Below are 56,886 nucleotides of genomic sequence, written 5' to 3'. Positions count from 1 at the left end.
GTACGGCCGTCGTCGGTCGACTTGGACAGGTAGACCGGCTGCACCGAATGCTCCGCGCTGTCGGTGGAGGTGTCTTCGACGCGGTCCCACACTGTGTAGACGACGCCGGGGTGGTACGGGTCGGCGGTGACGGCCGGGCGGTCGTTGAACAGCTTGGAGGTGGTGTCGCGCTGCAAGGTCACTGCGTTGGCCCAATGCTCGCCGCCGTCAGCGGATCGCGAGACCTGCATCGCGGTGATCTCGCCGTCGCGGGACAGTGAGAACGAGGCTGCGATTGCCGCGCCGGACGGTGTGATCGTGAGCCAGTGGTCGGTGGTGACGTCGTACGCGCCGCCGGTGCAGGCGGAAAACGGGGGCAGTGCCGCGGAGCGGTGCCAGGTTGCGCCACCGTCGTTCGACACGGAGGTGACTGCGCCGTTGCTGCCGTAGCGGTTCCAGCGATCCTGTTGGTACGCGGTGACCAGGTGCGACGGGTTCTTTGGGTTGACGGCGAGGTGCGGCTGGACCTCGGTGTTCGGGTAGAGCGTGTAGCCGTCGGCCGGGCCGGCGCCGCAACCGGCCTGCAGCGGGCTGGTGCCGGACACCGGAACCGCGGCGGAAACACCAGCCGCGGCGGACTGCGCGACAACGGCGGAAGTCATCAGAAGGGTCGCGGCTGAAAGCAGTAGCCGGGAAATCGTCAAGTGAGCCTCACAGTTTCTGGGTAGCCGAAACAGGACAGCCCCGTAGGGTGCGGGTCATCTTCACCCACCCGCACATCCCTACGCCACGTTCGTTTCCCAGCTAGTTACCGCCTCAGCTAGCCCCCCAAAGCTCACCCACCCAGTGCCTTGACCAACCACCGAGAGACCGGTTCGGCACCGAGTTCCTCGTGGATTTCTCGGGTGGCTGCTTGGGCGGAGGTTTCGCGGGTCGGGTTGTAGCCGCCGCCGGGGAGGGACCAGCGGCGGGTGTCGGTGTAGGAGTGGCGGACGGTCAGGAAGTGGCCGTTCTCCTGGCGTAGTAAGGCTTTGACGCCGTAGGTGGTTGGTTTGCGGAGGCGGAACCAGAGTTTGACGAAAGGGGAGCCGGCCCGGAGGAGCAGGGCGCGGGGGCGCATCAGCGTGGGGGCATGCGGAGGGCGCCGTCCAGGCGGATGACCTCGCCGTTCAGGAGTTGGTTGTCGAGAATGTGGCGGACCAGGGCGGCGTACTCGGCGGGCTTGCCGAGGCGGGACGGGTGCGGGACCTGCTGTTCCAGGACGGTGCGGGTTTCCTCGGGAAGACCAGCCAGCATTGGGGTTTCCATCGTGCCGGGGGCGATCGTGACGACCCGGATTCCCTTGTCCGCAAGGTCCCGGGCGGCGGTCAGCGTCAGCGCGACGATCCCGCCCTTGCTCGACGCGTACGCCGCCTGCCCGACCTGCCCGTCGTACGCCGCGATCGACGCCGTCATCACCACCACACCGCGATCACCGTCCGCGCACGGCTCAGCGGCGATCATCCGCTCGGCAGCCAGCCGCAACACGTTGAAAGTCCCGATCAGGTTCACCTCGATCACCTGCCGGAAAGTTGCCAGCGGCAACGGACCCTTCCGCCCGACCACCCGGCCCGGCGTCGCGACCCCGGCGCAGGTCACCACGACCCGCAACGTACCGAGCGCCGCGGCCGCGTCCAGCGCAGCCGTCACCGCGGCCTCGTCGGTGACATCGGCCGGCGCGAACACCACCCGCTCGCCCAGCTCGTCCGCGACCGCCTTGCCCGCCGACGACGGCAGGTCGACGATCACCACGCCGAGCCCGTCCGCGGCCAGCCGCCGGACCGTCGCCTCCCCGAGACCCGATCCACCACCGGTGACCAGCGCGACGTCGGACGAGCTGAACTCCATCAAACACTCCTCAACAGGTCGCGGCTGATCACGAGCCGCTGGATCTGGTTCGTACCTTCGAAGATCTGGGTCACCTTGGCTTCGCGCATGTACCGCTCGGCCGGGAACTCCCGGGTGTAACCGTACCCACCGAGCACCTGGACCGCGTCGGTGGTGACCTTCATCGCCGCGTCCGTACAGACCAGCTTCGCGATCGCCGCCTCCCGGGTGAACGTCCGCCCGAGGTCCCGCCGGCGCGCCGCATGTAGGTACGTCGCGCGCCCGGACTCGACCGCCGCGGCCATGTCCGCGAGCAGGAACTGCATCCCCTGGAAGTCGGCGATCGACTGCCCGAACTGCTGCCGCTCCTTCGCGTACGCCGTCGCGAGATCAAGCGCCGCCTGACCGAGACCGATCGCGCACGCGGCGATCCCGAGCCGGCCGGAGTCGAGCGCGGACAACGCGATCCGCATCCCGTCGCCCTCGGCGCCGATCCGGTTCGCGGCCGGGATGCGTACGTCGTCGTAGTTCACCAGGGTCGTGGTCGAACCGGTCAGCCCCATCTTCCGTTCCGGCGCACCGAAGCTCAGCCCAGCGGTGCCAGCAGGCACATGGAACGCGGAGATCCCGTGCTTCGGATCATCCGAGGTCCGCGCGAAGGTGGTGAAGAAGTCGGCGTACGGCCCGTGGCTGATCCACGCCTTCGTGCCGTTCAGAACGTACGCATCACCGTCCCGGACCGCCCGCGAGGTCATCGAGCTGATGTCGGACCCCGCCTGCGGCTCGGACAGTGCGTACGCGCCGAGGAGCTCGCCGCCGACCATGTCCGGCAGCAGCCGCGCCTGCTGTTCGTCGCTACCGTACGTCGCCATCGCGTAGCTGGTCATGGTGTGCACCGAGACGCCGACCCCGACCGACATCCAGGCGGACGCGATCTCCTCGAGCATCTGCAGGTACACCTCGTACGGCTGCTCCGCGCCGCCGAACTGCTCCGGGTAGGGCAGTCCCAACAGACCGGCCTTCCCGAGCGTACGGAACGCGTCCCGCGGGAACGTCTCGCTCTCCTCGGCCTTCGCGGCGTACGGGGCGAGTTCGTGCTCGCAGAGGTCACGCACCAGCGCGAGCAGCTCTACGGATTCGTCAGTGGGCAGGAGTCGGTCGACCGCCATCAGGGGCCCCCTTTCACAACTCCCAAAATGATACTCGGAACGATACTGGCGCACCTAGCCGAGTATCGTTCTATGCTGTCTCGATATGACAACAGTCGTTCCGGGGCGGCGCACCCGCCGGCAGTCCGAGCTCCTCGACCGGCTCCTGTCGCTGTTCCTCGAGCAGGGGTTCAGCCGATTCACCCTGGATGACCTGGCCGCGGAGCTGCGCTGCAGCAAGACCACCCTGTACGCGCTGGCGCGGAGCAAGGAGCAGCTCGCCGTCGAGGTGGTGAAGCACTACTTCAAGAATGCCACCGCCCAGGTGGAGTCCGCGGTCGCCCGGCAGACCCGGCACGACCGCCGGATCGCGGCGTACCTGAACGCGGTCGCGGACGCGCTCCGGCCGGCCAGCCGGACCTTCCTCGACGACGTGGCCACGTTCGCCCCGGCCCGGTCGGTGTACGAGCGGAACACCCGGATCGCCGCCGAGCGGGTCCGGCAGCTGATCGAGGACGGGATCAACAGCAAGACCTTCCGGCAGGTCGACATCGCCTTCGCGGCCGAGATGATCGCACACACGATGCAGGCGATCCAGCGCGGCGACATCGCCCGCCGGACCGGGCTGAACGACGCCGAGGCGTACCGGGAGCTGGCGTCCTTCGTCCTGCACTCCCTCCGGCTCGACTGAACCGCACGTCCCCTTAGGGTTGGGCACCGTCCTCTTGCTGCCACACCTCTTGCTGCCAACACCGTGCATCAGAGCCGTACGCCCCGGAAGGCTGATCACTTATGAAATCTCTTCGACGCGCCGCGGCGCTGGTGGTGGCCGCCGGCCTCGCACTGGCCGCCGCCGTACCGGCCAGTGCCGACCCGGTGAAACCGCCCAAGCTGTCCGCCCGGGCGATCACGGCGACGCTGAACGACCAGATCTACACCCCCGGTACGGCCTGGATGACCAAGCCGGACGGCACTGTCGTCGTGTCGTACGACCCGACCGTCACCGGTACGAAGCTGACGAAGCTGACCGGCCTGACCAAGCAGCTCGGTTCCAACGTCAAGCTGGAGAAGCTGCCGCACAAGCTGCAGAAGTACATCAGCGGCGGGATGGCGACGTACGGCGGTGAGTACAAGTGCAGCGTCGGCTTCAACGTGCAGCGGCGGGGCAAGTACTACTTCCTCACTGCCGGTCACTGCGGTGTCGACGCGGCACGCTGGTACCAGGACCCGAACCACCGCGTGTACACGGGCGCGGTGCACCACGCCAGCTACCCGTGGAACGACTACGCGCTGGTGGTGTACCGGACCGACATCAAGATGAAGGTCCCGGGCGGCAGCGTGTACCTGTACAACGGGCGCTCGCAGGACATCACCAAGGCGATGACACCGGGTGTCGGACAGCTGGTGTACCGCTCCGGCGCGACCAGCGGTCTGCACAGCGGACGGGTCACCGGACTGAACGCGGTCGTGAACTACGGCGACGGGCGGGTGGCCGGGCTGATCCGTACGAACGTGTGCGCCGAGCCGGGTGACTCCGGTGGTCCGCTGTTCTACCGGCAGTGGGCGTTCGGGCTGACCTCCGGCGGGTCCGGCGACTGCAAGAGCGGTGGGGTGACGTACTTCCAGCCGGTCGTGGAAGCCCTCAACGCGTACGGCGTGTACATCTACTGACGCGCAGGTTTCCCCTACTCTCCGAGTTCATCTGAATACTCAGGGAGAGAGTGGGGTAGGACCCCTCACGGTTGAAGTCAAGGACGCCCCGCCCCAAAGGCGTCCGAATCGTGAGGAGGCCGAAACCATGAAACTGTCCCCATTCCGCCGCACCACCGCACTCCTGGCCGCGGCCGGGCTTGCCGCCGCCGGACTACTGGCGTCGCAAGCCTCGGCCGCACCGGTCAACCCGTCCGCGCTGTCCGCGTCGGCGATCACGTCGACGCTGAGCAAGGACGCGACCATCCCGGGTACGGCGTGGCAGACCGCTCCGGACGGCCGGATCATCGTGTCGTACGACGACACCGTGACCGGCGCGAAGCTGTCCAAGCTGACCAGTGTGACCAAGCAGTTCGGCCAGCGGATCACGCTGGAGAAGATGAAGGGCAAGCTGACCAAGTACATCGCCGGCGGCGACGCCATCTACGGCGGTCAGTACCGGTGCTCGCTCGGGTTCAACGTCCGCAGCGGCAGCACGTACTACTTCCTGACCGCGGGTCACTGCGGCAACATCGCCTCCAGCTGGTACGCGAACTCCGCCAAGACCACGCTGCTCGGTACGACGTACGGATCGAGCTTCCCCGGAAACGACTACGCGATCGTGCAGTACAGCTCGTCGTACACGAACCACCCCGGCACGGTCGACCTGTACAACGGCTCCTCGCAGGACATCACGTCCGCCGGCAACGCGACTGTTGGTCAGGCGGTCAAGCGCAGTGGTAGCACCACCGGCGTCCACAGCGGCAGTGTCACCGGCCTGAACGCCACCGTGAACTACGCCGAAGGCACCGTCACCGGCCTGATCCGCACCAACGTCTGCGCCGAAGGCGGCGACTCCGGCGGCGCCCTCTTCGCCGGCACCGTAGCCCTCGGCCTGACCTCCGGCGGCTCCGGCAACTGCTCCTCCGGCGGCACCACCTACTTCCAGCCCGTCACCGAAGTCCTCTCCCGCTACGGCGTCAGCGTCTACTGACCGCCAACGCAGCCGTGCGGCCGGGGCACAACCCCGGCCGCACGCTTACCTCAGACAGGTGAGAGAACAGAAAAGCCAAGCTCTTCGGCTGCCGTGGTCAGTTCCTTGTCGTAGGTGACGAACTCGGAAAGCTCAGACCGAAAGGGCTCCGCACTGGCCAGGTGAATGGCGCACGCAAAGCCGCCGACTCCGCCTCCGGCTTGATGAACTTGAGCTGCGCGCAGGAGTCCAGGTTGCTCACCTGCGACGGTCGTTGTCGCGATCCTCGATCAGCAGGTCGGACAGACTGTCGAGTTCGGGTGCCAGATCCGCCAGCAGATCAGGCATCCCGAGCTCTGTCGGTGCAGTCACCTCACCGGAGCCCAAAAGACGTTGAAGCGCCGGACTCGCGTTCTCATGCACCAGGCGCCTCCGAGGGGTCACCACAATCATCTCGCCCGCTCATGTAGTTACATCAAGCGCGGCGGCGGGAGATTTCGTAGAGGGTTACGCCGGCGGCGATGCCGGCGTTGAGGGATTCGGTGGCGCTGGTCATGGGGATGGAGACGATCAGGTCGCAGTTCTCCCGGACCAGGCGGGCCAGGCCTTTGCCCTCGGAGCCGATGACCAGGACGATCGGCTCGGTGGCGGCCTCGAAGGCCGGCAGCTCGACGGCGCCGTTCATGTCCAGGCCGATGACCAGCAGGCCGGCGTCCTTGTAGGCCTTGAGCGCACGGTTCAGGTTGCCGGCGCGGGCGACCGGGATGCGGGCGGCGGCACCGGCCGACGTCTTCCACGCCGACGCGGACATCGACGCGGTACGGCGCTCGGGTACGACCACGCCATGTGCTCCGAAAGCGGCCGCCGACCGGGTGATGGCGCCCAGGTTCCGCGGGTCGGTCACGCCGTCCAGCGCGACGATCAGCGGCACCTCCTGCGCGTCGTACGCCCGCTGCAGCAGGTCGTCCGGATGGGCGTACTCGTACGGCGGGATCTGCAGCGCGACGCCCTGGTGCGCGCCACCGGCAGTGACCCGGTCGAGCTCCGTCCGCGGCACCTCGAGCACCGAAACGCCGGTCTCGACCGCGACCAGCAACGCCTCGCGCAGCCGGGCGTCCCGCTCGGTGCCCTCGGCGACGTGCAGCGCCGAGGCCGGTACGCCGGCCCGCAGCGCCTCGACCACCGGGTTCCGCCCGTAGACCCACTCGACGCTCGCGTCGTTGTCCTTGCGCGCCGGGCGGCGGCGGCCCTCGCGCTCCTTGGCCCGCTCGGCCGCCTTGGCCCGCTTGTGCGCGGGGTGCTTGACCCGGTCGACCGCCTTCGGCGTCGGGCCCTTGCCCTCGAGACCACGGCGGACCCGGCCCCCGGACCCGGCCGTCGGGTTGCCCCGCGGCTTCTTCCGGATGGCACCCTTGCGCTGGCTACTGCCTGGCACGTCAGCTTCCTTCGTCTGTAGTTGCGAGGGACCATCGCGGCCCCTGCGGGGTGTCCTCGACGACGACGCCGAGCGCCTTCAACCGGTCGCGGACGGCGTCCGCGGCGGCGTAGTCCTTGCGAGCACGCGCGGCCTGCCGCTGCTCCAGCAGCGCCTTGACCAGCCCGTCGACCACCTCGGTGAGCTCGTCGCTGCCACCGGCCCGCGAGACCCACGGCTCCGACAGCGGGTCCAGCCCGAGCACCACGAGCATCCCCCGGACCGACGCCAGCGCCTCGCGCAGCGCGGCCGAGTCACCGTCGGCGACCAGCTTGTTCCCGTCCCGGACGGTGTTGTGCAGCACCGCGATCGCGGCCGGCGTCCCCAGGTCGTCGTCCATGGCCGCGACGAAGTCCACCGGCAGCTCGCCCGCCGGATCGACCCCACCGGTCACCTCATCGGCCCGGGTGACGAACCCTTCGATCCGCTGGAAGCTCTTCGCCGCCTCCTCCAGCGCCTCGAACGAGAACTCCACCACCGACCGGTAGTGCGACTGCACCAGGTAGTAGCGCAGCTCGATCGGGCGGACCCGCTCGACCACGTTCCGTACGACGGCGCTGTTGCCCATCGACTTGGACATCTTCTCGCCGGCCGTGGTGACGAGCGCGTTGTGCATCCAGAACCGGGCGAACTTCTGCCCGACCGCGGTCGACTGGGCCAGCTCGTTCTCGTGGTGCGGGAACCGCAGGTCCAGCCCGCCGCCGTGGATGTCGAACTCGGTGCCGAGGTACTTGCCCGCCATCGCCGAGCACTCCAGGTGCCAGCCCGGGCGGCCGCGGCCCCACGGGGTCGGCCAGGAGGCGGTCCGCGGCGTGCCCTCGACGTAGCCCTTCCACAGGGCGAAGTCGCGCGGGTCGCGCTTGCCGCGCGGGTCGGCGTCCTCGGCCGCTTCCATGTCGTCGATCCGCTGGTGCGACAGCGCGCCGTACTCCGGCCAGGAGCGGACGTCGAAGTACACGTCACCGGAGCCGTCCGGCGCCACGTACGCGTGCCCGCGCTCGATCAGCTGCTCGATCATTTCGAGCATCTCCGGGATGTGCCCGGTGGCGCGCGGCTCGTACGTCGGCGGGCGGCAGCCGAGCACGTCGTACGCCCAGTGCAGCTCGCGCTCGAACTCGTACGCGTGCGCCCACCACTGGACGCCCCGCTCGGCCGACTTGGCCAGGATCTTGTCCTCGATGTCGGTCACGTTCGCGATCACGGTGACCTGGTAGCCGGAACGCTCCAGCCAGCGGCGCAGGACGTCGAAGACCACTTCCTTGTAGATGTGCCCGACGTGCGGCGCACCTTGCACCGTCAGCCCACAGTGGTAGATCCCGACCTTGCCCGGGTGGACCGGCTCGAAATCCCTCACTGCTGCTGTCGCGGTGTCGTAGAAGCGAAGTGTCACCGGTCAAGGGTAACGGGAGGCGACGCCGGTAAATAACCACCGAACTCTACGGCCGAAGGGTTGATTCTTTCCAGAGCCGGGTAAGAATCAGTTCCGAGCGCTCTGTCCGCCCCTCATCGCTCTGGAGGAAACCGTGAAGTCCGCCCTTTTCACGGGTGCCGCCGTCACTCTTGGCCTGTTACTGGCCTCGATCGGCTCCGCCCAAGCAAACGCCGCAAGCCCCGCAGCTGCCGGGAGCAGCGCCGCCGCCCATCAGCCCACCGCCCAGGCCCGTCAGCACGGGATCGAGAAGGCCGGCGACGCGTACATGGGCTGGCTGTCCAACAACACCATGACGCCCGCGACCGCCGCCCCGGCCGTGATGGCGCCCGCCGCGACCGTCGAAGGCATCGACGTGGCGAGTCACCAGGGAAACGTCGACTGGACCGCGCAGTGGAACGCCGGCCGGCGGTTCGCGTACGTGAAGGCGTCCGAAGGCAACTACTACACGAACCCGTACTTCGCCCAGCAGTACAACGGGTCCTACAACGTCGGGATGATCCGCGGCGCCTACCACTTCGCCACCCCGAACGACTCCAGTGGCGCGAACCAGGCCACGTACTTCCTGGCTCACGGTGGTGGCTGGTCGCGGGACGGCAAGACGCTGCCCGGTGCGCTGGACATCGAGTACAACCCGTACGGCGCGACCTGCTACGGGCTGAGCGCGTCCGCGATGGTCAGCTGGATCAGGGACTTCGCCAACACCTACAAGGCGAAGACCGGTCGTGACGTACCGATCTACACCAACCTGGACTGGTGGACCCGCTGCACCGGCAACAGCACCGCGTTCAACACCACCAACCCACTGTGGGTGGCCAAGTACGCGTCCTCGCCGGGAACGCTGCCTGGTGGCTGGGGCTTCCACACCATCTGGCAGTACAGCTCCACCCCGATCGACCAGGACCGGTTCAACGGAGACATGTCCCGGTTGCAGGCCCTCGCCAACGGCTAATTCGGTTGCGGTTGTCGCATAGTCTCGATCGGTGAGCTACACGCTGCCGATCGAGACCGACCGACTGACGCTGCGCCGGTACGTCGAGGACGACTACGACGACCTGCTGAAACTGCAGTCCAACCCTGATGTGACCCGTTTCCTGCTCTACGACGTCCGTACGCCGGAGCAGGTGAAACAAGCACTCACCGGCCGGCTGGCCGACGTCCCGATGGACACGGACGGACAGGCGCTCACCGCTGCTGTGATCCGGCGGGACACCGGTCAGCATGTCGGTGAGGTCACGCTGTTCGTGAACAACGCCGAGCAGCGCACCGGTGAGCTCGGGTACGTCTTCCACCCCGAGTCACACGGCCACGGGTACGCGGCCGAGGCTGCCGTCGAGCTGCTCCGGCTGGGGTTCGAGGAACTCGGCATGCACCGGATCATCGCCCGGCTGGACTACCGCAACACCGGGTCGGTGAAGCTGCTGCAGCGCCTCGGCCTGCGCGAAGAGGCGCATTTCGTCCGGAACGAGTACCTGAAGGGCGAGTGGACCGACGAGCTGGTCTACGCCATGCTCGCCGACGAGTGGAACAAACGCTCGTAAGTATTTTTCCGCGCCACGCCGCCCGCTGACAGCAACTGCCGCCAGGGCTACCGTCGTTTACATGACCACCGCCCGTTCCGTCATCGCGCTGCTTCTCGGCGCGTTCGTGCTCACTGCCGGCGCATTGCCGAGCCAGGCAGTCAAGGTCGCGCCCGACCGGCAGATCGCGTACCGCGGCTGGACGTCGGCCAGCGACTTCCAGGCCGGCGAACAATCCGGCACCACCGTCACCGGCGATGCGCTCACCATCGGTACGCCGGCCGGCACCAGGTCGTACGTCGACCCGTTCGGCGACGGCACCGCCAAGACGTACGACCAGGCCAGCTGGGTCTCTCCGCATGTCAGCACCGGCTTCGGGCTGACCGAGCTGGTCGCGTCCTGGAACGCCACCACCCCACCCGGCACCTGGGTGGAGGTGTCGATGGCAGGTACTACCAACGTCGGCGTTGCCACCAAGTGGTACGTACTCGGCCGCTGGTCCAGTGGGGACAACACCGCGGCCGGAGACATCCACCGGACCTCCGTACCGAGCCAGGGCGACGCCAACGGGTCGGTAGCCGTCGACACCTTCCAGGCCGCGTCCGGCGGGTGGCTGGACCGCTGGCAGCTCAAGGTCACGCTGTACCGGCTCAGTGGCACGACACAGTCGCCGGTAGTCCGTTCTGTCGGTGCGATGGCGTCCCGGCTGCCCTCCGACAAGAAGGTTGCCGCCAGCCCCCTTGGCGGCGCAGAGGGCATGGTGCTGGACGTACCGACGTACTCCCAGGAGACGCACATCGGTCACTACCCGCAGTGGGACGGCGGTGGTGAGGCCTGGTGCTCCGCTACCTCGACTGCGATGGTGCTGGACTACTACGGCGCCGGACCGACACGTGCCGAGACCGCATGGGTCGATCCGTCCGACCCCGACCCACAGGTGGACCACTCCGCGCGGTCGGTGTTCGACTACTCGTACGACGGCGCCGGGAACTGGCCGTTCAACACCGCGTACGCCGGGAGCCGTGGGGTGGATGGCTTCATCACCCGACTGCGTTCTTTGACCGAGGCAGAGCAGTTCATCAAGGCTGGTATCCCACTGGTCGCTTCACTGTCGTTCAAGAAGGGCGACCTGCCCGGAGCGGGCTACGGGACCAACGGACATCTGATGGTGATCGTTGGCTTCGACAACAACGGCAATGTGGTCGTGAACGATCCGGCGTCGCACCTGATCCCCAGTAACGATCAGGTGCGGACGACGTACGACCGGACCGCGTTCGAGAACGCCTGGGTGCCGCACTCGGGTGGACTGGTCTATGTGATCCACCCGGACGGGCTGCCGCTACCAGCGCCGTCGGACCCGCAACACAACTGGTAACAGACGACAGAGCCCGTCACGCCGGGGCGGCGTGACGGGCTCTGTTCTGTACTACTACCGGGCGAACAGTGCGCCGGTCAGGCTGGTCGTCAGGTTGCGGAGCGAGTCCGGCAGGTACTGCAGGTGCCAGCCGCGCGGACCGTGGTACCAGGGGAAGCCCTCGTCCTCTACGCCCGGCGTGGTGTCCGTCGCGACCAGTGCGTCGATCCAGCGCTCGGACCCGCCGAGCACCACCGCGTACGGCAGGGCGCGGGAGCACAGTTCAGCGTGCTGATCGGTCGGCAGCTCGCTGACGTCCATCTCCAGCAGCTCACCGCGGATCGCGGCGACCTGACCGAGGACGCGGCCGGCCGCAGGTGCCTTGGCCGGCATGTAGCGGCCGACCACGAGCAGACCGACACCGAGCAGCGTGATCGCGATACCCAGCAGGCCCCAGGTCGACAGCAGCGCGAGCAGCACAGTGGCCACCACACCGACCACGGTGGTCGCGATACCGATCGTTGCCCACAGCGACCGAGTACGGTCCGGGCGCTCGGTGAACCAGCCGCGCTTGACGACACCGTCGTACAGGGCGTCCTGCACCTGCTCGAGGTTCTCGCGGACCTGTCGGCCCAGCTCGGACACCAGCACCGAGTCGGAGTCGCCGAACAGCGCCCGGATCAGCACGTTCTCGTAGCGGTGCAGCTCCTCGGCCGGAGCGTTCTTCACCCGGCGCAGCTCCCAGTCACCCCGGGCGAACTCGCTCTGCCGCTCCAGCTCGGTGATGGTGATGTGACCACGGACCGCCAGGTCGATGATCGTCGCGGTCACGTCGACCGGGTCGATCACCTCGTCGATCAGCGTGCCCACCTCACCCGGCCGCAGGTCGGACGGAGGCGTGAAGTCGATCCGCGCATCCGTACCCAGGCTGAACAACGATGCCGGGACGACGCGACGCGGGTCGACCTGGTCGCGGCCACGCAGCCGGTACAGCACGAACAACGCGATCGCACCGAGCAGCAGCAGCGCCAGTGCGGTGATCAGCTGCGCCGCGTCGGTGGAGAACGCCCGCTTGAAGGTGTGCCGGTACTCGACGATCGAGTTCGCCGCGATCTGGCCGTCCGGGAAGCCGACCGACATCTTCACCGTGTTGCCCGGCGGCAGACCGGTCTGCTGGAAGGTCGGGCCGGACGTCTCACCGATCTGCGCGAGCGTGCACGGAGTGTTGCTGTCCAGTGCGCCCGCGAAGCAGGAGACGTGGGTGACCTCGGGGACGCTGAAGACGATGTTCGCCTGCTGGACCGGGAGGTTGATGCCGGTCAGCGGCACGAACTCCACCTCGGTACCGTTCAGGGACTTCGACACCGCGCCCTTCACGGTGTAGCTGAACTCCAGCTGGGTGGTACCGCTGGTGACATCCGGTACGGCGATCGAGGTGACGTCGCCGTCCACCTTCAACTCGGCCTTCTTCTCCTGGCCGCCCGCCTTCACCTGCAGGTCACCGACCTCCTGCACGTGGTCGATGTCGTTCGGCAGGTGCTCGCGGGTGACGATGAACCGGTTGAAGGTCCCGTTCACGTTGCTGAGCTTCCAGGTCTCGGCGACCCGGAGCAGGCCGTCCCGTTCGACCCGGACCTGGCTGTCGTAGTTGGTCACCACCGGATCGGCGGCAGCGCTCGTGACGGCCGCGCCGGCCGGTACAGCGGTCAGGCCGAGCAGGCCGAGGGCACACAGGGATAGCCCGAGGAGACGTAGACGCATCGCCCAATCACACCGTAGAAAGAGGGTCAGGTTGACACCGGGCACCCTAACCGCTGGCCAGTGTCAGCCCCGCACCCGCCCGGAACTTGAGCCAACGCTCCGGTAGCGTCCTGCGTGTGTCAGGCAACCAATGGGGTCCTCCGCCCGGAAACCAGTACCCGCCACAGCAGCCGCCTCCACCCTGGCAACAAGGCCCCGGGTACAACGGCCCCCCCGGTCCGCCTGGGCCGCCGTTCGGCGGGCCGTATCAGGGGCCGCCGTATCCGGGGAACGGGCCGCAGTTCGGCTGGGGCAGTGGACCTGGTGGCCCTGGTGGTCCTCCGCGGCCGCCGAAGAAGAAGGGCGGCAAGGGCGGCCTGGTCGCACTCTTCGTGATCGTCGGCGTACTCGTCGCCGGTGCGGTCGGCCTGAAGATCGTGTCGTCCGTACTGAAGAGCAACGACGACCCGTCGTACGCCCAGCCGACGACCACCTCGTCGTACAGCCCCACGAACGAGCCGACCACCGAGCCGTCCGGTCAGCCGACGAACGGGGCTACCACCCGGCCGACCGCTCCGCGCACCACCCAGCAGCCGGTACCGACGGTCACCCGCTCCACGACCACCAGCAAGCCCACGACGAAACCCGGTCCGAGTGACACCGACCTGGTCGTGCGCAACAGGCTGTACAAGGTCGGTGCGATGCGCCCGGTGAACTGCAAGGAGTCCGGCTCACGGCCCAGCTCCGCAGCCGGCGCACGGGCCAACTACAAGAACCTGTGGGGCTGCCTGAACAAGGCGTGGGCCCCGATGGTCGCGAAGGCCGGCGGCCGGTTCCGCCCGCCGAACGTGGCGACCTTCACCGGTACGGTCCAATCGCCCTGCGGATCGATGCGCGACACCGGGCCGCCGTTCTACTGCGGCACCAACGACACCATCTACATGAACCTCACGCAGGACGTGGGGAACTACAACCGGTACCAGCAGTCGTACAGCAAGGTGTGGGCGCGGATGTGGATGCTGCACCAGTTCGCCCACGAGTACGGGCACCACGTGCAGAACATGACCGGGATCCTGTCCGCGTACAACCGCATCCGGTACGAGCGGGAAACGTACGCGAAGGGGCTGGAAGACAGCCGGCGGCTCGAGCTGCAGGCGTCGTGCTTCTCCGACATCTTCATCGGGTCGAACCGGCGGACGTACCCGGTCACCGGGAACGCACTGGTCCAGTGGAAGTGGCTGATCGCCAACACCATCGACCTCGGGCACGACCACGGTGCGCCGCCGATCCACAAGTACTGGGCGCAGCGCGGGTGGGACGCCCGGAACCCAGTGGCGTGCAACACGTTCGCCGCGTCCGCGAGACAGGTGCAGTGAGGCCTGCTCCACGCTCGTAGTGGTCTACTTCGCAACGACTGGCCGGGATAGCTGGCCTGGCCGGTCCGGATCGCGCAGAGTATGCCGCAAGATATGTCAGGGGGAGGCAGCTTCGGCACCTCACCAGCCTGCAGCTACACCCAGCAAGGTCGTGAGGAGCAGCAATGTCGGACAACTGGAACCAGCCCCCGGGAAGCGAACCGGCTGACCCCCAGCCACCCCGCCCCCCGGAAGCAGGAACCGGCGACAACCACAACCCCGAGCAGTCGAACGCGGGGCAAGGCGCCGAGCGGCCGTCTACGTGGTGGACGGGCGAGACCGAGGCGAAGCGAGAGTTCCAGAACCCGACGCAGGGCGAGCTACCACCCAACAACTGGTTCGACGGCGGCTGGGAAACCAACCGCCGCGAACACCCAGACCAGTCCCCCACGCAGCAACAGCAATCAAGCCAACGCCCCCAGCCGCCCCGCCCCAACCCCACACACCCGCAATCCGCCCAGCCCCAGCCGGGGCAGCCGCAGTCCGGCCCGGGCCGGCCAGCCCAACCACCACAGAACTCCTGGCAGTCAGCTCCCACCCAGCCCAGTCCGTCGGGTCAGTCCAGTCAGTCGCAGCCGGGGCGCTCGCAGTCCGGCCCCGCCCGCCCGGGGCAGCCGCCGCAAAGCTCCTGGCAGCCCGGCCCGCCACAGCCCAACCAGTGGCAACCAGCACAACAGCCCGGCCGCACCACACAACCAGGTCCCGCGCAGTCAGGCACTGGGCAGACAGGTGCAGGACAGGCAGGTCCCGCACAGTCGGGTGCTGGACAGGCGGGTGCTGGACAGGCGGGGCCCGGACAGTCGGGTGCTGGACAGGCAGGCACCGGCCGGACCGGCGCTGGGCAGGTAGGTGGTGGGCAGTGGCAGTCGGGGTCTAGTGCTTGGCAGGCGGGGCCGCCGCAGCCGGCGCCTCGGCAGCAGAACGGGCCGCGGTCTGAGGACTCTTACTTGTGGGGTTCTCCTGGGCAGGCACAGCAGTCGGGTCAGCAGCCTGGGCAGACCGGTGGAGAGCAGTCGCCCTGGAGCCAAGCGCTGGGTGGACAACAGCCCGGACAGCAGGGCGGTGCACGCCACTCAGCACCCCAGAACGCCCACGGCGGGCCGGGTGGGCCCGGGGACCGGAGCGGGCACGGCGGACCAGGCTCACCGGGCGGACCAGGTGGACCGGGTGGGCATGGCGCAGCAGGTAGACCTGGTGGGCATGGTCCGGCAGCGGGTGGGCCCGGTGGGCAGATTGGGCCTATGGGGCAGCCGGTGCAGCAGGGGGCTGATTGGCAGTATCCGCCGATTCCTATTCCGCAGCCGCCGGGTGGGCGCCGGCGGAAGCCCAAGAAGATTTCTCGCGGGCTGCTGATCGGCCTGGTGGTGCTTGCGGTGCTGGTAGTCGGCTCCGGCGTCACCCTCCTCGTACGCGGCCTCAGCGGCGACAAACCGGAAGCCAACCCCGCCCCCACGGCACCCGCATCAGAATCCCCGTCACAAACCCCGTCCGAAAGCCCGAGCACGCCCAGCGCGCCGCGGGGCCCGACGGCTGACGAGGTGGTGAAGGGCAGCAAGCTGTACTCGATCGGCCCGGTCGCGGCCTCCAAGTGCGTCGAGCCGCCGAACGCCCCGGTCACGGTCCCGGCGTCGCAGGCCTACTACGCCCGCCTCCTGCGCTGCCTGAACTACACCTGGTACGTGGCGATGAAGAAGCAGAACCTCCCGTTCCGCGTCCCGAAGGCGGTCGTGTACGTCGGCAACACCCCGTCCCCGTGCGGCATCCAGCGCAGCGTACGAGCGGCGTACTGCGCGGCGAACGAGACGATCTACCTCCCCTTCACCGTCGACAACAAGTACTACAAGTCGAACCCGCAGTACGCCCGCGCGATCATGCTCAACACGTTCGCGCACGAGTACGGGCACCACGTGCAGAAGCTGACCGGGATCCTCAGCTCGTCGATGACCCGCCAGAAGAGCATGACGCCGAACCAGAAGCTGACCGAGAGCCGCCGCCGCGAACTCCAGGCGACCTGCCTCGGCGCGGTGTACCTCGGCGCCAACGCGGCGTTCACGCCGATGAGCGGCCCGCTGCTGACCAACTGGCGGTTCCTGATCGCGCACTCCGGCGACGACTACTCGCGGCCGCGGGTGCACGACCACGGCAACCGGGTCAGCAACTACCAGTGGTCCGTCGCCGGTTTCAACAGCAAGCAGCCGAACTCCTGCAACACCTTCACCGCCGCCGACATCCGGGTCAACTGACCCAACCGAAGCCGGCTTCTGAAGTTCGGACACCAGCCGGTAGACGTTGACACCCTCCCGGCGCGAACCCTCCTGACCGGGACCGAAGAACGGGTAGTGGTCCGTCCAGGAACCGCTGAACGCGGGTGCTGCACGCTCAGCACGCGGCGGAGCTAACGAGGACTACCCGTCCTTCGGTTCCTGGCGCGAACCCTGGGTCTAGGCGCCGAACAGGCGCCGGGCGGTGGTCAGGGTCCCGCCGAATGTGGTGACGAAGTTGCTCAGCGACTCCCCGATGTCGGACAGGTGCCAGTTGTCCGGTCCGGAGTACCAGCCGATGCCGGCGTCGGGGTCGTCGTCGTCATCGGTCGCCGCGATCTCCAGCGCCCACTTCTCGGTCAGCCCGAGCACAGCGGCGTACGGAAGGCAGCGCGACGCGAACTCCAGGCGGTGGCTCTCCGGCAAGTCGGCCGAGCTTTCGTTGGCCAGGTAGTGCTGCAGGCCGGCCACCCGTCCCAGCACGGCCGCCCCACGCGCAGTACGCGCCGGTGCCGCCTGACCGATCAGCGCGAGCACCACGCCGGCAGCCATCACCGCGAACCCGACCAGACCGAACTTGCTGACGATGGCCAGCACAATGGTCAGCACCACGCCCGCACCGAGCAGCACCAGACCGGCAGTGGTCCACCGGTTCCGGTCGGCGTCCGGGCGGCTCGTGAACCAGCCCTGCGTGACGACATCCGAGTACAGCTCCTCGCGGACCACGTTGAGTCGCGGCCGCAGCGCCGGGCCGAGTGCGGAGACAAGGACGGCGTCGCCGTCCGCGAACACCGCGTCCAGCAGCGCCTTCTCGTACGGCAATAGCTCCGGACCGCCCTGGTGCAACCGGTGCAGCTCCCAGTCCAGCCGGCCGAAGTGCGAGTCCCGCGGCTGCTCGACGATGGTCAGGTAGTTGCGTACGGCAAGGTCCAGCAGCGTGGCGGTGATGTCGACGACGTCGGCGCTCTCGTCCACCACCGTGCCGACCTGCCCCGGCCGGATGCCGTCCGGCGCGGCGAACTGCGGCCCGTCGGTACCGTCCAGCACCGGCCGCTCCGGTCCACCCGGACCGACCTTCGCGGCGTCCCGGCCGCGGAAGAACCACATCCCGACCGCACCCAGCAGGCCGAGCCCGAACACGATCCCGGCCAGACCGGCAGTACTCGAGTCGACCGTGAACGCCCGGCCGAGCGACCAGTGGTTCGCGTACTTGGCGTTCGGCTGCACGGTGGCGCGGTCGCTCAACCCGGTCAGGAACGTCACGCGGCCACCCGCCGGTACGCCGTTCTGCTCGATCTCCAGCTCCGCCGACTCGGCCAGCTGGGACGACGTACACGGCATGCTCGACCCGATCCGGCCCGCGAAGCAGGTCACCCAGGTCGCGAACGGTACGTTCACGTTCAGCTTGGCGGCCGGGATCGCCGTGCCGAAGCCCTGCACGACCGGCCAGCTCACCTCGCGGCCCTCGATCGAGTCGGCGACCACGTTGTCCACGGTGTAGCTGTAGACGATCTTCGACTGGCCCGACACGTTCACCGTCAGCTTGCGGCCGTCGTCGGTGCTCTCGTTCTTGAAGCCCTGGGCCGGCTGTCCGTTCACCGTCGCGGACACGTCCTTCAGCCCGTACGTCCGGTCCCGCTCGGAGTCCGACCGGACCTTGGTCGCCAGCGTCCGGCTGAACGTCGCACCTCCCGCGGTCAGGTCGACCGTCTCCTTGACCTGGAGCGCGCCGTTCTTGGTCAGCGTCGCGTCCGCCGTGTACGCCGTGATCTGGTCATCCGCCTGACCGGCCGCGTACGCGGGCACGGGGCCGGCAGCAACAAACCCGGCCGCGACGAACAGGGCGGCGACCGGGGCGGTGAGGGGGATCAGCAGGGCAGCCGGAAGGAGGCGGCGCTTCGGTGACATGGGTCGAGAGTAGTCTCGTGCCGGTTCGTGCAGCGAACTCGACAGACCGGCAGGTACGACCACACGGAGGCCAGAGCTGTGAGCAGCCCGTACGGCTACGGTGGCCCCCAACAAGGCCAACCGCAAGGCCCACCACAGGGCCCCTACCAAGCGCCGTATCCACAGCAGGGCCGGCCACTCGGCCCGCCGCCCGGCGTCCTACCGCCACCCCAGGGCGCACCCTGGCCACCACAGCAGGGCCAGTACCCGCCGATGCAGGGCCAGTACCCGCCGCAGGCCCAGTACCCAGGTCAGTGGGGTCAGCCCTACTACGGCCCCGGTCAGTTCAACAGCTTCCACCCGCCGCGCCGCCGCGGCGGTCCGCTCCGGCTGATTCTGATCGGCTCCGTCCTGCTGATCTTCATCGGCGTCTCGGTAGCAGTCCTCGCGGCTCTACTCGGCAAGCAGAGCACCGACACCACCGCTGAGCCGGAGGTGTCCGGTCCGTCGATCGTCCCAACCGCGACCACCAAGCCGGAGAAGGGCACCGCCGAGGACTTCCTGCTGAACGCCGACATCTACCGCACCGGTTCCCTGGTGGAGCAGAACTGCAAGGCGGCGCCGCTCGGCAACGGCAACCTGGCGGCCCAGAAGGTGTACTACACGAAGCTCTTCAAGTGCCTGAACGACGGCTGGCGGCCGATCTTCCATGACCTCGGCCAGGACAAGCCGGACCCGGGCCTGGTCGTCTTCGATCAGCCGGTCAAGACCCCGTGCGGCAACTTCGAACCGCTGTCCGGCCGCGTGCTGGCGTTCTACTGCTACGGCAACCAGGTCATGTACGTGGACGTGAAGCAGATGAACCGTGCCTTCGGGCCGAAGCAGGACCTCGCGTACCTGATGACGATCGCGCACGAGTACGGCCACCATGTACAGGGTGTGAGCGGGCTGTTCTACGCCCGGATGGCGTACCTGCAGGACCATCCGGAGCAGAAACTCGAGAGCTCCCGCCGGAACGAGGTGCAGGCGTCCTGCTTCGCCGGGGTCTTCAGCAAATCGGTCGAGAAGTCGTATCCGCTGTCCAACCGGCTGGACGAATTCAAGGAACAGTCGAGCAACAGCTTCGGCGATTCACCGGACTCGCCCGAGGACGAACGCACCCACGGCCAGGCGACCACACAGGGCTTCTGGATTCAGAACGGCTTCAACATCGGCGCCAACAAGGCCTGCGACACGTACGCGGTATCGGCCGACCTGGTGAAGTAGCAAGCGATTGATGGACTGTCCCACGTGTTCGCTTCGCGTTATCGAAGTGATAACCAGGCGGCGTATTATCCGCCCGTGACGTTGCGACGTGGGGAGTTGGCGACGGGCGCGCGGACGTTGGTGGAAGTGCTGGAGGAAACAGCCAACCGGTACGCCGACGAGCCCGCGCTGGATGACGGCAGCGTCAGCCTGAGCTATCGCGAACTGCTGGTGCAGACCGGCAAGTTCGCGCACCGGCTGACCGCTGCCGGGATCGGTCCGGGTGACCGGGTCGGCATCCGGATCTCCTCGGGCCACAACGACCTGTATGTCGCGATTCTCGGCACCCTCCAAGCCGGCGCCGCGTACGTACCGGTCGACGCGGATGACCCGGACGAGCGCGCCGCGCTGGTCTTCGGCGAGGCAGCCGTCGCGGCGACCGTCGGTGACGAGCTCGAGCTCACCCTGACCCGCCCGCAGGCGGCACCGATCGCGGACAACGACGCTGCCAACGGCACGTTCGACTACCCGTACTCGGCCCGGATGGACGGCAGCAGCAGCACGGATTCGCCGCGCGACACGCCCGGACCGGAGCCGACCGACGACGCCTGGATCATCTTCACGTCGGGCTCCACCGGCGTACCGAAGGGTGTCGCGGTCACGCACCGCTCGGCCGCGGCGTTCGTCGACGCGGAGGCCCGGCTGTTCCTGCAGAGCGAGCCGATCGGCCCGGACGACCGTGTACTGGCCGGCCTGTCGGTCGCGTTCGACGCGTCCTGCGAGGAGATGTGGCTGGCCTGGCGGCACGGCGCGTGCCTGGTCCCGGCGCCGCGCTCGCTGGTCCGGACCGGGATGGACCTCGGCCCCTGGTTGGTTGCCCAAGGCATCACTATTGTCTCGACCGTCCCGACTTTGGCCGCGCTCTGGCCGGCCGACGCGCTGGACCAGGTCCGGCTGCTGATCTTCGGCGGCGAGGCCTGCCCGCCCGAGCTCGCCGAACGGCTCGCGATCGACGGCCGCGAGGTCTGGAACACGTACGGCCCGACCGAGGCGACCGTGGTTGCCTGCGCCGCGCAACTGACCGGCGAGGGGCCGGTCCGGATCGGCCTGCCCTTGGACGGCTGGGATCTCGCGGTAGTAGATGCTGCAGGCAACGAAGTTGGCGACGGCGAGATCGGTGAGCTGATCATCGGCGGCGTCGGCCTGGCCCGCTACCTGGACCCGGTCAAGGACGCCGAGAAGTTCGCCCCGATGCCCACACTCGGCTGGGACCGGGCGTACCGCAGCGGCGACCTGGTCCGGTCCGATCCGTTGGGCCTGCTGTTCCAAGGCCGCGCCGACGAGCAGGTCAAGCTCGGTGGCCGCCGGATCGAGCTCGGCGAGGTGGACGCCGCATTGCAGGCCCTGCCGGGCGTCACCGGCGCGGCGGCAGCCGTACGCAACAGCGCCGCCGGCAACCAGCTCCTGGTCGGGTACGTCGTACCGGACGACCCAGCCGCCTTCGACAACGCGAAAGCGACCGAGCGACTCCGCGAAGCATTGCCCGCGGCGCTCGTACCGCTCCTCGCCATCGTCGACACCTTGCCGACCAGAACGTCCGGCAAGGTCGACCGCAACGCACTCCCCTGGCCACTGCCCGGCATGGACACCGACGGCCCGGCGGCCGAGCTCACCGGCACCGCGGGCTGGCTGGCCGAGCGCTGGACGACGGTTCTGGGCGCCAAGGTCACCAGCCCGGACAACGACTTCTTTCTGCACGGCGGCGGCAGTCTCGCCGCGGCCCAGCTGGTCTCGGTGCTCCGCGAGCGGTTCCCGGAGGCAACCGTCGGTGACATCTACGAGTACCCGCGGCTCGGTGCGCTCGCCGAGCGGCTCGACGAGTTCCGGCCGGCCGCCGTCGAGCCGGTCGAGCTGCGCGAGATCCGCCCGACTCCGAAGAGCACCCAGCTGCTGCAGACCGCGCTCACCCTGATCCTGCAGACAGTCGTCGGCGTCCGCTGGCTGGTCTACCTCTTCACGCTGAACAACTTGCTTGCCGAGCTGGTCGATCCACTGCCCTGGGCACGGACCGTGTCCTGGTGGTGGATTCTGGTCGGCTGGCTACTGCTGATCAGCCCGGCCGGCCGGATGGGCATCGCCGTCGTCGGTGCCCGGATCCTGCTGCGCGGCCTCAAGCCCGGGACGTACCCGCGCGGTGGCAACGTCCATGTCCGGCTCTGGGCGGCCGAGAACCTCGCCGACGCGGCCGGCGCCGCGAACCTGGCCGGCGCGCCCTGGATCGCGTACTACGCTCGCGCGCTCGGCGCCAAGGTCGGCCGCGGCGTCGACCTGCACACGCTCCCACCGGTCACCGGCATGCTGACGATGGGCCGCGGCGCCTCCATCGAGCCCGAAGTCGACCTGGCCGGGTACTGGATCGACGGCGACCAGCTGCACGTCGGCCCGGTCACGGTCGGCGCCGAGGCCGTCGTCGGTTCCCGCAGCACACTGCTGCCCGGCGCCGAGATCGGCCGGAACGCCGAGATCATGGCCGGCTCCGCCGTCTCCGGGAAGGTCCCGGCGAGCGAACGCTGGTCCGGCTCGCCCGCGGCCCGGATCGGCCGCGCCCGGCACCCCTGGCCGGATCACCGCCCGGACCGCGCGCCGTGGTGGGTCGCCGCGTACGGAGCGCAGTCCGCGCTGATGTCCTTGATCCCGGTCGCCGGTGCCGCGGCCGCGTTCCTCGTACTCGGCCATGCCCTGCGCGGCACCCAGACGCTCGGCGACGCCGCGCTCAAGGCGCTGACCGCGGTTCCGCTGATGACCCTGGTCGGTTTCGCCACGATCGCGGTGCTGACGCTGATCGGCGTCCGGGTCCTCGGGATCGGCATCAAGCCCGGTCATTACCCGGTCCGGAGCCGGATCGGGTGGCAGGTCTGGGCGACGGAGCGGTTGCTCGACTCGGCCCGTACGCTGCTGTTCCCGCTGTACGCGAGCCTGCTGACGCCGTGGTGGTTGCGGGCGCTTGGTGCGAAGATCGGCCGCGATGTCGAGGCGTCGACGGTGCTGCTGCTGCCGAAGATGACCACGGTCGGTGAGGGCGCATTCCTGGCCGACGACACGATGATCGCCTCGTACGAGCTCGGTGGCGGCTGGCTGCACGTGGCCGGCGCGAAGGTCGGCAAGCGGGCCTTCCTGGGCAACTCCGGGATGACCGCGCCGGGTCGTGCGGTGCCGAAGAACGGCCTGGTCGCGGTGCTGTCCGCGGCGCCGAAGAAGTCCAAGGCGGGTACGTCCTGGCTCGGCTCGCCGCCGGTGAAACTCCGCCGCCAAGCGGTGTCGGGCGACCAGAGCCGGACGTTCAACCCGCCGTTCAAGCTCAAGGTGGCGCGGGCGCTGGTCGAGCTGTGCCGGTTCGTGCCGATGATGTGTACGGTGCTGATCGCCCTCGGCGTGCTGTTCGCGCTGCAGGCACTCGACATCTGGCTCGGTCCGTGGCTGACCGTGCTGCTGTCCGGCGCCGTGATCCTGGCTGCCGGCGCGGTCGCGGGCGGGATGGCGACGGTCGCAAAATGGCTGATCGTCGGCAGGACGCGCGCGGTCGAGTACCCGCTGTGGAGCTCGTTCGTCTGGCGCAACGAGGTGGTCGACAGCTTTGTCGAGCTGGTCGCCGCGCCGTGGTTCGCGAACGCGGCCGCCGGCACGCCGGTGCTCGCGCTCTGGCTGCGCTCACTCGGCGCCAAGATCGGCAAGGGCGTCTGGTGCGAGACGTACTGGCTGCCGGAGGCGGATCTGATCACCCTGGGCGACGGCGCCACGGTGAATCGCGGTTGTGTGCTGCAGACGCACCTTTTTCATGATCGAGTTCTCTCCATGAACACAGTCACCTTCGGCCCCGGGGCGACCCTCGGGCCGCACGGCATCGTCCTCCCCGCCGCCGGCGTCGGCGCGGGGGCTACCATCGGCCCGGTGTCTCTGGTGATGCGTGGCGAAGGTGTTCCGGCGGGGACGCGGTGGGCGGGGAACCCCATCGCACCCTGGCAAGACAGGGCGCCGTGGCAGGGCTGATGGTTGATCCGTATGTGCCGACCCATGGAAACGCCGGCTACAAGGTCGAGTCGTACGACCTCGAGCTCGACTACCGGGTCAACAGCAACCGGCTGAACGGCAAGGCGACGATCACGGCCGTCGCCACCCAGGCGCTGTCCCGGTTCAGCTTCGACCTGACCGGGCTGCGGGTGTCGAAGGTGTCGGTGAACGGCCGCCGCCCGCAGCGGTTCACGCAGCGGTCCGGCAAGCTGTACGTCACCGCGAACGTCGCGGACGGCGCCGAGTTCTCGGTCGACATCCAGTACGCCGGGAACCCGAAGCCGGTGGACAGCCCGTGGGGCGAGCTCGGCTGGGAGGAGCTGACCGAGGGCGTGATCGTGGCCAGTCAGCCGAGCGGCGCGGCCACCTGGTTCCCGTGCAACGACCACCCCGGCGACAAGGCGCACTACCGGATTTCGATCACGACCGACTCGCCGTACCGGGTGGTCGCGAACGGGCGGCTGGTGTCGCGGCGCGTGAAGGCAAGCCGTACGACCTGGGTGTTCGATCAGGCGGCGCCGATGGCGACGTACCTGGCGACGGTCCAGATCGGGCCGTACGACGAGGTGGAGCTGGCGACGTCGCCGGTGACGATCCGGGGCGTACTGCCCGGCCGGCAAGTGCGGGAGTTCCGGCACGACTTCGCGCGGCAGCAGGACATGATGAAGCTGTTCTGCCGGCAGTTCGGGCCGTACCCGTTCGGTGGGTACACGGTCGTGGTGACCGATGATCCGCTGGAGATCCCGCTGGAGGCGCAGGGCATCTCGGTGTTCGGCAGCAACCATGTGGACGGGCGGAACGGGTCGGAGCGGCTGGTCGCGCATGAGCTGGCGCATCAGTGGTTCGGCAACAGCCTGACGCCGGCGAGCTGGCAGCACATCTGGCTGAACGAGGGTTTCGCCTGCTACGCCGAGTGGTTGTGGTCCGAGGAGTCCGGCGGTCTGACCGCTGACCAGCAGGTCTCGAAAGCGCACTCGCGGCTGAAGGTGCTGCCGAAGGACCTGTTGCTGGCTGATCCCGGTCCGGAGCTGATGTTCGACGACCGGTTGTACAAGCGCGGCGCGATCACGCTGCACGTACTGCGCAAGCATCTCGGCGACGAGGCCTTCTTCGACCTGTTGCGTACGTGGACCCGAACGCACCGGCACGGGTCGGTCACCACGGCCGAATTCATCACCCTGGCGGCGACGTACAGCCCGAACGAGGATGCGCTTGGGCGATTGTTCGGCGCCTGGCTGGACTCGTACGAACTACCAGCGTTACCGCGGAAACGATGAAGTACTTGCTGCTGGAACTCGTCGGCGGTGTCGCCGTCATCCTCGCGATCGTGATCGTCGCGGGGAAGCCGCTCCGACGGCGCGGGTCGCCGCAGGGACCGATGTGGCGTTACATCGCTCTCGGTGCGGTGCTCTTCCTGCTCGGCGGGGTGATGTACACGTTCCCGCCGCATTCGACCCTTTTCGCCTGTCTGGTGATCGTGCTTGGAACCGGGTTCTTCTGTATCGGCATCGCGATTCTCGGCGGTGGGTACTACACGTACCTCGGTGCGGTCGCGAGTGGCTTGGCCGCGGTGCCGTTCGTGATGACGCCGACGCCGGTCGGGTTGTCGCGGGTCGGTCAGACGTTGACTTGCACGATCCGCGACTACAAGTCGTACGGCGTCTCGGAATTCACCGCGGACTGCCCGAACGGGCACAGTTACCCGTTCACCGTGCAGGGGTTGCGCGAGTTCCCCGGTGGGAAGTTGCAGGTGATCGTGGACCCGCATGGGTTGCTGCGAGCACAGTTCGTCGGGCAGGCCCACGTACGCATCGACCTGATCGCGGGCATCCTGTGCCTACTCGGCGCGACGGCCATCGTGATCGCCGCGGCCCTGCACCGCCGGAAGCTGGGCGGCCAGGTCAAACCGGCGATGAATCCACGGCCGTTCTCGAGCCGCTAACCGTGACCTGTTCGCGGCTCAGTGCGTGCCGCTCGGGCGACCTCGGCGGCGGCTTTGACGAAGCGTTCGGTGAGGGGCGTTCGGATGGACCAGGCGACGCCGGTCCACCAGGTTGCGGCGCGGCCGGGTAGCGGGACCAGGCGGACCTCGGGTGGTGCGATCCGTTCCGCGGTTGAGGGTACGACGGCCGGTCCCACGCCGGCCGCGACCAGTGCCAGTACTGTCTGTAGGTCCCCGGACTCCTGGAGTACTTGCGGACGGCAACCAAGCTCCGCGTACAGGCTGTCGATCTGAGCGGTCAGCCCGGGGCCCCGGGCCGGGGTCAACCGCACCAGCGGGCGCGCGTCGATCCAGCCGGCCAAGTCACGCGGGACGCGCTGCGCGGCCGGTACCGCGAGTGACAGCCGATCCCGCCGCAGCCGGTGGTGTTCGAGACCGGCCGGCACCGGCAGCCTGACGAACCCGATCTGCAGACCGCCGGTCAGCAGCCGCTCGAACTGCACCGCCGACGGCAGGTCCTCGAGCGAGACCGTCACCCCCGGCCACCGGCTCCGGAACACCGCCACGGCCCGCGGCGCCAGCTCGATCCCGGACAGCCCGAACCCGATCGCCAGCGACCCCTCGGCGCCCGAAGCGACTTGATCGGCACGCCGGTCGAAGGCCTCGGACCGCTCCAGCAACTCCAGCGCGTCAAGCAGCAGCAGTTCCCCGGCCGGAGTCAGCCGGGCACCGTGCCGGCCGCGATCGAACAGCACAGCACCGACCCGCCGCTCCAGCACCTGGATCTGCTTGGTGAGCGCCGGCTGACTCGTCGACAGCTCCGCCGCGGCGGCACCGAAGTTGCGCAGCCGCGCCACCGTGACGTATGCCCGAAGCAACCGAAGATCCATAACCTCAGGATATGGAAGCTGAGCAAACAACTATTGGACGTCATGGATGCCCGGGAGTTTCCATGGGCTTATGACGTCCTTTCGCGCCGCCGTCGTCCAGTTCGAAGCGACTCCCGACGACACCGCGGCGAACCTTCGCACCGTCGAGCGGCTGGCCCGTGAGGCGGTCGGCGACGGCGCACGGCTGGTGGTGTTCCCGGAGCTGTGCCTGCTCGGGTACTGGCACCTGCGCCGGCAGACCGCCGCACGGCTGCACGAACTCGCCTCGCCGGCCGATGGACCGTTGATCAGCCAGGTCCTTGCCCTGGCGCGCGAACTCGAGGCCGGGATCGGGGTCGGATTTCTGGAGGAGTCCGGCGGTACGTTGTTCAACTCGTACGCGGTGTGCTTGCCGGACGGTCAGGTACACGTGCACCGGAAGCTGCATGCGTTCGAACATGAGGCGATCGCGAGCGGCTCCACGTACACGGTGTTCGACACGCCGTGGGGGTTCCGGGCCGGGGTGCTGATCTGCTGGGACAACAACCTGGTCGAGAACGTCCGGATCACCGCGTTGCTCGGGGCGACGGTGCTGATCGCGCCGCATCAGACCGGCGGGACGAACTCGCGCAGTCCGTACGGGATGAAGCCGATCCCGTTGCCGGTCTGGGAGAACCGTGAGACCGATCCGGAGGCAGTCGAGGAGGCGTTCAACGGGCCGAACGGGCGCGGCTGGCTGATGCGGTGGTTGCCGGCACGGGCGCACGACAACGGACTGTTCGTCCTGTTCAGCAATGGTGTCGGGCGGGATGACGACGAGGTACGGACTGGGAACACGATGATCCTCGACCCGTACGGCCGGATCGTGGCCGAGACGCCCGTACCCGCCGAGTCGGTGGTGACCGCCGACCTGGACCTCGACCTGGTCCCCCTCTCCACCGGCCGCCGCTGGCTCCGCGGCCGCCGCCCAGACCTGTACACGCCACTAACCCAGCCCACAGGCACAGAACTGGACCCCAGAGCCGCCCGCTTGTCCCCCGACCCCGTCGAGCTGGACAGACCTGCGGATCAGTAAGACCCGCTCGCCCCTCCCCGCACCCTGTGGAAGGTGGATCAGTAGATGAGAGCAGTGGCGAAAGCTGCGATGCCTTCGCCTCGGCCGGTCAAGCCGAGACCATCGGTGGTCGTCGCGCTGACGGACACATCCGCGCCGCACGCCGCGGCGAGCGCCTTCTCCGCCTCCTCGCGGCGGGCGGCGAAGCGCGGTCTGTTGGCCACGATCTGCACCGAAACATTCCCGATCTCGAACCCCGCGGCGCGTACCCGACGGGCCGCCTCCGCCAGCAAGGCCGCACCCGACGCACCGGCCCACTCCGGCTCGGCCGTCCCGAAGTTCGACCCGAGATCACCCAGCCGGGCCGCACTCAGCAACGCGTCGCACATCGCATGCGCCGCGACATCCCCATCCGAATGCCCCGCCGGCCCCGACGTCTCCTCCGGCCAGTGCAACCCGGCCAGCCACATCGCCCGCCCATCCTCCAGCGGATGCACGTCGACCCCATTCCCAACCCGCGGAACCTTCACCCGACCTGCCCTTCACCCCGCGACTCACCCGGCCGCCCGTCCAGCTCACCCGGCTGCTTGTCCGACCGCGCGCTCAGCTGCTCTTTCGAACGCCGAGCCAGCAGCGCCTCCGCCAGCAAGAGATCCTGCGGCCGGGTCACCTTGAAGGCGTCCTGCGAGCCCTCGACCGTCTGCACGACCACTCCGAGCCGCTCGCACATCATCGCGTCATCCGTCACCGCCGCATCCGCACCAGCCGCATGCGCCCGCCGCAACACCTCCGGCGCGAAACCCTGCGGCGTCTGCACGGCAACCAGCGTCGACCGATCGGGCGTATCGACCACTGCACCCCCCGGCCCGATCACCTTGATCGTGTCAGTCACCGGCACCACCGGCACGACCGCATCAGCACCGGCCCGCACCGTCGCCACGACCCGCTCGATCACCTCAGCAGGTACGAAAGCGCGCGCCGCGTCATGCACCAGGATGCAGTCGATCCCATCGACCGGAACCACATCCAGCGCGGCTCGTACCGAAGCGGGCCGCTCCGCGCCGCCGGCGACAACGAGCAGCCGGGCCGCACCAACGTACGGCGCCAGTTCTTTGCCGACCGTCTCCTCGGAACCGGGCGGCACCGCGACCACGAAACAGACGAGGTCGGCGGCGGACGCTGCCCGCAGTCCACGCACCGCGTGGACCAGCAGCGAATCGCCACCGACCTCTCGGAATGCTTTCGGTGTCTCACCGCCCAGCCGCAGCCCTAACCCGGCCGCGGGAATCACGACCGCGCTACTCATGCTGGGCTACTTCAGGAGGCGAGAACCTCGTCGAGGATGGCTTCCGCCTTGTCCTCGTTGGTGTGCTCGGCCAGGGCCAGCTCGGAGACCAGGATCTGACGAGCCTTCGCCAGCATCCGCTTCTCACCGGCGGACAGTCCACGGTCACGCTCACGGCGCCACAGGTCGCGAACGACCTCTGCCACCTTCAGTACATCACCGGAGTGCAGTTTTTCGAGGTTCGCCTTGTAGCGTCGCGACCAGTTGGTCGGCTCCTCCGTGTGCGGTGCGCGCAGCACGTCGAAGACGCGCTCCAGGCCAGCCTGATCCACGACGTCACGCACGCCGACAAGATCGAGGTTGCACGCGGGAACCCGAACGACCAGGTCGTTCTGAGCGACGATCCTCAAGACCAGGTAGGTCTTGTCCTCACCTTTGATCTGACGGGTCTCGATGTCCTCGATGACGGCCGCTCCGTGATTGGGGTAAACAACCGTCTCGCCGACTGTGAAAGTCATATGTCACGTGCCCCTTTCCGAGATCCATACTACCACGTGACGGATGGTCCGGTTGGGGCGTTTGCGCTGGTCAGGGCCCACTTCGTGCCTTGACAAACGTTCCGGGCCGTGCCTCGTGCGCGCGTACACCGTTGCCTTGGACATCACTTCGGGGATCGCACCGGATCGCGCCGCCGGTATCCCGGCGTCCGGGCCGGGAACGCCGCGGGCTACGCTGTGGGGCGCCGGAGGCCGCTGCCCGACGGCCGAACAGTTCTCGAATCAGCTTGCACGAGAGGGATTCCAGTGCCGATCACGTTGTCCTCGCGGTTCGCCCGGCGCGCCGCGCTGGCTGGTGCCGCCGCCACTCTCAGTCTCGCGCTGGGAGCGTGCAGCGCGAGCTTCAATGCGCCGACCTTGCAGCCGTACCAGGCCGCCGAGGGCACCAACCTCGAGTCCGGCCAGCTCAAGCTCCGCAACCTGCTGGTGCTGGCCGACGCCCAGGGCAAGGGCGAGCTGCACGGCGTGATCGTGAACAACGGCGACAACGCCGACACGCTGGTCAGCATCGCCCAGGCACCCGGTGGCACCCAGGACGGCACGGCCGGTGGCTGGCAGCCCGGCGAGGTCACCTTCACCGGCCTCAAGGGCCCGGTCGAGCTGCAGCCGAGCGCCGCCCTGCTGCTCGCGGGCACCTCGGCCGCCGAGGCCGCCGGCACCACCACCAGCACCGCCACCAGCACCCAGTCGGCCACCCCGCAGACCCCGGCCACGCCGACCACCTCCACGGCCCCGTCGTCCCCGGCCAAGCCATCGACCCCGGCGACCTCGGGGACACCGTCGACCCCGGCCGCGACCGAGACCCCGTCGGCCTCGTCCCCGGGCGCCGAGGACAACGGCCCGGCGATCACCGTCACCGGCGCCAAGCCCGGCCAGATGGTCAACGTGACCATCACCTTCGGCCAGGCCGCCCCGATCTCGGCCTACGTCCCCGTCCTCACCGACGACCACTTCTCCCCCACCCCACCCCCGGCGGGCTAGCGCTCCGGCGCCACACCCGGCCAGAGCTCACCCCCGCCCCGGCCGGCTAGGGCTCGCCCCAGCACAGCTAGGACTCACCCCCACACCGGCTAGGGCCTTCTCCCCCCGCACAGCTAGGGCTCGCCCCCGCACCGGCTAGGCCTTCTCCACCCGCACCGGCTAGGCCGTCTCCCCCCGCACCGTTTCAGGGGTCGGCCCCTCAGATGGTGCCTTGGCCCCTTGAATTTCGAGGGGGCAACCCACCACCTGCGGGGCTGACCCCTGAAACGGGGGGTTAGTTCTTCGGGGCGGCGGCGGCCTTGGTGAGGCCGGGGAGGATCTTGTCGAGGACCCAGGGGACGCTCAGTACGCTGACCGCGCTCATCCCGGAGATCACCTGCTGATCCTGCAGGGCGTACGCGCCGCCGCTCTTCACCGCGCGCAGTGACGAGTACACCGGGTCGGACAAGAACTTCTGCGTACCGATCCCGTCCACGTACGCGATCAGCACGTCGGCGTCGACGTCCGCGACCTTCTCCTTGCTGATCGTCAGCGAGAATTCCTTCTTGGTGTTGATCTTCTCCAGCGCGTCGACACCGGGCGCGTTCTTGAAGCCCATCTCGTTCAGGATCTGTACGCGCGGATCGCCCGGCATGTAGATGTAGTTCTCGGCGCCGAACGAACCGACGGTGACGGTCTTGCCCTTGAATTCCGGGTGCTCGGCGGCGACCTGCTTGATCTTGTCCTGGATGCCGGTGATCAGCTTCTCGGCCTCGGCCTTCTTGCCGAGCGCCTCGCCGACCAGCAGGGTCTGGTCCTGCCAGGTGGTCTGCCACGGCGCACCCGGGTACGCGACGGTGGGCGCGATGTCACTGAGCGTCTTGTACGTCGCCGCGTCGAAGCCCTCGTACGGTGCCAGGATGACGTCCGGGTTCAGCGCCGCGATCTTCTCGAACGGGTACTTGTCGCCGGTGTCGAGCAGCGTGGTCTTGGCCTTGTCGAACTTCGGCGCGTCCCACGCGGTGACACCGTCCGAGGTCTGCCCGTAGGTAACCTTCGGCATTCCGACCGGGGTCTCGCCGAGCGCGTAGACCACGTCCTGCGCGTTCCAGCCGAGCGTGACGATCCGCTCCGGCTTCTTGCTGATGGTGGTCTCGCCGAACGTGTTCTTGAGCGTGACCGGGAACCCGGACGACGCCGTATCGGCCGAAGCCGACTGCTTGTCGCCGGTGCCGCAGGCAGCCAGCGTGGTCGTGGCGAGCAGCACGGCAGTCACCGTACTGACGACCCTACGAGACCAGGACATGATGAACTCTCCTCAGACGATCTGCCTCAACTAAGGAGAGCCTAAGCTAACTCAACAGGCCATCGCGACCCGTGAGCCTGTGAGTCAGGACTCGAACTTGTACCCCAGACCACGCACCGTGACCAGGTGCGCCGGGTTCGACGGGTCCTTCTCCAGCTTGGAGCGGAGCCGCTTCACATGCACGTCCAGGGTCTTGGTGTCGCCCACGTAGTCGGCGCCCCAGATCCGGTCGATCAGCTGACCCCGCGTGAGCACCCGGCCGGTGTTCCGGAGCAGCATCTCGAGCAGCTCGAACTCCTTGAGCGGCAGCCGGATCTCCGTCCCCGCCACGGTCACCACATGCCGCTCGACGTCCATCCGGACCGGCCCCGCCTCGAGGGTGTCCGGCAGCAGCTCGACGTCCTGCCCCCGGCGGAGCACGGCGCGTACGCGGGCCAGCAGCTCCCGCGGGCTGTACGGCTTGGTGACGTAGTCGTCCGCGCCCAGTTCGAGCCCGACCACCTTGTCCACCTCGGTGTCCTTGGCGCTGACGATGATCACCGGTACGTTGCCCCGGCTGCGCAACGCCCGGCAGACCTCCGTACCGGACAGGCCCGGCAGCATCAGGTCGAGCAGGACGATGTCCGCACCGGCGCGGTCGTACTCGTCCAGCGCGTCCGGCCCGGTCTCCGCGACGGCGACCTCGAACCCTTCCTTGCGCAGCACGTACGACAGCGCGTCGCTGTAGCTCTCTTCGTCTTCGACGACCAGCACTCGGGTCACGAAGCTGTCTCCTTTGCGATCTGACCTGACGGGGTAGGCGTCAGGGTGACGGCCGGCTCCTCCTGGCTGGTGGAGCCGGTCTGGCCCGGCGCGGGTTCGAACCGCAACGGGAGTCTCACGGTGAAGGTCGAGCCCTGGCCCTCGACGCTCCAGACCCGCACGTCGCCGCCGTGGATGGAGGCGATGTGCTTGACGATCGACAGGCCCAGCCCGGTCCCGCCGGTCTCCCGGCTGCGGGCCCGGTCGACCCGGTAGAACCGCTCGAAGATCCGCTCCAGGTCGCCACTCGGGATGCCGACGCCCTGGTCGGAGACGGTCAGCTCGACCAGATCGCCGATCGGGTGCGCCGCGACCGCGACCCGGGTGCCGTCCGGGCTGTAGTTGATGGCGTTCTCGACCAGGTTGCCGATCGCCATCGCCAGCTGGTCCTGGCTGCCCAGCACCTCGAGCTCGGGCTCGGTCTTGACCACGATCTTGATGTCCCGGTCCTCGGCGTCGATCCGGCAGCGGTCCACCGCGGTCTCGATCACCGCGTTGATGTCGACCGGGCCGGGGTTCTCCAGCGGGTCGTCACCCTGCAGCCGGGACAGCTCGATGATCTCCTTGACCAGCCGGCTCAGCCGGGACGCCTCGACCCGCATCCGGTCCGAGAACCGCTGCACCGCCTCCGGGTCGTCGGACGCCTCGGAGACCGCGTCGGCGAGCAGGATCAGCGCGCCGACCGGGGTCTTCAGCTCGTGGCTGACGTTGACGGTGAAGTCCCGCCGGATCGCGTCCAGGCGGCGTTCCCGAGTGCGGTCCTCGACCAGTACGAGCACCAGCTGACTGCCCAGCGGCGCGACCCGGGCACTGACGTACTGGGTGGCGCCGAGCCGGCCGCGGACGATCTCGAGGTCCTGCTGGCGGATCTCACCGTCCCGGCGGACCTGGCGGACCATGATCAGGATGTCCTCGACCACCAGCCGCTCGCCCCGGACGATGCCCAGGACGTGGGCCGGCGCGCTGGCCTGGAGCACCTGGTCCTCCGGGCCCATCACCACCGCCGACGAGCGCAGCACCGAGAGTACGGTCGCGACGCCGGAAGGCACCGCCGGCTCCGGGGACTCCGGGATCTTGCGCTGCGCCCGCTCCGACAGCATCATCGCGCCGAGCGAAAGCAGGGCCAGGGCCGCGCCGATGACGCCGCCCAGCACCGCAGCCAGCGTGGGGTCCACGGAATCGATGCTACGCGGGCAACCAGCAGGGAAAGACCGAATGAGCACCGGATGACCGGGACGCGTCTCAACTGTTCATCGGGCGTTCACCACTCGTCGCCGATCGGCAACCTCGACGGCATACGGTCACCGCAGGGCGGGTACCGTGCTGGTGCCCCGCCCCGGCACCGGACACCACAGATCGGATTCGAACACCATGCGTGACAGCTACCACGAGCAGCTCGACGACATCCTCGCCGAGCTGGAACGGATGACGCGGACGGTGTCCACCGCCGTCCGCCGCTCCACGGCGGCGCTGCTGGAAGCGGACATCCGCAAGGCCGAAGAGGTCATCGCGGCCGACATCCAGCTCGATGCCGCCGGCGAGGGTGTGGAGGAGAAGGTCTTCGAGCTGATGGCGCGGCAGTCGCCGGTCGCCAACGAACTGCGGATGCTGGTCGCCGGGCTGCGGATGGTCGCCGACCTGGAGCGGATGGGCGACCTGGCCGCGCACGTCTCGAAGATCGCCCGGATGCGCTACCCGGCGCCGGCGATCCCGAACGAGCTGCACGACGTGATCGAGTCGATGGGCTCGGTGGCCGGCAAGATGGTGGACGCGGCCGGTGACGTGATCGCCAGCCGCGACGTCGAGGCGGCCGGCAAGCTCGAGGCCAGCGACGACGAGATGGACAAGCTCCGGTCGAACCAGTTCCGGCTGATGATGGACGCCGACTGGCCGCACGGCGTCGAGGTCGCCGTCGACATGGCGCTGCTGAGCCGGTACTACGAGCGCATCTCCGACCACGCGGTCGCGATGGCCCGCCGGGTCGTCTACCTGGTCACCGGTGAGCTCCCGGTCGCCGTCGGCGGCACCGCGGCCGGCTCCGGCGCGGGCGCCTCGGCCCCGAACCCGAACGGCAACTGACCTCAGCCGAGTACAGCAGCCCCCGGCAGTTGGTTGCCGGGGGCTCCTGTTTGTCTCAGGTCCGTCTGTCCAGCTCAGACTCAGTGAGGCTCAGCTGAGACTCAGCGGGCGATCTCGATTGCCGCGGAGAGTGGCTTGTCGGCGCTCAGCTTCCAGGCCGACCGGTTCTCGAAGCCCGAGTTGTGGATGTCGAGGTTGATCCCCTCGATGTGGTCGAAGTTGACGAACAGGCCAGGGCTGGTGGCGGCCCCCCGGGTACAGATCCCGAACTGGATCGACACCGACGACTTGCCCTTCACCAGGTCCGTCACGTCGATCCCGCCCTGGTGGTCGGACCCGTTCATGTAGAACCACGGCCAGTAGTCACCGGCGTCCCGGCTCCAGATCAGCTGGCCGTCGACCCACAACTGCTTGAACATCTCGCCGAACCGCGCCTGTTCCGGATCCGCGTGCCAGAACGACACCTCGTACCGGGATTGGCCCGGTTTCACCCGCACCTGCTGGCTGGCGGTGGCACAGGTGTTCGCCGGGATCGGCCCGTTCGGAACCGTGAATTTGAGCCATCCGTTGCCGTACATCGCCCGGTTGTCCGGCCCGATCCGTACGGAGTTCCCGCGCGGCCCCTGCACCGGCCAGTACGGCTGATGCTGGTACCGGGCGTACGCCGCGCCGATCGAGTTGAAGATCCGCGCCGGGCGATCGACCGAGTAGATGTCGATGTACGGCTGCATCGTCGGCTGGTTGCGGGACAGCGTCCAATCCCGGTTCTGCTCAAAACCACCGTTGCGTACGATCACGCCCCGGCCCGTGACGTCGTCGATGCTCCAGTCCAGCGGCCACCAGCCGACCCCCCTCTGATGGAACAACCGGAAGGTGACCTTGCCGGAAGTCTTGCCCTGCAGGGCCGCGGTCAGATCGACCGTCGTCGTCTCCCAGGTCTCCTTCGGATCGACTTCGACATCGCTCTGCCACACCACCTTGTCGTCGACCAGGACCTGCTTGAACTGGTATCCCTGCAAACCACCGACGTCCGGATCTCTTTGTTTGAACGTGATCGACCGAGGCCCGTTGCCGGTGACAACCATTTCTTGCGAGGCGGCGGCGTAGCTTCCGTCGACGGTCGAGGTGAAGTTGCCGACGCTCAAACTCAGTCGGCCCTTGCCCGTGTGGCCCCAGTAATCCCAGCTCGGCTGTTGCAGATCGATCCGCACCGGGGCGCCGTACGCGATGACACCGTCCAAACGGCCGTCGGCCAGGTAGGGCGTTGCGCGCTGCAGCACGTCAGCTACGTACCGTTCGTCCGGGTGGATCATGCCGTCGAGGAAGCGCCCGGTGTACACGAGCAGCGCCAGGCTGAGGCCTCTTGGGCGCAGGACGTCCAACGCGGAGTCCAGCCTTGGTTCCAGCCAGGTCGGGTCGATCGAGCTGTTCACATAGCCGGTGTACGGGTAGATCACGCCGTCCAGGGCGTCCTTGATCGTGTCGGCGTTCTTGGGCGTGATGTCCCACGAGTACATCGTCACGTACCACTTGAGCCGGGGGTTCACCGCCTTCTGCGCGGCCCGGACCTGACCGAGGTAGTCCTTGGTGAACAGCGTGCCGTTGGAGCCGACCAGGAAGTCGTCGATACCCCACGACTTCACGTTCGGGTACTTCAGCGACAGCTTGGCGAGCTCGGTCGCCCACCGCACGTAGTCGGTGTCGAAGGGCTGCGAACAGCGCCCGTCGAGGTAGCGGACCGGGTTCCGGTAGCACTCCGACGGCGGCACCAGGTACACCATGATGTCGATCCCGGCCCGGGCCGCCGCCGGCGCGAACTCCAGCCGGAGGTCGTCCCAGTCGGTCGCCTTGTCCCAGATCCCGAATGTGTACATGGTCGCGTGCAGCTGCTTCAGCCGCCGGATCGTGGCCGGCGTGTCGATGTGGCGGAAGCCGTCCGCCCGCGGTCTGGTCTCGCGAATCTTCGCCTCGACCGTGTTCCCGCCCTCCATCGCGGACAGGAACGGTCTTTTGGTGAGCTGATCGGGCGGTCCCGCCGCGGGTGGCCCGGCCGCGGCCCGCGGCACCACCACCATCGGTATCAGCAGGAACGCCAGGAACAGCATCCGGGCACGTCGCATCATTCCGTCCTCCAGAGCGGTGGATACGGATATCTTCGAAATACGGGAACTATATCCCGTAAATAAGAGATTAAGACGCGATCCGCCGGGCGGCAAGACCTCGGACCGGCACGAAAAAACGCCCCCGGCCGAAGCCGGGAGCGTTCAGGGGATGTTGGAGCGTCAGCGGCCTTGGTTCTTTACCGCTTCGATGGCGTCCTTCGCGGCCTGGGGGTCGAGGTACTCGCCGCCCGGCGTGACCGGCTTGAAGTCCTCGTCCAGTTCGTAGTACAGCGGGATGCCGGTCGGGATGTTCAGGCCGACCACGGTCTTCTCGTCCAGGTTGTCCAGGTGCTTGACCAGGGCGCGCAGCGAGTTGCCGTGCGCGGTCACCAGTACGGTCTTGCCGGCCCGCAGGTCCGGCACGATCGCGTCGTACCAGTACGGCAGCATCCGCTCGACGACGTCCTTCAGGCACTCGGTCGCGGGCAGCAGCTCCGGCGGCAGCCCGGCGTACCGCGGGTCGCCGGCCTGGTCGTACTCCGAGCCGCGCTCGATCGCCGGCGGCGGGGTGTCGTACGAGCGGCGGAACAGCATGAACTGCTCCTCGCCGAGCTCGTCCAGGGTCTGCTTCTTGTCCTTGCCCTGCAGGGCGCCGTAGTGGCGCTCGTTCAGCCGCCAGGAGCGGCGGACGTCGATCCACTGCCGCTCGGCGACCTCGAGGGCGATGTTCGCGGTCCGGATCGCGCGCCGCAGCAGCGACGTGTGCAGGACGTCCGGCAGCAGGTCGCGGTCACGGAGCAGCTCGCCACCGCGCTGCGCCTCCTCGACGCCCTGGGCGTTCAGGTCGACGTCGACCCAGCCGGTGAACAGGTTCTTGGCGTTCCAGTCGCTGTGGCCGTGGCGGAGCAGGATCAGGCGATAGGTCATGCCCGGAGTCTATCGAGGCTCCAGCCAGCCCTTGAACGCGTCCAGGTTCCGGGTCGATTCGCCCCGGGACAGCCGCCACTCGTACTCCTTGCGGATCGAGGACGCGAAGCCGAGCTCGAGGATGGTGTTGAAGGACGTGTCCGCGTACTCCAGCACCGCGCCGAGCAGCCGATCCACCTCGGCCGGCGTGATCGCGTGCAGCGGTACCCGGCCGTCGAGGTGGATGTCGCCGAGATGGTCGACCGCGAACGCGACGCCGTACATCTTCAGGTTCCGCTCCAGCAGCCAGCGGTACACGGCCGCGTGGTTCTCGTCCGGATGCCGGGCCACGAACGCGTGCACCTGCACCGCCTGGGCCCCGACGGTCAGCGTCACCGTCGTTTTCAGCTTCCGTTCACCGGGCAGGTCGGCGGTGAACGCACCCGGCGTCGCCTCGGTGAACTCGATCTCGTTCTCGGTCAGCACCTGACGGATCACGTCCGCCGCAGCAACTCTCACAGCACTCTCACCCGGCTACCTCCACGCCTGTCACCCAGCCATTTCCGCGGCGATCTCCGCCGCCATCGTCTCCGCGGCGGTCCGGTACGCCGCCAGCGTCTTGCGTGCGGTCAGCTCCCAGCCGAAGCGCCGTGCGTGCTCCACCGCCGCGTGGCTCATGCTCTCGCGGACAGCCGGCTCCGTCGCGATCCGGGCCAGCGCGTCGGCGAAGTCGTCGACCCGGTGACCATGCACCAGGTACCCCGTTCGCCCGTCCAGAACCGCCGTACTCAAACCACCCACCGCCGCGGCCACCACCGGCGTACCGCAGGCCTGTGCTTCCAGCGCGACCAGCCCGAAGGACTCCGAGTACGAAGGGACGCACACCACCGACGCCGCCCGGTACCAGTCGGCGAGCCGCGCCCTTTCCATCGGCTTGACGAACCGGGTCACCTCGTCGATCCCGAGCGCCCGCGCCAGCTCGGCGTGCGATTCCGGATGCTCCATCCCGTTGCCGGACGGGCCGCCGATGATCGCCACCACCAAGCGGTCGCGCAGCGCCGGGTCGCGGGCCAGCATCCGCGCCGCGGCCCGGATCAGCAGGTCGGGCGCCTTCAACGGCTGGATACGCCCGACGAACGCCAGGACGACGGCATCCTCCGGCAACCCGACGGCTTGCCGGGCGGCGCGTTGGTCACCGGGGCCGAACAGCTCCAGATCGACGCCAGGGTTGACCACACCGACCTTCGCGGGCAGCGCGCCGTACAGGTCGATCAGCTCGCGCGCCTCGTCGTCGGTGTTGGCCAGCAGGCGATCCGCGGACTCCACCACCTGCTCCTCACCGAGCAGGCGCGCCGGCGGTTCGGGTACGTCATCCTCGGCCAGGCTGGCGTTCTTCACCTTCGCCATCGTGTGCATCGTGTGAACAAGTGGGACCGCCCAACGATCGCGGGCGAGCAGACCGACCTGGCCGGACAACCAGTAGTGCGAGTGGATCACGTCGTACCAGCCGGGCTCGTGGATCGCTTCGGCGCGAAGGACAGCGCGGGCGAACGTACACAGCTGGGCCGGCAGTTCGTTCTTGGTCAGTCCCTCGTACGGGCCGGCGGCCACGTTGCGTACTGTCACGCCCGGCATCAACTCGACCCGGGCCGGCAGCGCCGACGCGGTCGCCCGGGTGAACACGTCGACCTCGATGCCCAGGCCGGCCAGCTGCTTGGACAGTTCGACCACGTAGACGTTCATCCCGCCCGCATCGCCCGTACCCGGCTGATCCAGCGGCGACGTGTGCAGGCTGATCATCGCGACCCGCCGAAGCGAACGGTCGGCGGCGGTTTCGGTCACCTGGTCAGGGTAGCTCCGCGGAACCTCTCCGGGTGGGCCTACCACCACCAGCAGTGGCGGACTCGGCCCACTGTGCTCGCGGCCGTCCGCCGAAAGCATTGAGTCATGCGAACAGTCTTGGAAGAAGTGAAGTCCTGGCACCGGCCGTTGATGCTGATGGTGCTGGCGATGGCCGGTCTGGTCTTGGCCTCCGGTGTCGGGCTGCTGGTCGACCACCGCGAGATCATCAACGAGTCGGTCTGGCTCAAGCCGTTCAAGTTCGGCATTTCGTTCGTCATCTACGGCGCCACGCTGGCGTGGTTGCTGCCCAAGCTGCGCAAGGCGCGCCGGCTCGGCTGGTGGACCGGCACGGTGTTCGCGCTCACCGGCCTCGTGGACGTCGGGTTCATCGCGATTCAGGGCGCCCGGGGTACGTTCAGCCACTTCAACACCAACCCCGACACCTTCAACCAGGTCGGTCAGCAGGTGTTCATGAGCGGCGTACTCGGACTGTTCGGCGCCAGCCTCGTTGTTGCGATCATGCTGCTCTTCCAGCGCGTCGGCGACGCCCCGCTGAACCGCGCGATCCGGATCGGCATCGGCCTCGCGACCGCCGGCATGGCGCTGGCGTTCTACCTGGTCGGCGCGAACGGCGAGCAGCACCACGTCTCCGACGCGTACGGCCACCCGGTCACCTTGGCCGGCAGCCACGGCATCGGCGTCGAGCCCGGCGGTCCCGGGATGCCGTTGACGAACTGGAGCACGGTCGGCGGCGACCTGCGCATCCCGCACTTCGTCGGTCTGCACGCGGTTCAGGTGCTGCTGTTCACTGTGCTGGCGCTGAGCCTGCTGGCCGGGCGGATCGCTTGGCTGCGGCCCGAGCGAGTTCGGGCGCGGCTGGTCGGGGTCGCGGCACTCGGGTACACCGGGTTGATGGTGACCGTGACGGTGCAGGCGTTCCGGGGGCAGTCGCTGATCCACCCGGACGGACAAACGTGGACCTTGTTCGGTGGGTTCACCGCGCTCACGCTCGCGGCGTTCGCCTTGGTCGTGGCGACCGCCCGGCGGCAGGCGCCCGTACCCACTGAGCCGAAGCACCGCCAGCCGGTTGGTGTCTGAGACCGCCCCTCTGAGACAGCCACTCTGAGACAGCACGGCTGAGCGGCGGCGGGGTTTGAGAGACTCGGGGCATGACTTCGAGCGCGCGTCCTCTTGCCGTCGTGACCGGGGCCAGCAGCGGGATCGGGGCCGCGTCCGCGCGGTACTTGGCCCGGGCCGGCTTCGAGGTGATCTGCGCCGCCCGGCGGCTGGACCGGATCGAGGCGCTGGCGAAGGAGATCGACGGCCGCGCGGTGCAGTGCGACGTGACCTCGGCCGAGGACGTCGCCGCGCTGACCGCGGCCGTCGGTGACAACCTGCAGGTCCTGCTGAACAACGCCGGCGGCGCGTTCGGCCTGGAGCCGGTCGCCGAGGCGGACCTGGACGCCTGGCGCCGGATGTACGAAGTGAACGTGATCGCCGTCGCCGCGGTCACCAAGTCGTTGCTCCCGGCCCTTATCTCCGGGCAGGGCACGATCATCGTGATGGGTTCGACCGCGGGGCAGGTCGCGTACGAAGGTGGCGGCGGGTACGTCGCGGCCAAGCACGGCGCCAAGGCCGTCGTCGACACGCTCCGCCTGGAGCTCTACGACCAGCCGGTCCGGATCACCGAGATCGCCCCCGGCATGGTCCGGAGCGAAGGCTTCGCGCTGACCCGTTTCAACGGCGACCAGTCCAAGGCGGACGCCGTGTACGCGGGCGTCCGCGAACCACTGACCGCCGACGACATCGCGGACATCGTCGCGTACGTGGCCACCCGCCCCGCCCACGTGAACCTGGACCGCATCACCGTCCGCCCCCGAGCCCAAGCCGCCCAACACAAAGTCCACCGCCAGCCCTAACCCCAAAGTGGGGGGTGGTGAGGGGGGTCACGGGCGGGGTGCTTGCAATTGCAAGCGGGTGCTAGCAGACTGGGGTACATGGCCAGGTTGAGTGACAAGGCGGCTGGGGCGGTGGGCTCCCTCGGGGAGTACCTCGCCGAGCAGCGGCGGCACGCGCGGTTGTCGTTGCGGCAGTTGTCGGACCTGGCCGGTGTGTCGAACCCGTACCTCAGCCAGATCGAGCGCGGCCTGCGGAAGCCGTCCGCGGACGTGCTGCAGCAGCTCGCGAAGGCATTGCGGATCTCCGCGGAGACCCTCTACGTACGGGCCGGCATCCTCGATCCGGACGACGCTCCGGGCAGCTCCGGGCGTACTTCCGGGGGCGTGGTCGACGCCGTCCTGCTCGACCCCGCGCTGAACGAGCGGCAGAAGCGCGTCCTGCTGGACGTGTACGCGTCGTTCGTCCGGGAGAACGCGCCTGCCGAAGAGACCGGTGCGACAGCACCCGCACCGGCACCTGAAGCGGCGCCCGAACCGGCACCGAAGTCGGCGCCGCGTAAGCGCAGCACCACCTGACCTCACACTGAAGACCTCTCGAGGAGAAGCCTGATGGCTACCCGTACGCCCGTTACCCCGTTCTACGCGATCGCCGGCGCCGGCGACCTCGCGGTGGAGAAGGTTCGCGCCACCGCCGAGGACGTGTCCGCCCGGTTCGCGAAGCTCGACCAGAAGACGCTGCAGGCCGAGCTGACCAAGGCGCAGAGCGAGCTGACCAAGCGCTTCGAGGCGATCGTCGCCGACGCCCGGACCGCCCCGGCGAAGCTGCGCGAGCTGCCGAAGACCGCGTCCGCCGGTTTCACCACCGTGCTCGGCCAGGCCGAGGAGACGTACGAGGACCTGGCCGGCCGGGGCAAGGAACTGGTCGAGCGGATTCGCCACCAGCAGGCCACCGAGGACCTGGTCGGCACCGCGAAGACCACGGTGAGCAAGGCGAAGGCGACGCGGACGTCCGCGAAGAAGACCGCCCAAACGGCGAGCCGGAACGTGAAGGCGACCGCGACCAGCGCCCGGAAGACCGCCAAGGCCGCAGCGAAGGCCGCGGAGTCCGCCGCTGACAAGGTCGGCGACTGACCTCTGTCAGCACACACGGTGACGATCCGCTGACCGTTGAGTGAAGGGCGGTCCACAGCTGCGACTTCGCAGAGGTGGGCCGCCCGGTCTGTCGGCTAGGCTCGTAGCATGATCACCTTCCAGAGCCTGATCCCCGGGTTCGCAGATCCGCTGTCGGTCATCTGGTGGGTGCTGCTCGGATTCAAACTGGTCGCCCTGCTGGATGCCGCGTTCCGGCCGCGCGCCGTGTTCATCGCCGCCGACAAGCTGACCAAACCCGGCTGGGTGCTGATCCTGGGCGTGTTCACGCTCAGTCAGTTCTTCCAGGGCTGGCTCAGCTTCTTCGGCCTGATCGGCATCGTCGCGTCGGCCGTGTACCTGGTCGACGCCCGCCCGGCACTGCGCGCCGCGACCGGCCGGGGCCGGGGCGGCTGGGGCGCGATCCGGCGCCGCCGCGGCCCGCGCCCGCTGTAACCCGCCCGCCGAAACCCGCTCGCCCGCCGGGCGCTGTAACCGCTCGCCCGCCTGGTTCGGCCTGGTTACGAGCGGTAGACGATGACCTTGTCGCCGACGTTGACCTCGTCGAACAGGACCTTGATCTTGGCCAGGTCACGGACGTTCACGCAGCCGTGCGACGCGCCGTTGTACCCGCGGGCGGCGAAGTCCGACGAGTAGTGCACCGCCTGGCCGCCGCTGAAGAACATCGCGTACGGCATCTTCGAGTCGTACAGCTTGGAGACGTGGTTCCGGCTCTTCCAGCCGACCGTGAAGCTCCCCTCGCGGGTCGCGGTCTTCACGGCACCGAACCGTACGTCGAGCTGCATCTTCACCACGCCGTCGACCACGTACCGGAGTTTGCGGGTGCTCTTGTCGATGCACAGCGCCACACCGGTCGCGCACCGCGGGTCGAGCTTCCGGCCGTCCACCACCGGCGCCGGCGGGTACAGCTCGGTCTGGGTCGGCTCGTGGGTGACCTTGGCCAGCTCGTCCAGGGTGTTCTGGTCCACGTACCCGAGCTGGGGAATGCCCTTCGACTTCTGGAACTTCTTCACCGCGGACCGGGTCATGGTCCCGAAGTCATCGTCCAGGTAGCGCTTCTCGAGCAGTTTCAGCTGGACGAGCCGGGCTTCGACCTTGCGTACGGCCGCGCCGCTGGAACCGTTCTTCCACAGCGCCTTCGGGTAGATCGGCAACTCGCCGCTGATCTCGAACGGCACCGCCCGCACCTCGGCCGGAGCCGCCGCCGCGGTGTTCCCCGCCGTCAGCAGCCCCGCAAGCACGCCACCGACGACCAGCCCACCGACCAGCTTCCGAACAAACAGCCCACGCATCGGACACCCCTCCGTAGCCCCAGACCTACCCTCGTAGGACGCCCCAACCCCAGTTTTTGTTGACTCCCCAGCGTACCGGAGGATCCACAGATGGAGATTGTGCTGACCACCGCCGACATCACCACCGTGCCCGCCGACGCGATCGTGAACGCAGCCCACCACGCCCTTCGCGGCGGCGGTGGCGTCGACGGGGCGATCCACCGCGCCGGCGGCGCTGAGATCCTCGCCGAGCTGGTGGAGCGGTACCCGAACGGCACCCCGACAGGTACGGCGGTGTGGACCACGGCAGGTGCGCTGCCCGCGTCGTACGTGATCCATGTGGTCGGCCCGAACTACACAGCAGGTCAGCGTGATCCCGAGCTGCTGGTGTCGTGCTACCGGAGTGCATTGCGGATCGCGGACGAGTTGGGCGTACGGACGATGACACTGCCCGCGGTATCGGCCGGGATCTACGGCTGGCCGGCCCAGTCGGCGGCGGACATCGCCGTACGGACCCTGCGGGAGACCCCGACGAAGGTCGGCCAGGCCACCTTCTGCCTGGTCGAGCCGCGGCTGTACAAGGCGTTCGGGAAAGCAACAGCAGCCGGGGCGTAGTGCCCCGGCCGCTGATCAGTGCTCAGCTCACTTGCTTCGGTGCTCAGCTCACTTGCTGTAGACGACGACCTTGTCGCCGACGCGGACCCGGGCGAAGACCCAGGCGATCTTGTTCTTGTCGCGGACGTTGACGCAGCCGTGCGAGGCGCCGTTGTACCCGCGGGCGCGGAAGTCCGACGAGTAGTGCACCGCCTGGCCGCCGCTGAAGAACATCGCGTACGGCATCTTCGAGTGGTACAGCGTGGAGACGTGGTTCTTCGACTTGCGCTGAATCTTGAAGGAGCCGTTGCGGGTCGGCGTCTTCATCGCGCCGAACCGGACGTCCATCACCTGCACAGCCTTGCCGTTCACCAGGTACACCAGCTTGCGGGTCTTCTTGTTGATGCAGAGGACCCGGCCCCTCGTCATGCAGCGGCTGTCGAGCCGGTACTTCGCCATCGTCGCCTTCGTGGACGAGGCCGGCGTGGCCTTCGTCGCCGCGGTCGCCCGCGGCGGCTGACCGACCGGTGCCGGTGCCGTCGTCGACTTCTGCGCCGCCCCCACGACCTGTGGCGCGGCCTCAGCAGATGTGGTCGCCGAAAGTGCCCCGACGCCCACGAACGCGGCGGCCGTCAGAGTCGCGCAGACCTTACGCAGAATGCCCATGATTCCTTTGTCCTTCCCCCAATTAGTGCTTCCACAAGACAGACGTCGCTGATGAACGTCTGGTTGGTAACGATCCGGAACTTTCTGCCCCCGAGACCGGCCGACCAATGGTGTATCACAGAGCAGAGCGATGTATCCCATCAGCCGGACGACCGTTTCCGGTTCGTGCCCTTGGCCGGTGCCGCCGGGCCTGATCAGCTGCCGCCGGTCCCGGTCAGCTGCCGGTGGTCCCGATCAGCGCGCTCAGCCGGCGCAGTACCTCTGACGCGCCGAGCGCCTGCGCGGTTGCGTGCAGGTCCGGGCTCCGCGTCGCCCCGGTGATCGCGACCCGGACCAGCTGAGACGCCTCCCGGATCGACCCGACGTACGCGTCCGGGTTCTTCTTGTACTCCTTGGCGTTCGGCGCGAAACCATGCTCGCCGGCCAGGGACCTGATCTGGTTGAACCACTCCTGCGGATCGTCACCGTGCTCGTACCCGGCGACCAGCTCCCGCGCGAACGCCGTGACGACCTCCGGCGCGACGCCCAGCGGCAGCAGCCGATCGTCGGCCGGACCATCGACCGGTACGAAGATCTCCGGGAAGAAGAACCCGTACTCGGCCCGGAAGTCCGACCACTTGCGCAGGTCCTTGCGCGGGTTGTCGACGCCTTCGCGTTCGACCGCGAGCGCCCGCAGCGCCAGCTCGTTCTCCTTGTCCAGCACGGGTACGAGCTCGGCGTCGTACTCCGCCGCCCACTCCCGCACCGCCGCCAGGATCTGCGGACCGCTCAGCGTCGCGATGTGGTCGGCGCTGATGTCCTCCAGCTTGACCAGGTCGACCAGCGGCCCGGCGACCCCGCACTGACCCAGGTCGATCGGCGTCGCCAGCGCGGTCTCCAGCGGCATCTCGGCCAGCCGGCCGTTGGCCAGACCACGCAGGTAGTACAGCACCGCGGCCGCCGGGTACCCGGCTCCGATGTAGAAGTCGACGCTCGCCTCAGGGTCCTTGCGCTTCGACAGCTTGCGCTTGCCACCCGGGATCTGCTTCATCAGCGGGGCGATGTGCGCGTACGTGATCGGCTCGAACTCGAGCGCCGCGAACAGCTGCTGGTGCAGCGGAACCGAGGAAATCCACTCGTCGCCACGGATCACCAGGTTGATCCGCATCAGGTGATCGTCGACCGCGTGCGCGAAGTGGTACGTCGGCAGCCGCGGCGACTGGTCGGACGACTTCAGGATCACCGCGTCGTTCCGGTTCGCCTCGTGCTCGAGCCGGCCGCGGATCGCGTCCACGAACCGCGCCCGCTGCCCGTCGGCGTCGTCCGGTGCGCGGAACCGCACCACGTACGGCGTCCCCGCGGCCAGCTTCGCCGTCACGTCCGCCGGGTCGGCATCGCGCCACAGCGCCCAGCGGCCGTAGTACCCGGTCGGTACCTTCGCCGCCTGCTGCCGCGCGGTGATGTCGGCCAGCTCGTCCTTGGTCGCGAAGCACAGGTACGCCTTGCCCTGGCGGAGCAGGTGCCGGACGTACGTGAGGTAGATCTGCTCACGCCGAGACTGCAAGTACGGCCCGTACGCCCCGTTTTCGTCGTTCTCGTCGGAGCTGATGCCGAAGTACCCGAAGCCGCGCGCGAACTGCTCCTGCGCGCCCTCGACCTCGCGCGACTGGTCGGTGTCCTCGACCCGGACCAGGTACACGCCACCGGAATGGGTGGCGATGTCCCGGTCGATCATCGCCGCGTAGATCCCGCCGATGTGGACGAAACCGGTCGGCGAGGGACCGAACCGCGTGACCTTCGCGCCCTCGGGCAGGTCACGCTGGGGATACTGCTGCTCCCAGTGCGCGGGCTCCGGCAGGTCGCTCGGGAACAGGTCGTCGATGACCGCACGGTCCAGCATGGTTCGGTGTCTCTCGCTTCCGGTTTCAGTTGTGTGTGTACGGCCGGTGCTCCGGCCGGGTACTCAGCTCTTGGACTTACGGCCCAGCTTGGCGCGCTCGATCTGGGTGAGGGCGACCTTGCGCATCCGGATCGCGTCCGGGGTGACCTCGACGCACTCGTCCTCGCGGCAGAACTCCAGCGACTGCTCCAGCGACAACTTCCGGGCCGGGACCAGCTTCTCGAACTCGTCCGCGTTCGACCGGACGTTGGTCATCTTCTTTTCCTTGGTGATGTTCACGTCCATGTCGTCGGAGCGCGAGTTCTCACCGATGATCATGCCCTCGTACACCTCGGTGGCCGGCTCCACGAACATGGTGCCGCGCTCCTGCAGGTTGATCATCGCGTACGACGTCGCGGCACCGGCCCGGTCCGAGACCAGGGAGCCGGACGGGCGCGTACGCAGCTCGCCGAACCACGGCTCGTACCCCTCGAACACGTGGTGCGCGATCCCGGTACCGCGGGTGTCGGTGAGGAACTCGGTCCGGAAGCCGATCAGGCCACGCGCCGGAACCAGGAACTCCATCCGGACCCAGCCGGTGCCGTGGTTGGTCATCTGCTCCATCCGGCCCTTGCGGACCGCGAGCAGCTGCGTGACGGTCCCGAGGTACTCCTCCGGGCAGTCGATGGTCAGCCGCTCGACCGGCTCGTGCCGCTTGCCGTCGATCTCGCGGGTGACCACCTGCGGCTTGCCGACGGTCAGCTCGTACCCCTCGCGGCGCATCTGCTCGACCAGGATGGCCAGCGCCAGCTCACCACGGCCCTGCACCTCCCAGGCGTCCGGACGCTCGGTCGGCAGCACCTTCAGCGACACGTTGCCGACCAGCTCGCGGTCCAGCCGGTCCTTGACCAGCCGTGCGGTCACCTTGGTGCCCTTCACCCGGCCGGCCAGCGGCGAGGTGTTGGTACCGATCGTCATCGAGATGGCCGGCTCGTCCACCGTGATCAGCGGCAGCGGCTTCGGGTTCTCCGGGTCGGTCAGGGTGTCGCCGATCATGATCTCCGGGATACCGGCGATCGCGACGATGTCACCCGGGCCGGCCGAGTCGCCGGGCACCCGCTCGAGCGCCTCGGTGACCAGCAGCTCGGTGATCTTCACCTTCTGAATGGTGCCGTCATGCCGGTACCAGGCGACCTGGGAACCCTTCTTCAGCGTGCCCTCGTGCACCCGGACCAGCGCGAGCCGGCCGAGGAACGGGGAGGCGTCGAGGTTCGTCACGTGGGCCTGCAGCGGAGCGCCCTCGGTGTACTCCGGCGCCGGTACGTTCGCCAGGATCGTCTCGAACAGCGGCTCGAGGTCCTCGGAGTCCGGCAGTCCGCCGTCGGCCGGCTGGTTCAGCGAAGCACGACCGGCCCGCGCGGACGCGTACACGACCGGGAAGTCCAGCGCGCTCTGGTCCGCGTCGTGGTCGAGCAGGTCCAGGAACAGCTCGTACGTCTCGTCGACCACCTCGGCGATCCGGGCGTCCGGCCGGTCCACCTTGTTCACCACCAGGATCACCGGCATCTTCCGGGCCAGCGCCTTGCGGAGCACGAACCGGGTCTGCGGCAGCGGGCCCTCGGAAGCGTCCACCAGCAGCACGATCGCGTCCACCATCGACAGGCCGCGCTCGACCTCACCACCGAAGTCGGCGTGGCCGGGGGTGTCGATGATGTTGATCGTCATCTGCTCGCCGTTGGCCATCTTGTGGCGTACGGCGGTGTTCTTCGCCAGGATCGTGATGCCCTTCTCACGCTCCAGGTCACCGGAGTCCATCGCACGCTCGTCGACGTGCTGGTGGGCGCCGAACGCGCCGGACTGCCACAGCATCGCGTCGACGAGAGTGGTCTTCCCGTGGTCGACGTGGGCCACGATCGCGACATTGCGCAGGTCGTTACGGACAGGCATGAGGAAGCGCTCCAAGCAGTCAGTGGGTTCTGGCGGTGGCTACGGCTCGTTTCACGTGCCACTCGACACAGGGCGCAGCCCTTACATCTTACCTGTCACGGTCCGTGTCCAGAAAACGGGACGGCCTTTGACTTTCATTGACTGGACGTCCAGTCTATAGACGGCGCCTGGGGAGGGGCCGAAATCACGGGGGTCCAGCCCCGAAGCGCCGGGCACACGATGGGGGTTGCCCGGCGCTTCCGGGCCACGAGCGGGCATTCGAGTGGAAACTCGCTGGTTTCGAGGGAAGCTCTCTGGTTTCGAGTGGAAGAAGGGACCGTGCCGCGTTCGGCCGCCGTCAACCAGGAATTACGGGAACGTTCGCGCGAACGGATCCTGACCGCGGCGCTGGAAACCTTCGCCGCCAAGGGCTACGAGGCCGCGTCCATCTCCGACATCACCGCCGCCGCCGGCGTCTCCCGCGGCCTGGTCGCGTACTACTTCGGCACCAAGGAACAACTGGCCACCGAGCTCCTGGACCGCTGGCTGGACGGCATCACCGCCCTGCTCACCCTGCAAGGCACCCCCGACGAACGCCTGGCCGCCATCATCGACGCCACCCTGCTGACCGCCGCCACGACGCTCCCGGTCCAGCGCCTGGCCATCACCCTGATGATGCAACCCACCACCCACGCCGTCTTCGCCCGCGTCGAACAGTCCAAGACCACCCGCCTCACCCAGGTGGAAGACACCCTCCGCGAAATCTTCACCGCCCGCGGCGCAACCGACCCCGCCGTCGAAGAAATGTTGCTAAGAGCAACCTTGGAAGGCATAACAGTAAAACTCGCGATCTACCCCGAAACCTTCCCCCTGGAAGCAATCCGCCACCGCCTGTACGCGGCGTACGCCCTCCCGGAACCGCTCAGCCCGTTGCCGATCGCGTCTCCCGTGGTCGACCGGCTCCGGGCCAGGTAGCTCTTTCCGGAAAGAAACCGTCGCCAGGCGGCAGAAAAGTTCCGGAAAGGCTGGGTCAGCCGAAGAGCGTGGGGTTCGGGCGGGTTTCGCCGACCCGTACGCCGCCGCCGAGTACCGGCAGGCTGATATGACGGTCGATCACGTCGCCGGTGATGCCGAGGCGGCGGAGGATGGCGGCCAGTACGACCTCGCGGGCGCGCTTGCCGTCGCCGTCCTCGACCTTGATCGCAATCCCCCGGCCGTCGGCGAGACCGGCCGCGTACACGCCCTCCGCGCCGACCTTGCAGAACAGACCATCGACCCCGCGAATGAAGTCGGTCTCGTCGCGCTTGGTCCCGCTGGCGTACTCGGGGTGGTTGCGGAACGCGTCCGCGATCCGGCCCTCGTCCGTGTCCGGTGCCGCCGCCGCGAACAGGCCGAAGGACCGCGCCAGGCCGGCCAGGCTGATCGCGAAGATCGGGGCGCCACAGCCGTCCACCGCGACGTACGAGACCTTCTCGCCGGCCGTGTCCTCGATCGCCGTCCGGATCGCCTGCTGCAGCGGGTGATCCGGCGAACGGTAGTCGTCGCGGCCCCACTGCGCGTGCGGGTCGTTCTCGGTGGCGGGATCGTGGAGCTGCCAGCCGTTGAGCGTACTCGTGAGGATCATCGCGGCGTGCTTGCCGGAACAGTTCATCGCGACCTGCTGGGGATCACGGTCCGCCCGGATCCAGGCCGCGTAGGCGTCCTCGTCCAGCGGGTAGGCGACCGGCGTACGCAGTGCGGACTCGTCCAGCTGTGCCTTCGCGAGGATTTGGCGTACGCCGTCGAGGTGGAATTGTTCGCCGGAGTGGGAGGCGGCGGCCAGGGCCAGGTGTTCGTTGATGAGGGGGAGGCCGTGGCGGAGCATGGCCAGGGCCTGCATGGGTTTGTTGGAGGAGCGGGGGAACATCGGCTCGTCCACGATGCCTGCGGACCAGCTGACGGCGCCGTCGGGGTCGGTCACGACGACGGAGCCGCGGTGGTGGCCTTCGACGAAGCCGTTGCGGACCACATCAGCCAGAATCACAGGTTCGGTCACGGCTGAACTGTACAGGTGCAAAACCACCGGACGTGAATGATCCCGAGCACATCAGGTGCGGGCGTCGGTCGTGGTGAAACAGGTCACAGTCGGGTGTTGCGGCGTGATGATCGGGGTTCCGGGGAGGTCCAACCGAGGACCGCATCACCCGCCAGGCGCAGGCGCACGATGCGGCCCGTCGGCGGGCGTTCAGGGGCGCCCGCCGACCACCTTCCGGCAACTGCACCGCGCGAGGCGCGGTTGCCCCGCGGTACGCCCCATCGGATGCGTGCGGTGCGCGTGCGCGTGCGCGCTGTGCGGGTGCGGGTGCCGGTGCGGTCGGTGCCGGTGCGGTCGGTGCGGGTACGAGTGCGCGCTGTGCGGGTGCCGGTGCGGGTGCGGTCGGTGCGGGTGCCGGTGCTGCGGGTGCCGGTGCGGTCGGTGCGGGTGCCGGTGCTGCGGGTGCTGCGGGTGCCGGTGCGGTCGGTGCGGGTGCTGGTGCTGGTGCTGGTGCTGCCGGTGCGGGTGCTGCGGGTGCGCGCGGCGCGCTGTGTGGGTGCCGGTGCTGCGGGTGCGCGCGGCGCGTTGTGTGGGTGCGGGTGCGGTGGGCGCTCGTGCGGGTAGGTGCGGGTGGTGGGTGCGGGTGGGAGTTAGAGGCGGGCGCGGACGTGGAGGCCGGCTTCGGGGTCTACTAGGAGTTCTTGGGTGGCGGTGACGGTGGGCTGGTTTTCGGCGGTTACTTGCAGGGTTGCGGTGGGGTCGACGTTGCGTTTGACGACGGCCAGGGCGATGGGGCCGAGCTCGTGGTGGCGGGCGGCGGAGCCGATGAAGCCGACCTGTTTGTCGTCTACCCGGACGGCGTACCCGTGGGCCGGCAGGTGATCGACCGAACCATCCAGGTGCAACCGCACCAACCGCCGCGGCGGCCGGCCGAGGTTGTGTACGCGAGCAACCGTCTCCTGCCCGCGATAACACCCCTTGTTCAAATGAACGCCGACCCCAAGCCACCCCAGCTCGTTCGGAATCGCCCGCTCGTCACTGTCCAGCCCGAACCGCGGCGCCCCCGCCTCGATCCGGAGCGCCTCGTACGCCCAGACTCCCGCCGCCGGACCGTCCAACCCGGCCAGCTCCGCCCGCGGCAGAAACACCTCGTACCCACCGAGCGAATCCGCACCACTACGTGTCAGGTGCTCACCACCCGGCGCCCCGAAGCGCCAAATGATCGCGTAGTCGTCGGTCACGTCGGTGATCTCGACCCGCGACATGAAGACCATCTTCCGCAGCCAGTCGATCAGCGCCTCGGCCGCACCCGGCTCCGTGTGGAACCAGAACGTTTCGCCGTCATCCACCCCGTACATCACATGCTCCACGTGACCTGTCGGCGAGAGCAGCAGCGCGGTTGTCGACGTACCGGGCTTGAGGCCTTCGAAGTACTGCGTGGTCAGCGCGTGCAACCAGGTCAGCCGGTCCGGTCCGCTGATCGTGACCACGTCGCGATGGGACAGGTCGACGAACGCCTGACCGTCGATGAGCGCGCGCTGTTCGCGCAGGTCGGAGCCGTAGTGCGCCGCGACCCCGGCGTCGAGTCCGTCGGCCTCGACCGCGCCGGGCCGGTCCAGCAGGGGGCTGCGGTTGCGTGACATGTCACCAGAGTACGTCGGCCGGCGTACGCGGAACGCCTCCCGTCGTGGGATGTGGACAACCCCATGCAACGGTCACTCTGGAATCACCACACAACCGAGGGGACGAAAGATGAGTGACAGGCGATTCCGGTTCGGCATTGTCGGGAGCCCGAGGTCCGGCGCCGACTGGACCAAGACCGTCCGGCAGGCGGCCGATCTCGGCTACACGACCGTACTGATGCCCGACGGTCTGCAGCTGCCGTCACCGTTCCCGTCCTTGGCAATGGCGGCGGCGGTGGCCGACGTCCGGGTCGGTACGTTCGTCGCGGCGGCGCCCTTGCGTACGCCCCGCGCCGCCGCCTGGGAGGCGCACACCCTGACCGTACTCACCGACGGGCGGTTCGACTTCGGCATCGGCACCGGCCGGCCGGTCGCGGAGCAGCAAACCGCGGAGCTCGGCCTGCCGTGGGGTTCGCCCAAAGAACGCCGCGACCAGGTACGGGAAACGCTGGATCAGCTGGCAAAGCTCGATGGTGAGCGGCGTACGCCGATCATGCTCGCCGCCGGAGGCCCGCGAGCACTGGCACTCGCCGCGGCCCGGGCCGACATCGTCTCGCTCGCCAAGGACGCGATGACCCCGCGCGCCGAGATCGCTCAACTCGTCCACGACCTGCACGAACTGGCCGGTCCCCGCGCCGACGACATCGAGCTCGCGATGAACCTGTTCGCGGCCGGTACGCGCGAACTTCCGCCGTGGACCAAGCAAGCGGCCGGCGTAGAGCCCGACGTACTGGAGGCGAGCGATTCACTGATGATGCTCCGCGGCACGCCCGGACAGATGGCCGACGAACTACAACGCCGCCGCGACGAGTTCGGCACCACCTACATCACCGTCAACTCCACCTACCTGGAAGACCTGGCCCCGGTCGTCGAGCTCCTGCACGGCAAGTAGATCGGCAGGTCGACAGGAGGTGTACCCCCTCCGGGCCCTCCGACGCGGCAAATCCGCCCGTAGTGGACGTATACGTACTGTCGAGCTGCTGGAAACACAGCGCTGCCCGCCGGTCTGTGGTCCGGCGGGCAGCGCTTGGAGGGGTGGAGAATGGATCAGGATCAAGCGTCGACAGCGCGCGTACTCGCAGCAGCCGGCGCCGGCGCGTCTCCACCGTGCGTGTCACCGGCGGCGAAGGCGACCTCGTCGAACGGGTCGTTGCCGGCGAACACCTGCTTCGCCTGCTCCTTGTCGAACTCGCCAACCCAATGCCCGACCAGCAGCGTCGCCACCGCGTTCCCGGCGAAGTTGGTCAGCGCGCGGGCCTCGGACATGAACCGGTCGATACCGACGATCAACCCGACGCCGTCCACCAGCTCCGGCCGGTGCGACTGCAGACCGCCGGCCAGCGTGGCGAGCCCGGCCCCGGTGACACCGGCCGCGCCCTTCGACGCCACGATCATGAACAGCAGCAGCGAAACCTGCTGCCCGATCGAGAACGGCGTGTTCATCGCCTCCGCGATGAACAAGGACGCCATCGTCAGGTAGATCGCCGTACCGTCCAGGTTGAACGAGTACCCGGTCGGTACGGTGATGCCGACCACCGACTTGTCCACGCCGAGGTGTTCCATTTTTCCGATCAGCCGGGGCAGGGCGGTCTCCGACGACGAACTGGACACGATCAGCAGGAACTCACGACCGAGGTACCGCAACAACTGGAAGATCGACAGCCCGGTGACCAGCCGCAGAATGGTGCCGAGGACAACGATCACGAACAGCAGACAGGTGAGGTAGAAGGCAAGCATGATCTTGCCGAGGCTGACCAGCGCGTCCGTACCGGTCGCGCCGACCACGGCCGCGATCGCGCCGAACGCACCGACCGGCGCGACCCACATGATCATCGACAGGATCTTGAACACCAGCCGCTGAATGTGCCCGATCCCGGTCAGGATCGGCTGGCCCTTCGATCCCATCGCCTGCAACGCGAAACCGACAAGCAGCGCGACCAGTACGGTCTGCAGCACTTCGCCCTCGGTCAGCGAGGAGAGCAGCGACTTCGGGATGATCCCGATGATGAAGTCGCTCGTACTCTCATGTGCGCCGGCCGCCTGCTTCTGGCCGGCCTCCCGGAGCTTGTCGGTGAGGTTCAGGCCGGAGCCGGGCTGGACCAGGTTGCCGACCAGCAGGCCGATGGCGAGCGCGACCGTCGACATCACCAGGAAGTAGACGAGCGCCAGACCGCCGACCTTGCCGACGCTGGCGGCCTGCCGGACGGAGCCGATGCCGAGCACCAGCGTGCAGAAGATGATCGGGCTGATCAGCATCTTGATCAGGTTCACGAAGCCGGTGCCGAGCGGTTTCAGCTCGGTCGCGAAGTCCGGGAACAGGAACCCGACACCGATGCCGAGCAGAACGGCGACGATGACGGCGATGTAGAGGAAATGGGTCCGGTCGTTGCGGACCGGGGTGGGGCGGGGTTCGGTCGGGCTCGACATTGGCGGGACTCCTGTATCGGCCGGGCGGGAGGGGTTGTCGGGGGGACGTGTGGGCACCTGCTGAGTAACTGTGACGTGACGCACAGGAGAAGTGAGCATTTCGTTCATATCGTTCGCCGTGCAGACTGTTCGCCATGAAGCATCGACCGTGGGAGCTGCGCCGCCAGGTGTTCTGGCTGCAGACCGTCACGGTCACCGTACTGATCGCGATGGCGTGGATCACCATGGTCAGCCGGACCCGGGCGCAGGCGCTGCGGGACGCGGCGGCGAGCGGACTGCCCGCGCCGACCTGGTGGGAGCTGGTCCGGCTCGACCTGCGCTCGATGCTCGGGATCGCCAGCCTGATGCTCGGCATCGCGATCGCCGGCAACGCGCTCGTCACCTGGCGGGTCCGGCGCGCCACCCGCGGGATCGGTACGCAGTCCCTGGCGCGGATGCTCGATTTCTACGAGGGCGTACTGCACGCTGCCCGCGAAGGCCTGATCCTGCTCGACCTGGACGGCCGTGTCCAACTCGCGAACGACGAAGCGCTGACCCTGCTCGGCCTTCGCGAAGTCGCACCCGGCACTCCCCTCGAGGAACTACACCTCGGCGCGCCCCTCGCGGAGCTGCTCGGCACCGGCCGGACCGCGTACGACGAACTGCACCTCGGCGCGCGCGGGGTCGTGGTCGTGAACCAGCAACCATCCGGAAGCGGCCGGATCGTCACGCTGCGGGACCACACCGAGCTGCAGCGACTGCTCGGCGAGCTCGACGCGGTCCGAAGTTTGGCGGAATCGCTGCAAGCACAGAATCATGAGGCGTCGAACCGGCTGCACACTGTCGTCAGCCTGATCGAAATCGGAAAACCGGAGCGGGCACGGGAGTTCGCGGTGTCGGAATTGCAGTTCGCGCAGGCGATGACCGATCGCGTGGTCGGTACGGTCGGCGATCCCGTCCTCGCCTCGTTGCTGCTGGCAAAATTGGCCCAGGCACAGGAGCGTGGCGTCGTACTGTCCCTCGATCTCGGCCACGAAACGCTGAACACCCGGTTGCCGGCCCAGGACGTGGTCACCGTGGTCGGAAACCTGCTGGACAACGCGATCGAGGCCGCGCGCGGCGGTCCGGCGCCACGGAAAGTCGAGTTCCGGGCCGCGACCACGCCCGATGCCGTCGACCTGATCGTCACCAACACCGGCGCCGAGCTCGGCTCGGTGGAGCTGGCGCACATGTTCGAACGCGGCTGGACCACGAAGGCGGAGCCTGGTCACGGGCTCGGGCTGGTGCTGGTGCGAAGCACGGTCGAACGCTGGCAGGGTTCGCTGATGGTCGATCCCGATTCCGAGCTGGACGAGGTCCCGGCGCTGACCGTACGCGTCCGCCTGCCCCGAGCGGTGAGCGCCAGTGCCTGATCTCCGGGTGCTCGTCGTCGAGGACGATCCGGTCGCGGCGGAAGCACATCGTACGTACGTGGATCGGCTTCCGGGGTTCGCTTGCGCAGGGGTTGCCGGTACTGCGGGGCGCGCGCTCCAGGTACTTGCCCGTGGCAACGTTGATCTGGTCTTGCTCGACATGCATCTGCCGGACGGGCACGGGCTCGATGTCGTACGCCGCCTGCGGGCCCTGGGCAACCAAGTCGATGTGGTCGCGGTGACGTCGGCGCGTGAAGTC

52 protein-coding genes (2 of these 52 running past the window's edge) are annotated in these 56,886 nt (G+C 68.4%); 26 read left to right on the top strand and 26 right to left on the bottom strand.

Annotation, left to right across the window (positions count from 1 at the left end):
• From ABD260_RS14485 to ABD260_RS14470, 4 genes are all read right to left on the bottom strand, one after another.
• On the bottom strand, positions 1-641 hold the 5' portion of the coding sequence (locus tag ABD260_RS14485; protein WP_344234005.1) for a sialidase family protein. 742 nt of this gene lie to the left of the window's left edge; only the first 641 of its 1,383 coding nucleotides appear in the window; its start codon is at positions 639-641; its stop codon lies beyond the left edge, outside the window.
• Positions 642-814: 173 nt separating this feature from the next.
• The gene (locus tag ABD260_RS14480; RefSeq protein WP_344234004.1) at positions 815-1,099 is read right to left on the bottom strand and encodes an NUDIX hydrolase; all 285 of its coding nucleotides are present in this window, start codon (positions 1,097-1,099) and stop codon (positions 815-817) included.
• On the bottom strand, positions 1,099-1,866 hold the full coding sequence (locus tag ABD260_RS14475; RefSeq protein ID WP_344234003.1) for an SDR family NAD(P)-dependent oxidoreductase: 768 nt from the start codon (positions 1,864-1,866) through the stop codon (positions 1,099-1,101). The genes ABD260_RS14480 and ABD260_RS14475 overlap by 1 nt, the downstream gene beginning before the upstream one ends.
• Positions 1,866-3,014 (bottom strand): acyl-CoA dehydrogenase family protein, encoded by a 1,149-nt coding sequence (locus ABD260_RS14470; protein WP_344234002.1) that lies wholly within the window; start codon positions 3,012-3,014, stop codon positions 1,866-1,868. Before ABD260_RS14470 ends, ABD260_RS14475 begins: the two co-directional genes overlap by 1 nt.
• 85 nt (positions 3,015-3,099) lie before the next feature.
• Between ABD260_RS14470 and ABD260_RS14465 the strand changes: the two genes are divergently transcribed.
• From ABD260_RS14465 to ABD260_RS14455, 3 genes are all read left to right on the top strand, one after another.
• Entirely contained in the window at positions 3,100-3,684 is a 585-nt protein-coding gene (locus ABD260_RS14465) for a TetR/AcrR family transcriptional regulator (RefSeq protein WP_184837117.1), read from the top strand.
• Between the two features lie 101 nt (positions 3,685-3,785).
• Positions 3,786-4,664, top strand: coding sequence for a S1 family peptidase (locus tag ABD260_RS14460; RefSeq protein ID WP_344234001.1), 879 nt, complete (start codon positions 3,786-3,788; stop codon positions 4,662-4,664).
• Between the two features lie 127 nt (positions 4,665-4,791).
• A complete protein-coding gene (locus ABD260_RS14455; protein WP_344234000.1) occupies positions 4,792-5,676 on the top strand; it encodes a S1 family peptidase in 885 nt (294 codons plus the stop codon).
• Positions 5,677-6,130: 454 nt separating this feature from the next.
• Here ABD260_RS14455 and rlmB read toward each other — a convergent pair whose 3' ends face one another.
• Together rlmB and cysS are read right to left on the bottom strand one after the other, a co-directional pair.
• On the bottom strand, positions 6,131-7,090 hold the full coding sequence (rlmB, locus tag ABD260_RS14450; RefSeq protein ID WP_344233999.1) for a 23S rRNA (guanosine(2251)-2'-O)-methyltransferase RlmB: 960 nt from the start codon (positions 7,088-7,090) through the stop codon (positions 6,131-6,133).
• A gap of 1 nt (position 7,091) precedes the next feature.
• Entirely contained in the window at positions 7,092-8,519 is a 1,428-nt protein-coding gene (gene cysS, locus ABD260_RS14445; protein WP_344233998.1) for a cysteine--tRNA ligase, read from the bottom strand.
• A gap of 133 nt (positions 8,520-8,652) precedes the next feature.
• Between cysS and ABD260_RS14440 the strand changes: the two genes are divergently transcribed.
• The 3 genes from ABD260_RS14440 to ABD260_RS14430 all read left to right on the top strand — a co-directional run bounded on the left by ABD260_RS14440 (position 8,653) and on the right by ABD260_RS14430 (position 11,453).
• The gene (locus ABD260_RS14440) at positions 8,653-9,510 is read left to right on the top strand and encodes a lysozyme (protein WP_344233997.1); all 858 of its coding nucleotides are present in this window, start codon (positions 8,653-8,655) and stop codon (positions 9,508-9,510) included.
• Positions 9,511-9,541: 31 nt separating this feature from the next.
• Positions 9,542-10,099: a GNAT family N-acetyltransferase gene (locus tag ABD260_RS14435; protein WP_344233996.1), complete on the top strand. Its 558-nt coding sequence runs from the start codon at positions 9,542-9,544 to the stop codon at positions 10,097-10,099.
• Between the two features lie 61 nt (positions 10,100-10,160).
• Positions 10,161-11,453 carry a peptidase C39 family protein gene (locus ABD260_RS14430; RefSeq protein ID WP_344233995.1) on the top strand — a complete coding sequence of 431 codons (1,293 nt, stop codon included), beginning with the start codon at positions 10,161-10,163 and terminating at the stop codon, positions 11,451-11,453.
• 54 nt (positions 11,454-11,507) lie between these two features.
• Here the strand turns inward: ABD260_RS14430 and ABD260_RS14425 are convergent, their stop codons facing one another.
• Positions 11,508-13,193, bottom strand: a complete 1,686-nt coding sequence (locus tag ABD260_RS14425) for a DUF2207 family protein (RefSeq protein WP_344233994.1) — start codon at positions 13,191-13,193, stop codon at positions 11,508-11,510.
• Positions 13,194-13,309: 116 nt separating this feature from the next.
• On the opposite strand from ABD260_RS14425, the gene ABD260_RS14420 reads away from it, so the two are divergent.
• Both ABD260_RS14420 and ABD260_RS14415 read left to right on the top strand, forming a co-directional pair.
• Positions 13,310-14,548, top strand: coding sequence for a neutral zinc metallopeptidase (locus ABD260_RS14420; RefSeq protein WP_344233993.1), 1,239 nt, complete (start codon positions 13,310-13,312; stop codon positions 14,546-14,548).
• Positions 14,549-15,828: 1,280 nt separating this feature from the next.
• Positions 15,829-16,830 carry a neutral zinc metallopeptidase gene (locus ABD260_RS14415; RefSeq protein ID WP_344233992.1) on the top strand — a complete coding sequence of 334 codons (1,002 nt, stop codon included), beginning with the start codon at positions 15,829-15,831 and terminating at the stop codon, positions 16,828-16,830.
• 198 nt (positions 16,831-17,028) lie between these two features.
• Here the strand turns inward: ABD260_RS14415 and ABD260_RS14410 are convergent, their stop codons facing one another.
• Positions 17,029-18,756: a DUF2207 domain-containing protein gene (locus tag ABD260_RS14410; protein WP_344233991.1), complete on the bottom strand. Its 1,728-nt coding sequence runs from the start codon at positions 18,754-18,756 to the stop codon at positions 17,029-17,031.
• Positions 18,757-19,008: 252 nt separating this feature from the next.
• Between ABD260_RS14410 and ABD260_RS14405 the strand changes: the two genes are divergently transcribed.
• From ABD260_RS14405 to ABD260_RS14390, 4 genes are all read left to right on the top strand, one after another.
• Positions 19,009-20,001 (top strand): neutral zinc metallopeptidase, encoded by a 993-nt coding sequence (locus ABD260_RS14405; protein ID WP_344233990.1) that lies wholly within the window; start codon positions 19,009-19,011, stop codon positions 19,999-20,001.
• Between the two features lie 75 nt (positions 20,002-20,076).
• A complete protein-coding gene (locus ABD260_RS14400; protein WP_344233989.1) occupies positions 20,077-24,027 on the top strand; it encodes a Pls/PosA family non-ribosomal peptide synthetase in 3,951 nt (1,316 codons plus the stop codon).
• Positions 24,027-25,325 carry a M1 family metallopeptidase gene (locus tag ABD260_RS14395; RefSeq protein WP_344233988.1) on the top strand — a complete coding sequence of 433 codons (1,299 nt, stop codon included), beginning with the start codon at positions 24,027-24,029 and terminating at the stop codon, positions 25,323-25,325. Before ABD260_RS14400 ends, ABD260_RS14395 begins: the two co-directional genes overlap by 1 nt.
• Positions 25,322-25,990, top strand: coding sequence for a hypothetical protein (locus ABD260_RS14390; RefSeq protein ID WP_344233987.1), 669 nt, complete (start codon positions 25,322-25,324; stop codon positions 25,988-25,990). Before ABD260_RS14395 ends, ABD260_RS14390 begins: the two co-directional genes overlap by 4 nt.
• Here the strand turns inward: ABD260_RS14390 and ABD260_RS14385 are convergent.
• Positions 25,987-26,880 (bottom strand): LysR family transcriptional regulator, encoded by an 894-nt coding sequence (locus tag ABD260_RS14385; protein ID WP_344233986.1) that lies wholly within the window; start codon positions 26,878-26,880, stop codon positions 25,987-25,989. The genes ABD260_RS14390 and ABD260_RS14385 overlap by 4 nt on opposite strands.
• Before the next feature lie 70 nt (positions 26,881-26,950).
• Here ABD260_RS14385 and ABD260_RS14380 point away from each other — a divergent pair, with 70 nt between their 5' ends.
• Positions 26,951-27,934, top strand: a complete 984-nt coding sequence (locus ABD260_RS14380; RefSeq protein ID WP_344233985.1) for a nitrilase family protein — start codon at positions 26,951-26,953, stop codon at positions 27,932-27,934.
• A 38-nt stretch (positions 27,935-27,972) separates the two neighbouring features.
• Here ABD260_RS14380 and ispF read toward each other — a convergent pair whose 3' ends face one another.
• From ispF to ABD260_RS14365, 3 genes are read right to left on the bottom strand one after another with little or no spacing between them, the layout of a single operon-like run.
• Positions 27,973-28,443, bottom strand: coding sequence for a 2-C-methyl-D-erythritol 2,4-cyclodiphosphate synthase (ispF, locus tag ABD260_RS14375; RefSeq protein ID WP_344233984.1), 471 nt, complete (start codon positions 28,441-28,443; stop codon positions 27,973-27,975).
• Complete coding sequence (ispD, locus tag ABD260_RS14370; protein WP_344233983.1) at positions 28,440-29,219, bottom strand: 2-C-methyl-D-erythritol 4-phosphate cytidylyltransferase; 780 nt, start codon at positions 29,217-29,219, stop codon at positions 28,440-28,442. The genes ispF and ispD overlap by 4 nt, the downstream gene beginning before the upstream one ends.
• 11 nt (positions 29,220-29,230) lie before the next feature.
• Complete coding sequence (locus ABD260_RS14365; protein ID WP_130446326.1) at positions 29,231-29,716, bottom strand: CarD family transcriptional regulator; 486 nt, start codon at positions 29,714-29,716, stop codon at positions 29,231-29,233.
• Between the two features lie 285 nt (positions 29,717-30,001).
• Between ABD260_RS14365 and ABD260_RS14360 the strand changes: the two genes are divergently transcribed.
• Positions 30,002-30,736, top strand: coding sequence for a hypothetical protein (locus tag ABD260_RS14360; protein WP_344233982.1), 735 nt, complete (start codon positions 30,002-30,004; stop codon positions 30,734-30,736).
• A gap of 274 nt (positions 30,737-31,010) precedes the next feature.
• Here the strand turns inward: ABD260_RS14360 and ABD260_RS14355 are convergent, their stop codons facing one another.
• The 3 genes from ABD260_RS14355 to ABD260_RS14345 form a co-directional block, all read right to left on the bottom strand.
• Entirely contained in the window at positions 31,011-32,021 is a 1,011-nt protein-coding gene (locus ABD260_RS14355; protein WP_344233981.1) for an iron-siderophore ABC transporter substrate-binding protein, read from the bottom strand.
• Between the two features lie 84 nt (positions 32,022-32,105).
• On the bottom strand, positions 32,106-32,783 hold the full coding sequence (locus ABD260_RS14350; RefSeq protein ID WP_184837161.1) for a response regulator: 678 nt from the start codon (positions 32,781-32,783) through the stop codon (positions 32,106-32,108).
• Positions 32,780-33,997 (bottom strand): sensor histidine kinase, encoded by a 1,218-nt coding sequence (locus tag ABD260_RS14345; protein ID WP_344233980.1) that lies wholly within the window; start codon positions 33,995-33,997, stop codon positions 32,780-32,782. Before ABD260_RS14345 ends, ABD260_RS14350 begins: the two co-directional genes overlap by 4 nt.
• Before the next feature lie 196 nt (positions 33,998-34,193).
• Here ABD260_RS14345 and phoU point away from each other — a divergent pair, with 196 nt between their 5' ends.
• A complete protein-coding gene (phoU, locus tag ABD260_RS14340; protein ID WP_344233979.1) occupies positions 34,194-34,901 on the top strand; it encodes a phosphate signaling complex protein PhoU in 708 nt (235 codons plus the stop codon).
• Positions 34,902-35,002: 101 nt separating this feature from the next.
• On the opposite strand, the gene ABD260_RS14335 is transcribed toward phoU, so the two are convergent.
• The 4 genes from ABD260_RS14335 to mshA form a co-directional block, all read right to left on the bottom strand.
• Complete coding sequence (locus tag ABD260_RS14335) at positions 35,003-37,024, bottom strand: hypothetical protein (protein WP_344233978.1); 2,022 nt, start codon at positions 37,022-37,024, stop codon at positions 35,003-35,005.
• A gap of 159 nt (positions 37,025-37,183) precedes the next feature.
• Positions 37,184-37,930 carry a phosphoglyceromutase gene (locus tag ABD260_RS14330; protein ID WP_344233977.1) on the bottom strand — a complete coding sequence of 249 codons (747 nt, stop codon included), beginning with the start codon at positions 37,928-37,930 and terminating at the stop codon, positions 37,184-37,186.
• A gap of 9 nt (positions 37,931-37,939) precedes the next feature.
• Positions 37,940-38,428, bottom strand: a complete 489-nt coding sequence (locus ABD260_RS14325; protein ID WP_344233976.1) for a type III secretion system chaperone family protein — start codon at positions 38,426-38,428, stop codon at positions 37,940-37,942.
• Between the two features lie 30 nt (positions 38,429-38,458).
• Complete coding sequence (mshA, locus tag ABD260_RS14320; protein WP_344233975.1) at positions 38,459-39,751, bottom strand: D-inositol-3-phosphate glycosyltransferase; 1,293 nt, start codon at positions 39,749-39,751, stop codon at positions 38,459-38,461.
• A 105-nt stretch (positions 39,752-39,856) separates the two neighbouring features.
• Here mshA and ABD260_RS14315 point away from each other — a divergent pair, with 105 nt between their 5' ends.
• The 5 genes from ABD260_RS14315 to ABD260_RS14295 all read left to right on the top strand — a co-directional run bounded on the left by ABD260_RS14315 (position 39,857) and on the right by ABD260_RS14295 (position 43,233).
• Positions 39,857-40,849, top strand: coding sequence for a hypothetical protein (locus ABD260_RS14315; RefSeq protein WP_344233974.1), 993 nt, complete (start codon positions 39,857-39,859; stop codon positions 40,847-40,849).
• A gap of 71 nt (positions 40,850-40,920) precedes the next feature.
• Positions 40,921-41,670, top strand: coding sequence for an SDR family NAD(P)-dependent oxidoreductase (locus ABD260_RS14310; RefSeq protein ID WP_344233973.1), 750 nt, complete (start codon positions 40,921-40,923; stop codon positions 41,668-41,670).
• Positions 41,671-41,748: 78 nt separating this feature from the next.
• Entirely contained in the window at positions 41,749-42,225 is a 477-nt protein-coding gene (locus ABD260_RS14305; RefSeq protein WP_344233972.1) for a helix-turn-helix domain-containing protein, read from the top strand.
• A gap of 33 nt (positions 42,226-42,258) precedes the next feature.
• Positions 42,259-42,780, top strand: a complete 522-nt coding sequence (locus tag ABD260_RS14300) for a GAT domain-containing protein (RefSeq protein WP_344233971.1) — start codon at positions 42,259-42,261, stop codon at positions 42,778-42,780.
• A 108-nt stretch (positions 42,781-42,888) separates the two neighbouring features.
• A complete protein-coding gene (locus tag ABD260_RS14295) occupies positions 42,889-43,233 on the top strand; it encodes a DUF2516 family protein (protein WP_344233970.1) in 345 nt (114 codons plus the stop codon).
• Between the two features lie 65 nt (positions 43,234-43,298).
• Here ABD260_RS14295 and ABD260_RS14290 read toward each other — a convergent pair whose 3' ends face one another.
• Positions 43,299-44,090 carry a L,D-transpeptidase family protein gene (locus ABD260_RS14290; RefSeq protein ID WP_344233969.1) on the bottom strand — a complete coding sequence of 264 codons (792 nt, stop codon included), beginning with the start codon at positions 44,088-44,090 and terminating at the stop codon, positions 43,299-43,301.
• 90 nt (positions 44,091-44,180) lie between these two features.
• Between ABD260_RS14290 and ABD260_RS14285 the strand changes: the two genes are divergently transcribed.
• On the top strand, positions 44,181-44,684 hold the full coding sequence (locus ABD260_RS14285) for a macro domain-containing protein (RefSeq protein WP_344233968.1): 504 nt from the start codon (positions 44,181-44,183) through the stop codon (positions 44,682-44,684).
• 48 nt (positions 44,685-44,732) lie between these two features.
• On the opposite strand, the gene ABD260_RS14280 is transcribed toward ABD260_RS14285, so the two are convergent.
• The 3 genes from ABD260_RS14280 to typA form a co-directional block, all read right to left on the bottom strand.
• Positions 44,733-45,329, bottom strand: a complete 597-nt coding sequence (locus tag ABD260_RS14280) for a L,D-transpeptidase (protein WP_344233967.1) — start codon at positions 45,327-45,329, stop codon at positions 44,733-44,735.
• A 214-nt stretch (positions 45,330-45,543) separates the two neighbouring features.
• Positions 45,544-47,208, bottom strand: coding sequence for a glutamate--tRNA ligase (locus ABD260_RS14275; RefSeq protein WP_344233965.1), 1,665 nt, complete (start codon positions 47,206-47,208; stop codon positions 45,544-45,546).
• A gap of 63 nt (positions 47,209-47,271) precedes the next feature.
• On the bottom strand, positions 47,272-49,134 hold the full coding sequence (typA, locus tag ABD260_RS14270) for a translational GTPase TypA (protein ID WP_344233964.1): 1,863 nt from the start codon (positions 49,132-49,134) through the stop codon (positions 47,272-47,274).
• A 318-nt stretch (positions 49,135-49,452) separates the two neighbouring features.
• On the opposite strand from typA, the gene ABD260_RS14265 reads away from it, so the two are divergent.
• Positions 49,453-50,088, top strand: coding sequence for a TetR/AcrR family transcriptional regulator (locus tag ABD260_RS14265; RefSeq protein WP_344233963.1), 636 nt, complete (start codon positions 49,453-49,455; stop codon positions 50,086-50,088).
• Between the two features lie 55 nt (positions 50,089-50,143).
• Here ABD260_RS14265 and ABD260_RS14260 read toward each other — a convergent pair whose 3' ends face one another.
• Positions 50,144-51,148 carry an asparaginase gene (locus tag ABD260_RS14260; protein WP_344233962.1) on the bottom strand — a complete coding sequence of 335 codons (1,005 nt, stop codon included), beginning with the start codon at positions 51,146-51,148 and terminating at the stop codon, positions 50,144-50,146.
• 264 nt (positions 51,149-51,412) lie between these two features.
• Here ABD260_RS14260 and ABD260_RS14255 point away from each other — a divergent pair, with 264 nt between their 5' ends.
• Positions 51,413-51,751, top strand: coding sequence for a hypothetical protein (locus ABD260_RS14255; protein ID WP_344233961.1), 339 nt, complete (start codon positions 51,413-51,415; stop codon positions 51,749-51,751).
• 26 nt (positions 51,752-51,777) lie between these two features.
• On the opposite strand, the gene ygfZ is transcribed toward ABD260_RS14255, so the two are convergent.
• Positions 51,778-52,770, bottom strand: a complete 993-nt coding sequence (gene ygfZ / locus ABD260_RS14250; RefSeq protein ID WP_344233960.1) for a CAF17-like 4Fe-4S cluster assembly/insertion protein YgfZ — start codon at positions 52,768-52,770, stop codon at positions 51,778-51,780.
• Between the two features lie 109 nt (positions 52,771-52,879).
• Here ygfZ and ABD260_RS14245 point away from each other — a divergent pair, with 109 nt between their 5' ends.
• A complete protein-coding gene (locus tag ABD260_RS14245; RefSeq protein WP_344233959.1) occupies positions 52,880-53,701 on the top strand; it encodes an LLM class flavin-dependent oxidoreductase in 822 nt (273 codons plus the stop codon).
• Between the two features lie 161 nt (positions 53,702-53,862).
• Here the strand turns inward: ABD260_RS14245 and ABD260_RS14240 are convergent, their stop codons facing one another.
• The gene (locus ABD260_RS14240) at positions 53,863-55,236 is read right to left on the bottom strand and encodes a cation:dicarboxylate symporter family transporter (RefSeq protein ID WP_344233958.1); all 1,374 of its coding nucleotides are present in this window, start codon (positions 55,234-55,236) and stop codon (positions 53,863-53,865) included.
• A 134-nt stretch (positions 55,237-55,370) separates the two neighbouring features.
• Here ABD260_RS14240 and ABD260_RS14235 point away from each other — a divergent pair, with 134 nt between their 5' ends.
• Positions 55,371-56,627 (top strand): sensor histidine kinase, encoded by a 1,257-nt coding sequence (locus ABD260_RS14235; RefSeq protein WP_344233957.1) that lies wholly within the window; start codon positions 55,371-55,373, stop codon positions 56,625-56,627.
• Positions 56,620-56,886, top strand: the start of a protein-coding gene (locus ABD260_RS14230; protein ID WP_344233956.1) for a response regulator. It continues 411 nt past the right edge of the window; only the first 267 of its 678 coding nucleotides appear in the window; its start codon is at positions 56,620-56,622; its stop codon lies beyond the right edge, outside the window. Before ABD260_RS14235 ends, ABD260_RS14230 begins: the two co-directional genes overlap by 8 nt.

It is taken from the genome of Kribbella hippodromi (genome assembly GCF_039531045.1).
Taxonomy (GTDB): domain Bacteria; phylum Actinomycetota; class Actinomycetes; order Propionibacteriales; family Kribbellaceae; genus Kribbella; species Kribbella hippodromi.
The sequence above is the reverse complement of the archived record's forward strand: the minus strand, read 5'-3'. Positions and strand labels throughout refer to the sequence as shown.

Coding starts and splice junctions, on each gene's coding strand:
- ABD260_RS14480 (WP_344234004.1), bottom strand. CDS start 1,099: ATGCGCCCCCGCGCCCTGCTCCTCCGGGCCGGCTCCCCTTTCGTCAAA.
- ABD260_RS14475 (WP_344234003.1), bottom strand. CDS start 1,866: ATGGAGTTCAGCTCGTCCGACGTCGCGCTGGTCACCGGTGGTGGATCG.
- ABD260_RS14470 (WP_344234002.1), bottom strand. CDS start 3,014: ATGGCGGTCGACCGACTCCTGCCCACTGACGAATCCGTAGAGCTGCTC.
- ABD260_RS14465 (WP_184837117.1), top strand. CDS start 3,100: ATGACAACAGTCGTTCCGGGGCGGCGCACCCGCCGGCAGTCCGAGCTC.
- ABD260_RS14460 (WP_344234001.1), top strand. CDS start 3,786: ATGAAATCTCTTCGACGCGCCGCGGCGCTGGTGGTGGCCGCCGGCCTC.
- ABD260_RS14455 (WP_344234000.1), top strand. CDS start 4,792: ATGAAACTGTCCCCATTCCGCCGCACCACCGCACTCCTGGCCGCGGCC.
- ABD260_RS14430 (WP_344233995.1), top strand. CDS start 10,161: ATGACCACCGCCCGTTCCGTCATCGCGCTGCTTCTCGGCGCGTTCGTG.
- ABD260_RS14425 (WP_344233994.1), bottom strand. CDS start 13,193: ATGCGTCTACGTCTCCTCGGGCTATCCCTGTGTGCCCTCGGCCTGCTC.
- ABD260_RS14415 (WP_344233992.1), top strand. CDS start 15,829: ATGGGGCAGCCGGTGCAGCAGGGGGCTGATTGGCAGTATCCGCCGATT.
- ABD260_RS14410 (WP_344233991.1), bottom strand. CDS start 18,756: ATGTCACCGAAGCGCCGCCTCCTTCCGGCTGCCCTGCTGATCCCCCTC.
- ABD260_RS14405 (WP_344233990.1), top strand. CDS start 19,009: ATGCAGGGCCAGTACCCGCCGCAGGCCCAGTACCCAGGTCAGTGGGGT.
- ABD260_RS14395 (WP_344233988.1), top strand. CDS start 24,027: ATGGTTGATCCGTATGTGCCGACCCATGGAAACGCCGGCTACAAGGTC.
- ABD260_RS14390 (WP_344233987.1), top strand. CDS start 25,322: ATGAAGTACTTGCTGCTGGAACTCGTCGGCGGTGTCGCCGTCATCCTC.
- ABD260_RS14385 (WP_344233986.1), bottom strand. CDS start 26,880: ATGGATCTTCGGTTGCTTCGGGCATACGTCACGGTGGCGCGGCTGCGC.
- ABD260_RS14380 (WP_344233985.1), top strand. CDS start 26,951: ATGACGTCCTTTCGCGCCGCCGTCGTCCAGTTCGAAGCGACTCCCGAC.
- ispD (WP_344233983.1), bottom strand. CDS start 29,219: ATGAGTAGCGCGGTCGTGATTCCCGCGGCCGGGTTAGGGCTGCGGCTG.
- ABD260_RS14365 (WP_130446326.1), bottom strand. CDS start 29,716: ATGACTTTCACAGTCGGCGAGACGGTTGTTTACCCCAATCACGGAGCG.
- ABD260_RS14355 (WP_344233981.1), bottom strand. CDS start 32,021: ATGTCCTGGTCTCGTAGGGTCGTCAGTACGGTGACTGCCGTGCTGCTC.
- phoU (WP_344233979.1), top strand. CDS start 34,194: ATGCGTGACAGCTACCACGAGCAGCTCGACGACATCCTCGCCGAGCTG.
- ABD260_RS14335 (WP_344233978.1), bottom strand. CDS start 37,024: ATGATGCGACGTGCCCGGATGCTGTTCCTGGCGTTCCTGCTGATACCG.
- ABD260_RS14330 (WP_344233977.1), bottom strand. CDS start 37,930: ATGACCTATCGCCTGATCCTGCTCCGCCACGGCCACAGCGACTGGAAC.
- ABD260_RS14315 (WP_344233974.1), top strand. CDS start 39,857: ATGCGAACAGTCTTGGAAGAAGTGAAGTCCTGGCACCGGCCGTTGATG.
- ABD260_RS14310 (WP_344233973.1), top strand. CDS start 40,921: ATGACTTCGAGCGCGCGTCCTCTTGCCGTCGTGACCGGGGCCAGCAGC.
- ABD260_RS14305 (WP_344233972.1), top strand. CDS start 41,749: ATGGCCAGGTTGAGTGACAAGGCGGCTGGGGCGGTGGGCTCCCTCGGG.
- ABD260_RS14300 (WP_344233971.1), top strand. CDS start 42,259: ATGGCTACCCGTACGCCCGTTACCCCGTTCTACGCGATCGCCGGCGCC.
- ABD260_RS14295 (WP_344233970.1), top strand. CDS start 42,889: ATGATCACCTTCCAGAGCCTGATCCCCGGGTTCGCAGATCCGCTGTCG.
- ABD260_RS14290 (WP_344233969.1), bottom strand. CDS start 44,090: ATGCGTGGGCTGTTTGTTCGGAAGCTGGTCGGTGGGCTGGTCGTCGGT.
- ABD260_RS14285 (WP_344233968.1), top strand. CDS start 44,181: ATGGAGATTGTGCTGACCACCGCCGACATCACCACCGTGCCCGCCGAC.
- ABD260_RS14280 (WP_344233967.1), bottom strand. CDS start 45,329: ATGGGCATTCTGCGTAAGGTCTGCGCGACTCTGACGGCCGCCGCGTTC.
- ABD260_RS14275 (WP_344233965.1), bottom strand. CDS start 47,208: ATGCTGGACCGTGCGGTCATCGACGACCTGTTCCCGAGCGACCTGCCG.
- typA (WP_344233964.1), bottom strand. CDS start 49,134: ATGCCTGTCCGTAACGACCTGCGCAATGTCGCGATCGTGGCCCACGTC.
- ABD260_RS14255 (WP_344233961.1), top strand. CDS start 51,413: ATGCGTGCGGTGCGCGTGCGCGTGCGCGCTGTGCGGGTGCGGGTGCCG.
- ygfZ (WP_344233960.1), bottom strand. CDS start 52,770: ATGTCACGCAACCGCAGCCCCCTGCTGGACCGGCCCGGCGCGGTCGAG.
- ABD260_RS14245 (WP_344233959.1), top strand. CDS start 52,880: ATGAGTGACAGGCGATTCCGGTTCGGCATTGTCGGGAGCCCGAGGTCC.
- ABD260_RS14240 (WP_344233958.1), bottom strand. CDS start 55,236: ATGTCGAGCCCGACCGAACCCCGCCCCACCCCGGTCCGCAACGACCGG.
- ABD260_RS14235 (WP_344233957.1), top strand. CDS start 55,371: ATGAAGCATCGACCGTGGGAGCTGCGCCGCCAGGTGTTCTGGCTGCAG.